This is a genomic window from Mucilaginibacter rubeus, from assembly GCF_003286415.2.
GTDB classification, from domain to species: Bacteria; Bacteroidota; Bacteroidia; order Sphingobacteriales; family Sphingobacteriaceae; genus Mucilaginibacter; species Mucilaginibacter rubeus_A.
Genome location: NZ_CP043450.1, coordinates 1,960,832 through 2,018,502, shown reverse-complemented (window position 1 = coordinate 2,018,502; position 57,671 = coordinate 1,960,832). Strand labels below are relative to the sequence as shown.

Genomic DNA, 57,671 nt, shown 5'->3' with positions numbered 1-57,671 from the left:
TGAAATTCTGATTGAAGTTCCGGGAGGCATGCAGCAAGCCAATAAAACGTTAACGCAATCGGCCATTGCCGAACTTGAAGAAGAATGTGGTATAAGAGCAAATGAACAGGAGCTTGTGCCATTAACAACAATGGCCATCAATCCAACAAAACTACACCAGGTAACCTACGGCTATATTTTATTTGATGCTAAATTCAATTCTATTCCGAAACCGGACGCAACAGAACAAATTGAGTTGTTTATAGTCCCGGCTTCGGAGGCCTTAAAAATGGTAGATAACGGGAAAATTTGGGTGACCGATTCGATGAATTTGATTTTGATTGCAGCCCGGAAGTATCCGGCAGTCTTTTTGTAACATACGGTCGGCTACCTATCGTAGTTTAAGCGCTTCTGTCAATCGCCGGATTTAAATTTCGGATCAATAAATTCCCATTCGTGAATGTGTGCCTGGCGATGTTCTTTTTTAACGATCTGATCAAAATAGGCAGTCAGATCGGCATGCACCGAGGCTATATCATTTTCTTCAGACGGATCCTTGTTAAGGTCATAAAGTTCCCAGCGGGCAGCAGTGTCCTTTTTCATATTTGATTTTACGCCCTTCCAGTGTCCATACCTGATAGCCAGTTGTCCGCCTTTTTCAGGAAATTCAAAATATAAATATGGGTGCTGTTTTTGCCCCGGCTTATTTAGTAACGTTGGCAATATAGATAAGCCATCGTTTTTCGGAGCTTTTATACCAGCTATTTCGGCAAATGTTGCCATCATATCAAACTGAACCGAAACAAGGTCACTCACCTTACCGGCGGGGATCTTTCCCGGCCATCGCGCTATAAAAGGTTCGCGGATACCGCCTTCGTAAAGGTCCTGCTTCCGGCCACGCAAATCCCCAACACTGTTAAAATAATGGGTATCTACACCCCCAACATCAAAGGTTGCACCGTTATCGCTCGAAAACATCACGATTGTATTTTCATCAAGTTTCAGCTCCTTCAATAATGCGAAGATCTTCCCGATCTGCGCATCCATATAAGTGATCATGGCCGCGTAGGTTGCTCTCGGATATAAGGTAGCCGCATACCCCTTCTCGCCGCGGTAAGGTTTATCATCAAATTTTCCTAAATAAGGCTTCAGTGCCTCAGACGGTACCTGCAATGATAAATGCGGAATGGTAAAGGGCAAATACAAGAAAAATTGTTTGTTCCTGTTCTTGCCGATAAAATCAAGTGCTTTAGCCGAGAGGCGGTCTATAGAGTAATCTTTCCCTATAAAATAGTCGTAAGCTGTCTTATCCGTTTCATCGTCCCTGAGTTTCCGATGTACAAAAATACTGGAGTTGTGCAGTGTGTCCCACTTTCCGTTCTCCCATAAATGGGTTGGGTAGTAATTGTGAGCCTGCTTTTGGTCAAGATAGCCGTAAAAATAATCAAAGCCCTGCTTATTGGGATCGCCCGTATTAGTACTCATTCCCAGCCCCCATTTGCCTATGGCCCCAGTAGTATAGCCAGCCTGTTTTAACATATGGCCAATGGTAAATGTACCTTCGGGCAAGGGCATCTGCCCTCCTTCTGTCGAGTCGGCAAAACCTCCAAACTCATAATTACCGCGGATATAGGAATGACCACCATGCCTGCCGGTGAGTAACATGCAGCGCGCCGGCGCGCAAACCGGCGTGCTGGTATAATGTTGTGTAAACTTTATCCCCTCTTTCGCCATTTTATCCAAAACGGGGGTTTTTATCTTTTGCTGACCATAAGTGCCTAATTCCCCGTAACCCAGATCATCAGCATAAATGTAAATGATGTTAGGCTTTTTTTGCGCGTTTGCAGTTATGGCAAACAGTAGGAAAGATGCCGTTACGATCTGACGAATGAAGGAAAGAAATTTCATAAGGTTTTAAATTTAGTCTTCTATATTCTCTGACACCTGGTTATAAAATTTTGAACTGCCCCATTATTTTTTCATGCTAATTTATCATACAGTACCCGGGCTTAGGTCGCATGCTAAATTAGAAAGTTCTGTTTTAGATTCCTATTCCCTGACACCAAAGATATCCTGTACATTAACCGAAAATTAGCCCTGCGAAAGAATTACAATATCGGTAGTTGATAAACCTATCTTTCAATAACGCCTTGAGCATCATTTTTTTTTGCCAAGCCTGTACAGGTAAATAAATTACTCCTGCCAGTACGATACGCAGGCCGTAAAAACGTTTCTTTTATTGTTCATATCTTATTAAAATTGGTTCGGCAAAATTGCTTTGGTGTTTTTAAGCCTAAGCAATCATTATTGTAAATTAAAATTGTAAACTTTGTAAATAAAATCTCAATACGATGCGTTATAGCCTAAATCTGCTCTTCAGGTCACGCAAGTACCTGTGGGGATCATTGATATTTCTGTTTGCTTCTGTGATCTGTATGGCGTTCAGTTTAACCGGCGACAACGGCTTTGATACCGCCAGAAGGGAAGTTTTGCTCCGTAAAATAGGCGATGAACTGCTTTTACAATCGGGCGACAGCGCATCAAGGGTACTCCCCGTACAAAAAATTGCAGAAAACGAATACCAGATCAGGTTTGAGCATAATCTTACCTTTCAATCAGACTCCCTGGTAAGCACTACGACGCGTTTATTAGCCAAAGACCCGCTTACACAGGATTATATTGTTAATGTCCTGACCTGTGACAACGCCGGCGTTGCCTATGGGTTTGCTATATCAGGGAATAAAAAAGATGATATTGTAGCATGTAAAGGGAGAAAACAACCCGCAGCCCGCTACGTGATTGATATTAAATTTAAACCTACAGACACCGTTATTGCAAAAAAAGGATACCTTTTAGCCAGCTTGCCACTTTTAGCATTTATCGGTTTTATTTTTTTGAGATCTGTTAAACCTCGAAAAGAGGCCCCTAAAGGCGAAAATACCGGCATATTAACTTTAGGCTCAGTTTTATTTGATGCTCAGACACGGCAGTTGATCGTAAATAAAATGGCCATAGACCTTACCGGAACTGAAACGCGGATACTGAACATTTTAGCGTTATCTCCTAATAAAACTATAGAGAGAAGCAGGCTGCAAAAAGAGATCTGGGAAGATGAAGGTGTTATTGTAGGGCGCAGCCTGGATATGTTTATATCGAAACTCAGAAAAAAATTGGAACCTGATCCTGATATCAATATTATTGTTGTGCGCGGGAAAGGATATAAGTTAGAGATCAGCTCTTAACAGGAATCTTCCGGTTTTGAAAAATTAAATCCGTCTCCCATTTGATCAAGCCTGTTTTGATTTAGCCAGGATTCCGAAAAAGCCATGGTAATACAGCAGTATTATCGCTCCATAGCTATGGTATTACTATAGATTGGGGAGCCCTGTCTATAATCCTCACAAGAAATCGATTACCAAGACCCATCCGGATTGGTAGTACGACGACATCTGGACTAAACACGGCCGGAGCGACGGGCGCCATTTCAAGACTCCAGCGCCCCATGCACGTCCAGTTTGCAATCGATGCTTAACATAGCGTGTTGGAAAAGAATTAAGAGGGTATAATTTGATTATGCAAAAGTACCAAAACCGCATTTCGAATATTCAAAAAAAGAGCGCAGCGGCATTCGCCGTCTGCGCACAACATAATCAACTAACTAATTCAATACTTGAAAATTTGGAAAGGTTTGGTTAACTAAAACTGATTTTATTTTTATGATATATTTAATTAGAAGCGCCTCGATATATTTCCTTAATGGTTAAACTGCCCATCTCCGATATTGAGTAAGAAACTGATCAGAACGCCCCTTTTACTTGGTGGTAGTATCGCCTCGCTTCTGCTTCCGTCATAGCTGTACCGGTAGCCATATACCTGATTAAAACCAGGTACATTGGCAAAAGTGATGTTAAACACGGCAAAATTCCTTTTCATTGGGGGTATATAGCTCAGGCCAAGGCTTAGATTATTGAAATGCCTGGTCTTATCTGACAGAAACACGGGATTCAGCGGATTAAAATAGGTTCTTCCACTGCTGAAGGTATACGTCCCGCTTACCTGGATATTAGACCCTGTTATGTATTTTCGTCCCACTATATTAAGCACATGCTCGGGCGCGAATGGAGGCCTGCCGGCAACAGGGTAATCGATATAGTTGCGCTTGGTGTCAAGGTAAGAGTAAGAAACATAGTATTCGCCAACGGCAAAACTTTGATCCCGCCATAACAAATCAAAGCCGCGCGAATATCCGCTTCCCTGATTATTAAAATCATAAATAACTACAGGGGGACCATACGCCTGAAATCCTGAAAACACCGGAGTTGTGATCTTTGTCAGATCTCTATAATCCTTATAAAAAACTTCTGCCTTAAGATTTCTGTGCGGGATTTTCAGTTCATACAAGAGCGCATAATTGATCGATTCCTCATATTTAAGCTTAGCTGTCTGGGCCAAAAAACTATCATCCGGTTTTTGATAATATGAAGCGTAATTTAATGTAAAGCTGCTTTTTCTGCCTGCAAAAAAGATAAGATCTAACCGCGGCGAAAGGTTATACTTGTTTAAATAGGCAGAATACTCTCCACGTATTCCAGATCGTACTGATAAAACCTTGCTAACAAAAACGTCGGCAGAAACAAACAATGCAGAAAGCACATCACTATAACTTCGATACATCCCGGCATAACCCTCAGCCCTTGAATTTTGAAACAGCTCTCCCCCTAAAGTGATTAAACTGTTATTAGCAAAACTCCTCGACAAGGTAATTTTTTCATGCCAGGCATTATCGTTTTGATTATAAGGGTCAGCGTTTACTTTTCCACTCTCCAGGGTGCGGTTATAGGCCGCCCCGGCAAAAAGCTTCCAATCTGCCCCAAGGTATTCCCTGTATGTAGCATTCAGATAAAAGTTTCTATTGGTGTTTCCTAACAGATCAAAACTATCTTTATTAGGGTTTCTGATATCAAAAGCCAGCCGGGTATCACTGTAATCGGCGTATACCTTAACCATGCCTCCTGTTTTAGTTCTTAATTTATAATGAGTTGATGTTTGGTATTGCCGGGGATCTTCGCGCCATAATGTATTTTGAGGTATTACACTATTATTTAATCCAAAATTATAATAATTGCCGCCAACCATTAATGAACTGTTTTTGAAACGTTCTGTATGGGCAGCTCCAGCCCCAAGGCTAAGGAGCGAAAACTCGGTTGACGACGCCCCGGGAATTCCCTTGGTATCCATTATAAAAGCAGACGAAAGCGCTTCGCCGTACTCGGCACCGTATCCTTCGCTGCCGGTAAAAGTTGTGCGTTCAAACAAAAACGCCGAAAAACGGCTTCTGTTAGCCACATCTGGCAACCTGCTTCCAAACGCATTTTTCACCAGCATGCCATCAAAAAAAGCCTGGGTTTCCTGCGAGGTGCCTCCGTGAATAAAAAGTCCCGTTTCATTCCCGGCAGGCGACGCGCCCGGAAATGTCTGTAATGCAGCCGAAACATCACCAACTGCACCGGCCGTTGTAACAATATCATATTCATTGAGCGTGTAGGTTCTCGGTACTTCACCAATCTTTCGTTTAAGCACTATGTTTACAGCGTTTAAATCATTATTTGTGGTTTTTAACTGGAAATCTGCCCGGGTACTATCCTTTCCGATATCGACTAAAACGCTATCTGTTCTGAAACCTACAGATGAGCAAAACAACCAGTGTTTTCCGCTAAAGCGAGTGTTTACTTTAAAATAACCAAGACTATCCGTAAAGGCCCCTATCTGCTTCCCTTTTAATTTTATGGTAGCACCAGAAAGTGCTTTAAATTCCAAATCGGATACTTTTCCATATATAGTTTTAAGCTTTTCCTGAGAATTTGCCGACAGCGGAAATAACATGACTGCCCATAACAAACATTTGTAATTCTTCACTATAATATTCAAACTCCGGACAGTATTATTTAACCCGGCCGCCTATCGGCCGGGTTATTTTGATTATCCAGAAACTTTTATGGTGCTTAGCTTAGTCTCAGCATTGATTCGATGCGCCTTTCCAAATCCTGCAAGTGATAGGTGGTCAACTTATCTGTGGATCTTGGGATAGCACGCTTAAGCTCTGTCTGAAGCTTGTACAGGTCGGCTTTAACGATTGAAAACGCGTCATTTTCAGCAGATTCCGATTCTTTTGAAGTCAGCATAGCAATGAGATTCCCCAGATACGCTTTTTGAAGATTTCTCCTGTACTTATCTACTTTTATTGCTTTATCAGTTTCAATTTCTTTCCATATACCTTTATGTATAACGGCCACAAAGTCATCTACCGGAACCGCTTTTGTACCAAATTTATTTACCAGGGCCTGCATACGGCCTAATGTTCCGAAATCCAGCAATGTATTCAATACCCTGATCTGCGTATCCGAAATAAAATCGGGATCTGCCGGAGCCTCAATCCTCGCCATTACTGATTTATCTAAAAGCCATTCGGGGGTTTTAAACAAATATTGATTAAAGAATGCCAGGGCCTCTATTTGGCGGTTTCTGCTTACCGGAACGTAAACAAGCCCCTTTTCTTCCTCACTTTTTGGATTATAGTAAAGGCCGGCAACATTTTTTAGCACATGCCCCATGTAGTTGAAATATTGTGACTGAACCGCTTTGTACATGGTAAGAAGATTGTTATTAACCCCACCTTCACCTTTTGTCCAGTTTACCAGGTTGGGAACAATACGCTGCAGGTTTCTGATACCGTAGGCGCTTGCCTTCATGGCATTATCACCAAGATCTTCAGTTTGTGAGCGAGGGTCCCATTTACGGGTTTCGCCATCACCATACCAGGTGCGTTTTCCGGAGCCCGATTTATTCATGATCCAGCCGTTCATGATCTTCTTATCCTCATCTTCGGTATTTGCGCCGCTATACTTATAGCCCCACTCTATCGCCCATCGGTCATAGTCGCCAATACGTGGGAAAAGATTTTTCTGCTCGATATGATCTTCGGGTTGCGCCACATAATTAAACCTGGCATAGTCCATGATGCTTGCTGTATGCCCGTATTTAGTAAGATAGCTGTTGCTGCGCAAACTGTCTACCGGGGTAAGACTACTGCTACCAAAATTATGTCTGAGGCCAAGTGTATGCCCTACTTCATGGCTCGATACGAATCGGACAAGCTCACCCATCAGCTTTTCATCAAACTTTGGTTTTCTGGCTGCCGGATCTACTGCCGAAGCCTGCACCATGTACCAATCATGCAAAAGGCTCATTACGTTATGGTACCAACCGATATGAGTCTGGATGATTTCTCCGCTTCTTGGATCGTGGATATTGGGGCCGTAGGCATTGGCTACATCCGATGGGAAGTAATTGATCATAGAATACCGAGCATCGTCCATATGCATAGTCGTGTCGTTCTCAGGCCATTCCTTACCGATAATGGCATTTTTGAAGCCTGCCTGTTCAAAAGCTTTCTGCCAATCATTGATCCCGGCCACTAAATATGGGCGCCATTGTTTGGGGGTAGCCGGATCCACGTAGATCACAATTGGTTTACTGGGTTCAACAAGCTCGCCCTTCTTCCATCTTTCAACATCTTCGGGCTTAGGCTCCAAACGCCAGCGTACAATGAAGTTCTTAATTTCCGAACGCTGCTGCTGATCGTTAAATGCGAAATGCTTATCCACAAAATACCCAACGCGTTGGTCGGCAAGCCTGCGGCGCATTGGCACTTGCGGCAAAACAATGAACGAAGTATGCGATTCTACAGTAAGTTGCGGAGTGGTAGCTGGAACCAGTTTCGAATCCATGTTTTTACTGATACTGATTTCAACATTTTCCGGATACACATGAATTGATTCAACACGATAGTCCTTCATTGAAAAGGTGTTAACTCCTTTTGCAATCTGAGTACTCTGGTCTATGTTATTAACCATACTCCTGTCTTTCAGAAATTTAGAGGCATCAATTACATAGCTCTTAGAATCCTTGCCGTAACACACAATAGGGAAACTTATTGCAACGGGGTCTACGCTGGCATCCCGTACAGCCCGTGAAATCACGTCGGCAGAATCTACCTCATTTATTATCAGGTGATATAGAATCCTGATACTTGAGTCCTGGGTCTTTTCGAAGCGAATTGTGTTTTCATCCAGTTCCTCACCGGGATACATACCGAGCCCGGCGGGTGCCTTAGTTAATCTGTTAATGACCATAATGTCGCGTTTAAGAAGCGAATCAGGTATTTCAAAATAGATGATATCCTTTGAACTATGAACTGAAAAGAGTCCGTTCTGTGTTTTGAATGCTTTGGTAATAACCGATGCATAACTCTTCAACGCTTGTCTTGGCACTACCTTGGCTACCGTATCTTTCTTTACAGTATCCTTTTTAGAAAAAAGGTTAAATGGCCAGCCCCTTCCCGTCTGTCCGAAAGAAGAATGCGCAGTTAATGCCAGCAACCCTAAAAAGAGGAGCTTTTTGATATAGTTTTTCATGTTTTTTAAAGTTCTATTGAGTTTTTATAGGATAAATAAATTTGGCAACCGTATTAGTTCCGGCGCTTGTAATAATCAAGTTAGCAGGCTTTGACATATAGCTTGAAGATTCTCCACTGGCTGCATGACGCCAGGCAACTGCTGTATAGGTCAATAAAGCTCCGGTAGCCGCATTCCTGATCTGAAGAATAAGATCATCTCCAGACACATCCGCACGCTTCACGCTTACTTTCAAAAAAACGGTTGCTTTTTTATATTTCAATGATTCACAACCGGGTATAGGACTTGTTTTACCCAGTATATTTACAGATACCGGTACCGGGAAATTAGACAGGTTTACTGCTCTGATCAAAAGCAGGCTATCCGTTAAGGGCACAACCGGAATGGTATCTTCCGTAATCAATGTATCAATCGCCGACCTGGTACCTGCTAAGAATATAGAATACATCCCTGATGGTTTATAATCACGCGTAACACTTAACGCCACGTTTGCGCTATCCGGATAAGCATAAAAATCAATCGGGATAGTTCCTGATGTAACCCCCTTCTCCAGGATATAAGTGCCTGCCGCTATAGATGCAGACTGTATCCCGTTTGAGATACTGGAAAAATCAAGCTTCCCGGTTTTGTAAAAATTGGCAAAAATTGCGCTACCGTCAGTTAATCCATTATACACTGTAATGGAGCTGGTTGGTTTCACTACATCTTCTGTCTTCTTACAGGAAACGAATAATGCTATCAAAGCAAAAAGCCCCAATATATAATAATTTGTACGTTTCATATGCAATTAAGGATTGATTATTTACTTAATGTTTTCAGCGACAATCCGGGAACATCCGATAGCTGCGTAAGATAAGTTGCCAGCCGTTTCGACGATTTATCGTTCCAAAGTACAATGACAGGAACATCCGGATTGCCTTTACTTTCGATCATGTAATCGCTTCTTTTTTGATCGGTGCCATCCGAAAAATCAATTACAACACCGTTATTCGGCTGTTTTGACCACTGGGCAATTAATGTTGGCGCAAAGGGTTTGTAAAGACCGATCAAAGCGAAAGCCTGCTGATCTAAAGATTCCGGAACGGTAACCGCGGCGCAATCCTTTACTCCGCCATTAAAGGCCACTGATGTAAATGAAGTACTGAAACCAAACCTTGAGCTTCCCATATCAAGACCAGGCGAAGACTGAAATAAATGCATATTGCTGAAATCGTCTCCCTGTTCGGTAAAATCAGGCATCTTTTTCCGGCCGGGGCCGCTGGTTGGGCCTGTACAACTTGTAAGCAGCATAACTGCAGCACTAAAAAGTAATGTGTATTGATATATCTTTTTCATGTTTTTCTTTTTATCGTTTGAATATTGAATACTTAATCCTTACAATCCGTCATTTTAATAACCAGGATTTTGAACCAGACTTGGTGCTGATTGCAGCTCATCCAGCGGAATAGGATAAAGAAGCTGTGTTGCTGTGATCTTTTTATATGACAGTGAACCAAGAACTTCGATCGCTTTGCCCGTTCTCTTCAGGTCAAACCAGCGATGCCCCCATTCTGAAAAAAACTCCACCCTGCGTTCGTGTGCAATTGCTGCAAGTGCATTATCCTTCGAACTTGAACTTACAGTATGGAGGCCGGCACGTGTCCTGATCTTATTCAAATCCTCGTCGGCACCTGAAAGATTTCCCTGTTGTGCCCTTGCTTCAGCCCTGATCAGCACCTGCTCTGCCAATCGCAAAACAACCAGGTATTGTGTAGCGGCAAGCCCCTGTCTGGCATATTTACTCGAAAAATGAGCAGTTGCACCGGTATATGGAGGAGAGTTTGGTGTTTCGACAAAATTTGTCCAGGCTTTTAACCGCTGATCACCAGCCTCAAAAGTGGCCGAAAGATCATCAGTCATGTAATACGATGGAAAAAATAATATTGCCAGATCCGAAAAAACACTTGGATCAAGGTAAAGAGGGCGAAGATCTTCCGGTATGTCTTTTTCCCATGACATCTGCGGCGTAAAAGCCTTTGCCTCGTACGACGGTATATTAATATTAGTTGACGCAGGCTTTAACTGCCAGATACTTTCCTTACTGGACGGTAGAAATACATTATCCAGATTAGGATCTATAGCAAACTGGCTATTGGCAATTACGGCCGAGGCTTCCGTTTCGGCGTTTTTCCAGTCGCTCCTATAAAGATAAACGCGGGCCAGCATTGCAGTAGCTGCGTATTTATTAACCCTGATACGCTCACCACCGGTTATCGCATAATCTTCCGGAAGGTCGCGCTGGGCATCCAGCAAATCATTTGTAATCTGGGTATACACATCTGCCAGCGGGGTTCGCGGTACCTGCGCGTTAGCCTTCCAGTCTGTGCCGGTTATAAGGGGCACATCTCCGAAAAGATTCACCAGATAAAAATAATTGAAAGCCCGGATAAATTTGGCTTCGGCAGTGATCTGTTTCCTTGCAGCGGGCTTTAGCAAATTTGATGTTGAAGCCGCTATGCCGTCAATAATAGAATTAGCATTGTAAATACTCTTATAAAGAGGGGTCCAAAATATACTGTTAACCAAATCATTCTGGCTCGTAAGCCTATTACTCACGAAATTATAATCTATATCGTTGCTTGTACCAAGAAAATTGGTCAGTTCATCGCCAGACATGCCAGCATAAACAGTTGTTCCGCCATTAGATAGTGTTATAGCCTGAGGCCCGTCGCCATTAAGCATGTAAGAATATAATCCAGCCAAAGCGGCATAGGCAGTTCCATCTGTTGTAAAGGCTTTCTCAGTAGTTATTGTAGTTGTTGGATCACCTACATCCACCATTTTTTTGCAGCCGCTCCCATAAATGAAAAGCAATGCAATACAAATACCAGTTATTGAAATAATTTTCTTTTTCATCATTTCCTTTTAAAATGAACAGTTTAAACCAAAAGTGACAGTTCTGCTTGGAAGGGCACTTCCTACGCTCTGAACAACCGGATCAAGCCCTTTATACTTGGTGATCACAAAGATATTTGAGGCTGAGGCTATGAAATTGATATTTGATGCGCCTATTTGCTTCGCCCAATTTTTAGGAAGTGCACCAGATGCATTGATACTGTTAAGGCGGATAAAGCTTGCATCTGTATACGCCTGATCGCTTTGAAGTATCAAGGAATTTTCTGCGGTGGTTACCACACTCAATTTAGCGGTAAGAGCCTGATCGCCGGGTTTCTGCCACCTGGTTAAATAGCGTTCCAACGAAATATTTGTTGCCCCTGTCGCGATACTGTTGTATAAAGAGTTCCTGCCCCTTTGTTTAACTAAATAAAAATTAGCAGATAGGGAAAAGCCTTTATACCGGAACGTTTGGTTTAGGTTACCGGTAAAATCAGGTGTTGTTTTTACTGCAATGTACCTATCCCCTCTTGATTCCGGTCCGCCGGTGGTAGTAATGTTATTATCACCGTTGTGGTCTTCAAAAGTATAATAACCAGTAAGCGGATCTACACCAAGGTATTTAAGCACATAAACAGAATTAACCGAGGTGCCAATTTTCAATCTGTCGGCATAAGGCGATTTTTCCAGATTAGGATAAGCCAATAAGCGGTTACGGTTAAAGCCTGTGTTGAAAGAGGCCGACCAGCTAAATTTGTTTGTTTTGATCAAGGTTCCGTTAAGTGCTATCTCTAAACCATCATTTGCAACTTTCGCCGGCGAATTCGCGATAACCGATGTAAAACCGGTGATTGCAGGCGTTAAAAAATCAACTAACTGGTTATCACAATAAGAACGGTATGCCGATACACTTAACGATAATCGATCCTTTAACATACCTATTTCAAGTGCCAGTTCAGTCGATCTGTTCACCTGCCAGTGATAATCCGCGTTAGGCTGAATCAATGGGACAATAGGCGAAATTCCATTATAATCGGGAAGTTTAATAGCGGTATTTCCATATTGGGTCAGATATTTATAATCGCCTACCTGATCACTTCCGGTAATGCCATAACTTCCCCTGATTTTAACCAGCGAAAAAAAGCTCGGGAGGAAATCGCTAACCCATTTCTCATCGCTGATATTCCAGGCAGCGCCGATTGAATAAAAATTACCGAACCTGCTGTCGGATCCAAATCTTGAGCTTCCATCACGCCTTCCGTTTAAGTTCAATATATATTTGCTATCCCAGTTAAAATTCACCCGGGCAAATACACCCATATATCTGTATTTACCAGAGATATCATCGGCCGTTACCACTGGCGCGTTAGTGATGGTTCCCAGAAGGGCGTCATCAGTATAATTCAATCCGCGCACATTAGCACCGCTTGTAGAATTCTGCTGGTACGTTCCACCTGCTAAAACAGCGAGGCTGCCCTTACCTAATAATGTATGGTAATTAAGTTGCGGTTCCACAATCATGTTACTTACCCGGGTAGTTCCAAACTGCGACCTGCCATAAAAAGGAGGAGTGGTGAAAGGATCAATAGAGGCTATCGGATTAATAATTGTATTCAGGTTGGTTGTGTTGGTATATCCCAGGGAAGTAGATAAGGATAAACCTTTAACAACATTATAAGTTAAAAGCAGCCCGCTTGACAAGGTGTTTCCTCGCTGATCGCTGGTATTCTTCAATCCATTGAACGGGTAACTGGCATGAGCAGCCCCCCATGCGGCAAAATTCAGGTTCCCCTGCGAATCAAAAGGATCCGGCGCATTTGGAGGAAGGGTAAGAGGAACATCCATCTGAACTGCATCAACCGACGTTGCCGCATATGAGGTGTTCAAATCCATTGAAAACTTCTGATCTGCGCTATGGTTTTGCAGCGAAAGGGACACTGTTCCCCGCCTGTTCCCCCCGGTGATCGTACTCAGATCGTGTGTTGTTCCATACGAGGCCCCAATCCTGTAGGTAGTTAGTTCGCTACCGCCGCTAACACTCCCTGTATAATTAGTTTGACTGGAAGAGCCGCTGTGATATTTTTGCCAGTTAGTATCTTTTGACTGATCAAATACCAATAAATCAACAGCATTATTTACAGTAGGTTGGACACCGGAGTTGGCAAATGCCTCTTTTCGCATGGCAATATATTGCTGAGTATTCAGCAGATCAAAATATCGTGTTACGAAATTGGAGCCGGTGTTGAAGCTGGCATCTACTTTCATTTTACCGGGCTGCCCCTTCTTGGTGGTGATAAGGATGACACCATTTGCGCCCCTGCTGCCATAAATAGCTGTCGCGTCCGCGTCTTTCAATATCTCAATGGATTCGATATCATCGGGGTTCAGGCTAAAAAACGGGCTTTGGCCTGGGCCAGCACCTGTTTGATCATAGCCCCTGGAATACGCGGCGCTTCCTGCATTGGTAGTTCCACCCCGAACCTCCAATACGGTTAGGGGGACACCATTGATAATATAAAGCGGATCGGACGGAAACTGATCATTTAAGGCCTTTCGTCCCCTGATTTCTATTTTCACAGGTCCGCTCGCCGTTCCGCTAACTGGTGTAATATCAACGTTTGCTACCCTACCCTGAAGGGCAAGTATGGGGTTCATCACAGGCTGATCCGAAATGTCCTTTCCGGATACCCGGGTAATGTCACCTGTAGCTAACCGCTTGCTGGTTTTGCCATATCCCTGTATAACAATTTCATCCAACCCGTTGGTTGCCTCTTCCATAATCACATCAAGGATGGGTGATTTAGCGGCAACCCTGGCGGGGATAGCTTTTGTAACATATCCCAGATAGCTAAAAAGTAAGGTATCGGTAATTTCTGCAGTTTTAATTAAATATTTACCCTGGGCATCGGTAGATACCCCCTTTTTAGTTCTTTTTACAATAACCGAGGCGCCGCTTAGGGGTTGCCGGGAAGTGTTGGTCACTGTTCCTAATATGAGTATTGCCTCGGCGGCGATGGGCTTTTCCGGCACCACTTCTCGCCTGCGAAGCACAATATTTTTGCTAACAATCTGGTACTGGATCTGGGTATTTTTGAAACATGCCTCAAGCGCCTGTTCTATAGTTGCGTTTTTCAGGCTAACGGTAACATTGTCCAGGTTTACCTTGTCGGCATTATAAACGAAAACGTAGCCCGATTGCTTTTCAATCGCTTTCAGGACAGTTTCAAGTTTTGCGTTGGATTCGTTAAGGGTGATCTGGCTGAGTACTTTTCCGCTTACATGTACAAAGGAGATGACCAGTAATAAAGTTGTCAGCCTCATTATTAAGAGAATTTTCTCGGGAACAGGCCATAGCCATCCAGGCCGGGAGCCATTCCCGATTAGATATTTATTCATTATATTTGATGGGTTGAGGTTAATGAAATCAATAGTCAATTGTTTATTCGGCCCAGGCACCACCTGAACAGAATAGGATAACCTGAACACTTACCGTGGTTGTGGTTCCAACACTTCCACGGTTATTCAAGCCCCCGTGCGCTCTTATTAGTAAAATCTCACCATAGGCAATAACTTATTTAAGTTTTGTTTAATTTTAATTTGTTTGTTATCAAGGCCGGATCTTAATGGTTCTGTCAACCACACTGTAGTTAATATCCAGGTATTTCAGGATCTGCAATGCTTCAGACAGATTAGCATTACGATGTACTTTTCCGGTGATGTGAGCATCGGGGACCTTGCCTTCATAAACCACATTAACATCGTACCATCTCGAAATCTGGTTCATTACCGTGGTTATATCCGTCCGGTCAAAATAAAAGTAGCCATTCTTCCAGGCCACCGCGTTTTCGGTATCAACCTCCGATATCCGGACATTGTTGCTCTTTACCTCGGCCTGTTGTCCCGGTGTTAGTTTCCTGGTAAATTTTGCTCCCTCCACAGTAAGGCTGATACTTCCCTCAAGTAATGTAGTAGCGGCGTTACTTTCGCCAGGGTAACTATTTATATTAAAATGGGTTCCCAACACCCTGATTTCCTGACCCGAAAATTCGGAGGTACCAAGCACGCTAACAACAAAAGGGTGAGCTGCATCTTTAGCTACTTCAAAATACCCCTCGCCGGTAAGGTTAACCCTACGTTCTTTTCCGGCTTCCATATTAACCGGAAAAGTGATTTTCGAATCTGCATTTAACCACACCAGGGATCCGTCTGGAAGTTTGACCTTAAAATTTTCTCCCTTGCCGGTATTTAAAGTATTCAAAAGCATTTCCCGATTTCCGCCATTAGCTTTACCTTTTAAGATATTTTGATCCTGTACGGTGTAGGTAATTTCTCCGCTAACAGATTTGGTGATGTTTATTGCTCCCTGCGAAGCCAAATGCCCCTTGACTCCCTTACCTAATTTGATTTTATGACCATTAGCCAGTGTAAGAGTAGCCCCTTCCTTTCCTGCTAAGATCTCTGTACTGGCGATGGCTGGTTTCGCTATATATTTACGGGAGGTCTCGAGTTTTAATAAATAAAAGCATATAGAGGTGATCAACACTACCGACGCGGCGATCATAGATATACGAGGCCAGAATTGTACAGTCCTCATACCTGTGCGCTCCATTACCTGGTTCCGCATCAGTGACTCTGCTTTTCTGAGTTCAGTTTCGGAAAGACGGACATGATCATTCATGTTCCAGTCTGCATACCACGACTCGATGATAGCAAGTTCCTCGTCTGTGCAATTACCTTCCCTGAATTTTTTTAATAATTGTTCGTGATCAAATTCTGCCATAATCAATAAGTCAATAATGACTTAACAATTACATAACAGTTGAGTCGGATCGATCGGGTATCCCGGAAGGAAAAAAAAGTAAAATATTTTTTTTATGCTCATTTTTCTCTGGCGCCAGAGGGGTATCAAGACCACCACAATGACAAAAAGAAGTAAGAAATATGGCCATACCAATTTTTTGACGCAAAACCCTAAGCGATTTCTTGATATGAGTAGCAACAGTTTGTTCTGAAAGGTTCAACTTCTCTGCAATTTCCCGGTTGCTAAGATGTTCAAAGCGGCTCATTAAAAAAACCTCCCGCATTCTTTCGGGTAACGCGTTAATTTCTTTGTTGATGATCTCTGCAAGTTGTTTTTCCCTTATTCTTTCATCCGCAAGGCCTCCGGAAGCTCCTGCAAAATTTTGAATTGTCGTTGCATAGTCAGTCACTATTTTATGGTGACTCACAAGATTTAATATCTTATTACGGCTCATGGTAAAAAGATATCCTGAGAGGTTAACATTTTTAATCATATCCCTCTTTTCCCACAATGCCACAAACACATCCTGCACCAGATCTCTTGATGTGTCTTCGTCCCTGAGCTTATTGTACACATGGCTATATAAAAGTTTATTATAGCGTTCGAAGATTTCAACAAAAGCGTTTCTATCTTCCTCCTTTACCAGGTCAAGCAATTCTAAGTCCGAATATGAACGATAAGACTTCATGGATTAATCAATAGGAGTAAAGATATAAATATTCTCTATTTATCCAATCCTACCACCTTATGACTCGCCAAAAACGACCAAATCAACTCACAAACAAAAAAAAGAGTACCTCTAAAGCAGTTTCAATACAAAAAACAAAACGCACACTCTAAAAAACCACAAAAAACTCAAAGAAAATGAATAGGTAAATAAAAACACACCTTAAAATCTACTCAACACCATTAATAAACCTATTAAATCACGCTACAAATAACAAAACGCACCCTAAAATATTTTATTCCGTTTAAATTTTACACATTTCAAAGAGAATTCTATATTCAAAAGGTATCCTTCTTAACCAACGACTAATTCATCTTTAGTGCACCGTTCCGCAAAAACGGAACCATCAACCTATTTCGTTAGCAAATACAGCGATAATCGCCAAACCAATTGCGGCCATCATAGCGCAGAAATGAGCTCCCAAAGGCCGACTTCCAATTATTCGGTGGTGTTACCTCATTGAAAAAGAACTATAATTGATATTTTAAATTAACTGAAATGCTTCTATCATTTAATAATATATACACAGCCCCAATTCAGCTTATGGCCGGATATTAAATTTCATTTTCCCCCTTTGATTATTAGATAGTTAAATAATATTTATTATATTTAACATATCATTCACAACATTTTCCGGATGCCGAAAAGGATAATAGAGTAGGCTCGCCTAAATCCACTGTCATGTTCAACAACGCCGCACTCGACGTAGCCATCGGGCTTATTTTTATCTACCTTCTCTATAGCTTACTGGCAACTGTTGTCCAGGAAATGTTCGCGTCCCGGACCGGCCTTCGTGGCAGGTTACTGGCCAGAGCTATCCAAAGAATGTTGGATGACGGCAGGAGCGCACGGCCGGGAAGACTGGGCAGGGCCTGGAAGTGGTTGAGCGGTGATCAGGCATATAAATCAGCCAGAGGCGCAGCCAAGGCAGACCCTAAAGTCAGCGATGCTTTTTTTGCCCACCCGCTAATCAAATACCTTCGGGCCGATACCTTCCTGGTCCAGCGAAAACGCCCATCCTATATCGACCCGGAAACCTTCACCAAGGTACTGGTCGATCTGCTGCGCGGCCCCGATGCAAAGCCAGGCATTTCCGACCGTAAACTCATCGAGCACAGTCTGCAACACCGGGAGATTGCCTGGAAGATAAATGGAGATAAGCTCATAGGCGGCAAACACTTAAAGGATCATCATAAAGGTTGGACATACCCCAAGCTTGAAGAAGACACCGCCATTTACCTGGAATCAGTCTGGGCCGATGCCCAGGGCGATGTCAGCAAATTTCGGGGATTTATCAGCGATTGGTTCAATGAAATGATGGACCGCACCACCGGCTGGTACAAAAAATACACACAAATCTACCTGCTGATAATCGGTCTACTCATTGCAGGTTTATTCAATGTTGATACCATCCGGATCGCCAAAGCGCTCGAAGCCAACCCCGAAATGCGCAGCCAGCTTATCAGCCAGGTCAGCGCCTTCACAAAGGCCCACCCCGACCTCGTCAATCAGTTAAAGACCGACCAAACAGCGCTCAAAGCCCCGCCGCCTAATGTCAAAGACACTGCCGCAAGAAAGGCCTATTTAGCCGAACAAGCCGAACTACAAAAGAAGATCAATGCCAACCCGGCCAAGGCCGTTCAGGACAAAGAAGTGCAGATCATCAGCAAATACCTGCCGGAAGCCACACACACTTTAGGCATCGGCTACGAAGGAGGCTTTGGGAAGAACGTCAACTGCCTAACCCCTTTCGGCTGGCTGCTAACTGCCATAGCCATTTCCCTGGGTGCACCTTTCTGGTTCGACCTACTCAACAAACTCATGCAGCTGCGCAGCGCTGTGGCTCCGAATGAAGACAGTAAAAACAGCGGCAAAAAAGGCCCTGCACCCAAGAACCTTAAAACCGTTGGCTGATGAAATTGACCGTTAAAGATAACTACCTGAATGTCCGTGCTGGTCGGCCCAGCGTTAACGCCCCAAGCGACCGCTACCTGGAGCCCGGGGACGAAGTGGAAGTCGACGATACGGCATATCCAGGCGATGCCTATGACGGCATCGGCACCTGGTTTCGCGACAAAGCCAACAATTACTATTGGAGCGGCGGCTTTCAAACCACAGACCTGACCGATAAACAAAGTTTCTCCTGGTTCGATGAACTAAAAATCAAAGACCTATGGGACACCTACGGCGAGTATGGTTCCCTGGCCACCGTGGCCGTACTCGATACCGGCTATGACATCGGCAATACCGATCTTGCGCCGGCGGTTACCGATAGTGATATTCTGATCGATTACGCAAGTACCATCATGGATAAGAGCCATGACCTGCACGGTACACATTGCAGTTCACTCATTGCCGCCCGTAATACCCTGCACTGGTATATCGGCGTAGCCCCACAGTGCAGACTGCTGTGCGGCAAGATCAGTTCCGGTGGCGAACTGCGGAATTTTAATAGTATTATTTCCGGTATCAAATGGGCTATCGGCAAAGGGGCCGATATTATTTCCGTTAGTTACGGATCCCCCCTGAACGATACGGACAAGACAAACTTCCAAAGCCAGCTGAATCAACTATTAGTTGATAAAAATGTCCTGATGTTTGCGGCTTCAGGCAACAATTTCGCGGGCGGCGTGATCAGCCAGGATCTTTATCCTGCCTCTTTTAGCAATTTTGTATCCGTTGGCGCCACCGATGCAAACGGACAACTCAGCGATATTACCGTGCGTAGCGAACACACGATCATACATAGCCGCGGCACCGATATCGAGTCTTACGGTACAGCTTCCACACCTGCAGCTCAAAGCGGCACCAGCTTTTCTACACCGATCATCGCCGCAATAGCAGCTCTGGGGGTCTCGGCCTGCAAAAAAAAGACCGGCAATTGGGATGCCGCCAAACTTCTGTCTGCGCTATATAACAGCGGAAGCGACCTAAATGGCTTCCAGGGAAAAAAAGTAATCGATCCGGCCAATTTTTTTGAAATACTAATTAACACTTAAACCCCAACCATATGAAACGAAACCTTTACCTTCTCTTACCTCTTTTTCTTATGCTGACCGGCACCGCTGCGTACAGTGCAGATCCTACAAGCAGCTCGGACTATTACCGCGCCGCCTACCTGAAAAAATTTTACGATACGGATGCCAAAACAATCACCATCACAAAGGAGATACAGGATCTTTTAGCAAATGATATTTACTATAAAAAAGGAACCCCGATCAATAAAACACTGCTCGATAAAAATCCTTTCTTCAAAGGTTTGTTCGAAGACCCGGGCGCTATGGGCGGAGGAAACCTTCCCGCGGGGTTCAGCAAAGGGATCACCGCCCTTGGTAATGTCGACGTCACAAAATTCGCCAACGCCATCGCTGATCTAATGATCGACCGCGCCAAGCAGGAACTCACCGTCGCCTTTTTTAACCGCTTCAAAAAACTATCAGACAAATATCCCGAGTTCCAGCTTATGTTTCCAAAAACATCAGATAACCTGCGGAACCTGTTGAGTTTTACCTATCCGCAGATGCTGCCCAAACTCAGGGACGGCTTTTTTGACGATCTGCAACAGGTTACGTATAATCTGGAAGCCGTGCTGGAACTGCCCAAATACCAGACCCTGATGGAGAACTTCCCGGAAGTACCCGCCGCCATTGCCTGTGTTAAACTCATGCACGAGATTGAGGACGGAGCATCCCCGGATAAAGTCATCGTCGACATCGATCAGGCCATCAGCGATATCGAAGGAAAGCCCTTTTACACCAATGCCAGTGATGGCTTCAAAAACCTGGTCGCTACCGTGCACTTCGCTAAAATATTTTCCGAAAGCCTTAGCAGCACTACCCCATCCAGGAGCTGGGTCACCCCAACTGAACTCAAAACGATGTTCGCCGATGATATAACCACCAAACTTTATTTCGGGCTGCTGTACAGCGAGGTGCAGCTCAAAAATCTGACCTACCATATCGGCGGTCAAACCGAGACGCTGTGCAGCTGGATGGACAACAAAGCCAACAGCCTGCTTTTATTGGAAAACAAACTATCCCAGTTTATTGCGTTAACAGAAAAAGTGCAGAAATCCCGTGACGATATTGCTGCCAAAAGGGCCGCCGGTACAAAACTGGCCCCTGACGATTATTTCAACTATATTAATGTGGCGATCGACGCAGCCGATTACACCTTCAGTGTTGTAAAGGTCTTCGATCAATCTCTCCAAGCCGACGAGTACCTGACCATCGTCCGCAAGTCCAACAACCTGTATAAAGACATCTACACCAAAAAATATACCGCTGCTGTCACTGATGCCATCGACATCATCGACAACGTACAAATCCTGACCAAAGACCGTAGCGGCAGCTTCACCAAATCAACTATTACGGGGGCATTGGATTATAAGAAAGCGTCCGATCAGCTATTTTCGTATGTTGACAAGATTCGACCTTACGTGATTTTTATTGGCAATGTAGTTGATGCCGACAGCGAAGATGATATCAAAGCCGCCCTCGACAATGCCATCCTGCCCGTAGGCAGTTCCTCGATCAAGAAAAACACCCGGAACAACCTATCCGTGCAAAGCTACCTCGGGGCTTATTACAGTATCTATAACGGCAACCCCACAGCGCTACGGGCCTGGTCGGACAAGTTTGGCGTTTACGGTCCCATCGGACTATCCTATACCCCTGGTTTTCTCAGTTGGGGTAATTACGGCTCTATGAGTGTGTTCGGCTCAGTCTTCGACCTGGGCGCTATCATCGACTATAAACTTCAGAAAGACCCATCGGTAGCTACCAGTACCGACCCAGCCAAGACCACCAATTCCACCAAAAACTATTCAATTAACCTGGGGCAAATCTTTTCACCCGGACTGCACGCAGTCTATGGCTTCGGTGCTAACCTGCCATTGTCATTAGGCTTCGGCATGCAGTACGGTCCCGGGTTATCCAAGATAGACAATACCGGTACCATCACTGTCAACAACCCCTCGATTCGGTGGAACTTTTTCCTGGCTGTAGACCTGCCATTCTTTACCATTGCCAATAAAGTCAGAACCAAATAAACCATTCTCAGCTCCCCCATTACCAGCAGACTATACCTCAGGGGCATGTCAGATTGCTAATTTGAAACATTGGTATGAAAAAAAAGACGAGTAAAAAGAATGGCTGATCGAAAGATTAAAAAACGCTGTATCTAAGGAAGAAAAACCGCTTCTGATGGTAATAGCGATAATAATTATCGAGATGGCGATTATAGAACCGAATCGTGATGAAGAAATTCAAAATAGCCGTGATTTATCAAATAAAAGATGCATCTCTATGCTTATAATACGTATCTCAAAATCCTCTAAAACACAAAACCCTCTCTACGTAATATAGAGAGGGTTTGTACTCTTAGCAGGAGTCAGGTCGAAAAAATTCATCGAAGATTTACGACGACTAACAAAACTAAGTCTCTTAAAAACAGATAAATAAATACAGTTAAAAATTAGCACACCATCAGTAAGGTTACCGCCGTCAGAAAAAGAGATTTATCAAGAAACGTAAATGTTGCGAGCATGCCAACTGAATAAAAACATAAAAAAAATCTCACAACATGGAAACTTTACTACACCCGGCGAGCGATTTTCAAGCAGAAACAACGGTTGACCGGCCAACCCGAATTGACAATATCTAACATAAATCAAGCACTTGAGATAAGCGCATCTTAGTTGTTTCGATGTACCCCAGATTGCCCCTTCAAAGGCCCCCTTGTCTTTGATTATCGCTTCACCCTATCAAGGCTCGTTCGGGACTTACACCTATATCGGGCGCAAAAAAAAACTCACCGGAAATAATCCAGTGAGTTTCGGGCATTAAGTTATCTAATGCTTACGATTGGGTTAAACATAAACAACGCTCAATGTAATTGGTACATTCAATGCTTTTGATATGATGCAATGTGCCTTTGCGCCTTCAGCAATTTCGCTAAACGTTGATTCTTCTACACCTTCGATAACGCTGGCCCGCAAATCTAAATGTATGCTTGTAATGCTCAACGCTTGCATATCAAGGTCAAGTGTTGCCGTAGTAAAGATATCACCGGCAGAAACGTTGTGATGTGCTAATGTTGCACTAAGGGCCATCGAAAAACAACCTGCATGTGCTGCGGCGATCAACTCTTCGGGATTGGTGCCGATGCCATCAGCAAAGCGGGTTTTAAATGAATATTGTGTTTCGTTAAGCACGTTGCTTTGTGTGCTGATTTCTCCTTGTCCTTCTTGTAAGGTACCGTTCCAATGTGCTTTTGCAATACGTTTCATGATTTTCTGATTTATAAGTTAAAAATTATTGTTAATGCTTATCGGTATTATTTGCTTTCGGCAATCAGGATCGCAGCCAGTTTATCAGGCATAGAAGTAAATGGGGTATGGCTGCTTTGCAGGGTGTATACTTTAGCCACTTTGCTTGCTTTAAACATGTATTGTTGTGCAGGATAGCTGATGGCATGGTCATTAACGGTATGGATATACACTTTTTTAACGCTGCCGAAATTATTTTCAGTAAGGTGTACCGGTGTGGCAAGCGGAACCAGCGGTTCTGGTTTGATATTAGCGGCGATATAATCCTGAACCCGCTGAGGCGCATCGGCTGCAAAAATATCGGCGGCTGCATCTTTGGCGATGATGGCTGCGCCACGCTCCTTATCGATAGTAAGGGATTTGCCGATGTGAGATGCAGGATCTTGTTGGGCCAGTGATAAAAGACTATCACCATCGTGCGGTAACGCAGCTGCGAGAAAAATCAGTTCTTTAATTTGCGCTGGTTCTTCTTCAGCAACCTGGCTGATCACCATTCCGGCAAAACTGTGGCCTACCAAAACTACATTAGTGCGGGTGCCGATGGCTGCTTTTACTTGGTCAACATAACTTTGAAAGGTGATATCTGCAAATGAGGTGGTGTCTTTTCCATGGCCGGCAAGGTTGACGGTGATCACCTCTTCGCCCCGGGCTTTTAACAAAGGCGTTACCGCATTCCATGAGGACGCATCTGACCAGGCGCCGTGAACCAGGATAATGGTTTTAGAATTTGTATGTGTTGCTTTTTGGGCCTGAGCAGTAAAACCTAATATGCTCAATACCATCATTATTATTGCTGTTTTCATGTTGCTTAATGCCTAATCATTTAGGACATGACAAACATCGGGCGATGCCGCCGCAATAAGTTTAACCGAGGTTAAAATCGAAAAAGAGCCTGCAAAAAATAATGGTCAGTTTTTTATTATGTTAATTGAACAATAGGAGAATAATAAAGCCTAAACCCCAGTACATGAAATTGCTACTGGCGATGGGCTTTCGAACTGTCTGATTGAAAAGATTCAGGAATATTTTGTTTTTGCAATGCCGAGCTTTTTCATTCTGGATTGTAAGGTAGATACATTGATATTCATCACTTTGGGGCCAGGTGCATGTGCGATACTAAAACTTACTGGGGCGCAAAACGAGCTGCAGATGGCCACCCCGCTCCTTTTAAACTTACGGATGTAGCATAGGTAACGAAGATTGGTTTGACAGCTTACATACCTACGACGTCGTTTCAAACAGTTTCAGGCAGCTATTAAAGCCAGGTATCCACAATTACGCTGTATCTCAACTATTGAAGACTACAAGCCCGACCGGGTGGTAAGTGTTAAACCCGAAATGTTGATGAACATTATTATCAATCGGCCTCGGAAATGGAAGAGGATGCTGCGAAATACGATAGCTATAACCGTGCAACCAGTCCTAAAATATTTGTGGGCGAATGGGCCGCTCGTGAAGGAGCACCTACAACCAACCTTAATGCAACGCTCGGAGATGCCGCCTGGATGACCGGTATGAAACGCAATAGTGACCTGGTGGAGCGCTCATGTTATGCTCCATTATTTGTGAATGTGAACTAGGCGGGCAACGCACAACCGAAAGCCTGGCAACCCATTGCCCACGGGCCGCTATTGCTACCCAGTATTACGCTCATCTCCTCCTTCAACCGGACCTATAAGCACTCGTAAGCCTTAAATCAGCCTATAGATAATCGCCGCTCGCAGAAAACAATGTCATTCCGCAAGATCTGCGGGCATCTGTTGGGTTATCCAATAATGACCGCAGTTTCAATGGATATAAGTAATTCCCGGCTTGACAACGTATTGGAAAATATGCTTTTCAAATTTTTTTCTGATAAGAAAACCTGAATTAAATAACATGGCGATATCGCCTGTGCCTTAACTCTTCGACTATCAGGCTTGCAGGGTATTTTTACGAGCGTATCAAAATTTATAATTCACTTTGGAATATGAATAAAAATTAATCCGCTTTTCATAGCCTCTTCAGTCCGGCCTGGTAGTTTTGAATCGTAAAATAATTCAAAATTAAGCAAGGAAAAAATGAAAAGTCAAATTAAAAAAATAGCCATTACCGCCTGTTTCGCAGTAATGAGCGGATTGACAATGGCACAGGTCCGTCCGTTAAATAATCCACCGGTGCCACCAGCAGGAGGCCCTGGTGAAATGCCGCCCCCACCTCCCGGCAGACACCAAAGAGGTCCCGAACGCAGTCTGGTATTAAAAACGCTGACAACACTCAATGGCAAAGTGGTAGCCTATCAAACCAATGACAGGTATACATATAATAGTTTTACCCTTCAAAACGGCAGCCAGGTAATCACAGTCAGGTTTCCCGAACAATTAGGCAAAAGGTTAATGAGCGCAGCGGGCCAAGGTGAAACAGTAACAGTCAAGGGATTTACGGACAATGGCCCAGATGGCACAATTGCATTCCAGATGGTAAGCCTAACCGCAGGGGCTAACCAAATTGTTGATACACCACCGGCGGCGCCGATTGTACCTGCGACAGCGGAAGCGGGTATATTTAGCGGAAGCATCAGCGAGTTTAAGCGTGATCAGGGCGGCGCGATCAGGGGGATTAATCTGGATAGTAAGGTGCAGGTAGACCTGCCGCCGCCAGCTGTGGAGCAATTACGGCCGATGTTAAAAACAGGTGATAAAGTTAAAGTGACCGGCTTTAAAGATACACCACTCTCAGGTGTCGCAATGGCAGCCGGAGCGCCAACGATCGTTCATCCGCAAACCATTGAAGTAAATGGCCAGACGTATTTGTTACGCTGAAATAATCCGGGGAGATAACATCTCCCCGAACTATTTTACGAATTATTATCCGTTCCTGAACTACTTGGCTGTTTTGGTGTTAACAGTTTAATATTTTAAAGATTTCAGGCAGTAATGGATTCGGAAAAGGACGACAATTTAAGGGACAAAACATCTCATGGGAGGAATAACCGCCCCTTGCTGATTGTAATTATCTTATTGTTATTTATTATTATCTGGCTACTGATAAAACCGCCGGTTCCCTTACTGCCCAGGCCGCCCCTGCATGAAGATAGCCCCGGACCCGAAAAACCGCAAAAAGAGCGGATGATCACAGGCATCGTTACTGCTTACAAAAACAACCCGCACTTAGATGTGAACGCTTTGGAATTGAAAACCAAGACCTCCGGAACGGTGACAATTGATTTTCGCCCGCATACGGCCGAAGCTGTAACCAGGATCGGTACTTTGGGACAAACGGTTACGCTTACGTATAGTTTACACCCGAACGATGAAGTTGTCGGCTATCAATTGATGGCTATTGAAAATAAAAGATCCGGTATAAAACAGATCCTTAAAGATCTGCCACCGCCACCGGACGTGCCCAACCACCAGACTCAGAATTTCACACTGGACAAACCTGTTTTGATAACCGACCAATATGGTGGAATCGTGGCGTTGCACAAAAACGACCTTTTATTTCATTTCAAACCGGGACTGGTGGATGACATAGCGCCATTAATTAAAGAAAACAACCATTTCGATCTGGTTGCTGTCAGACGGCCTGATGACCAGGGTTTTATCAATGTCAATCATGACAAAGTATACATCGTTTTAAGCATCACGATCAATAACAAAACATTCCTGGTAAGATGAAAATATTATTGATAGAAGACGAACTTAAACTCGCCGGATTTATAACCGATGGATTGAAGCACGCCGGTCATGTCATCGATCATGCAGCCGACGGAAGCAAGGGACTTGAAACAGCGATGGCAGGAAGTTACGACCTCATTTTACTTGACCTGATGCTGCCGGCCATGAACGGCTTCGAAGTATTAAAAAACCTGCGCAGTTTCCATAACCAAACGCCTGTAATCATCCTTAGCGCCTTAAATGATACCGAACACGTGATCAGCGGCCTTGATCTCGGAGCTATTGATTACCTGAAAAAACCGTTCGACCTGGAAGAATTATTGGCAAGGGTACGTTCGGTGCAAAGGCGTTCGTTAGCACAGGGAGGGCTAAAACTTCAGGTATCGGACCTGAAGGTGGATCTGCTCAGCAGGGAAGTTTGCAGGGCGGGGAAGCAGGTTATCCTGAGCAATCGTGAGTTTTCCTTACTGGAATTCCTGCTCTCTAATCCTAATAAAGTGGTCACCAAATCGCAGATCCTGGAAAAGGTCTGGGATATGAATTTTGACCCAGGAAGCAATGTGGTGGAAGTTCACCTCTATCAGCTCCGAAAAAAAATGGACAGGGGTTATGAAACAGAACTCATACAAACGGTCATCGGCAGGGGCTATATCCTGAAAGGGGAAGTTCAAAAAGGCTAAACGGATGACAGGAAAACGGCAATTCGGCATTAAATTAAAAATAACGATCGCATTCAGCCTGATCTTTATTTTGCTAAGTTTTTCTTTTAACCTGTATTGCTACCGGCAAATCAGGACGCTGATGATCTCGGACAATAATGCCTTCCTGCTGGCAAGGGCACAGACGCTGCTGGATAAAACAGAAATATCACCGGTTATCATTCCTTTGCCGGATAACAATACCTCGATCCGGGTGCTTTATCATTTCGGAGGAAAACCAATAACCGTTTTTCAGTCGCCAGGCGTAATCAGCAATATCAATACACCATCTAAAACCGGTGTGAGCGATACCTTAGGTATGCGGGTGGCTTATGTGATCAGCAACAATGAGGATAACCCGGCCGAGCTGATGCTGGTCCGCAGCGGCTACCATTTAAACGGCAACTTGCATTACCTGCTTTTATTGCTGTTTGCCTGCAGCCTGATCAGTGTGCTGCTGGCAGGTTTGATCGCCTATATTTTATCCTTCTACCTGTTACAACCCGTGCAGCGGATCATCAACGCGGCGAAGGTGATCAATACCAATAAGCTCAGGGATGTCATTCCGGTCAGGAAGACGAATGATGAATTGCAGGAGTTAACAGTAACTATCAATACGATGCTGGTAAGGATCGATTTATCCTTACAGCAGCAACAGAATTTTTTTGCATCAGCCTCGCACGAATTGAAAACCCCGCTGGCCATTATGCGTGCTGAGATTGAAGTTCAGCTTTTAAAACCTGACCTCGATACGTCGCTTTCAAACCTGATGCAAAGCCAGCTGTCGGAGATTAACAGGCTTCAGCAGGTGGTGCAGGAATTTTTATTGATCAGTCAATTGAAAAGCAATGGGATAGCTTTATATAAACAACCTGTCGATCTATCATCGCTGACGCTTAAACTGTTTCACCGGGTACAGCCCTTACTGCAGCAAAAGGGACTCACAAAAAACATCGATTTTGATAAAAAGGCAGAAACATTTATTATTTGTGGCGATGAAGATAAGTTGAACATCTTATTGATGAATCTTATTGAAAATGCCATTAAATATGCGGCTCCACATACCGAAGTCACCTGTACCGTTCAAGGATCTGAACTGAAGGGTCATATTGCGATATCGGTCCAAAATGCGATGTTGCAGCAAAGCATTCCAACAGAAAACCTGCAAAACGCCTTTCACCGGGAAGCCCTCGATGCCAATGGTGCAGGTATGGGACTTTGGCTGGTGGATCAGATTACGCGTCTCCATGGCGGTAGTTTCAGCATCCAAAGCAGCAACTTTCTTTTCGTAGCAACGATCAGCCTTCCGATAGCATAGTTGCGCTTCACTTTAACGTTCCCCTCTGAGCTAAGCTTCCACGTCAATATGAAGAAAAATTAATATCGCCCAATTTGTGTTTAAAAAACTCAAAATCAATTACTTATTATCTATCAATCCATTTCAATGCTTAAACAATAAATCAGCTCGTCTTGTTGACAAATCCGTATGAGCAAACAACTAAAATCCACAACGGCAGACAAAAAGATCATCTGGCCGCTCCAATCCCTTAATTTCTTTATGGCCGATCTGCAGGCAGGGATCGGGCCCTTCCTCGGCATATTCCTGCTGGCGCACGGCTGGAAAAGCGGCTTGATAGGGTCGGTCATGACCATAGGCGGGGTAGCCGGGATGATCATGACCATTCCCGCTGGCGCACTGATCGATGCCACCAAACGAAAACGTTTTTACGTAGTGATCTCCGCAGTATTTACGATACTGGCTTCCTGCATTATTCTGTTCACCCAGGAGTTTTGGCTCGTCAGCATTTCCCAAGTGGCAACGGCCATAGCCGGTTCGGCTATAGGGCCCGCCATAATTGGAATTACCCTGGGGATAGTTAAGCAAAAAGGGTTTAACCGACAGAATGGACACAACCAAGCTTTTAATCACGCGGGTAATGTCGCAGGATCTGCCCTGTCAGGTTATCTCGGGTATAAATATGGCATGCCTGCCATATTTTTATTAGCTGCCTTTTTTGGGGTATTGTCCATCATCTCCGTATTGATGATCCCGGCGGATGCTATCGACGATAACGCAGCCCGAGGTATGAAAGAAGGTGGCCAAGACGATAAGGCGAGTGGTTTTAAAGTACTGTTTCAATGTAAATCTTTACTGGTGCTGGCCGGCGCACTGGCGTTCTTTCACCTGGGAAACGGCGCGATGCTGCCGTTATACGGGCTGGCTGCAGCCACCAAAAGTCATGAAAATGCATCCGTATTTGTGTCGATGACCATTATAATTGCTCAACTGGTGATGATTGGGACTTCTTTGCTGGCCATGCGCATGGCCGATAAAAGCGGGTACTGGCTCGTATTGTTAATTTCTTTCCTATCATTACCTGTTCGGGGCTTTATCGCAGCACATATGGCCAGCCATACCGGTATCTATCCCGTTCAGATACTGGATGGTATAGGTGCGGGACTGCAAAGTGTCGCTGTACCCGGTTTGGTAGCTCATATCCTGAACGGAACAGGACGGGTAAATATAGGCCAGGGCGCGGTTATGACGGTACAAGGACTTGGAGCTTCCCTCAGCCCCGCCATTGGCGGCTGGATAGCGCAGAGCTTAGGTTATAATACCACTTTTATGATCCTTGGCGGATTTGCCATGGGTTCGATTTTATTGTGGGTTGTATTTGCAGAAACCATAAAAGATGCCTGCTAACCAGTATTAATTTTTCTTCATACTGTAACCGTCAAAGAACAAGCTTTATCTAATTAGGTTAACATCATAATTAATTAAACATGGAAACATTACATAAAAAACAAACCGAAATCAGCGGGATCGTCGGAAATTACCTCGCTAACAAACATGAAGATATTTCAGCCATAGAACTGGTAATTGAAGACAAAGCCCTGAAATTTAATTTTCCGCCGCACGCGGCGAAAACTATAATGGAAAAGGTTCGTCCAGGCAGTTTTGTTAAAGTTGTTTATGAGGAGGAAAAGCCTAAACATGATCCGAAGGGAGACAAAAAACCCAAACTGAAATTACTGGCTATTACCGGGACCCCTGGCGGGGATTTAATAATTGAAGAAATTAAACCTCAAAAAATAAATGGTGGGCCGTTGGCGGAATCGTTAACCTTCTCCAGTTTTGAGTTATTGAAAGGAAAAAAGGGTGACCTAACCGGGATTAAAAGTGGTAAGCAATTAGTTCATATTCATAAAGAAGATCAGGCGCTGGTCGAAATTATAACACCGGGATCTACATTAGAGATTACCGCAGTTAAAAGAACGGATGGGGGTTTCGTTAATCAAAACCAGGACGATGTATTTCATATCCAAAAATTATTAGCAGACGGACAGGAATATATCTCAAAAAAATAAGTACATGAACTCATCTCCCCTGATTTTCGCTCATATTGGCGACCTCCATACCACGAAAGCCAAAGAACAGAATTATATTGACCTGCTGTCGATCGTAGCTCAAATAGAAACAGAGCTCAGTGAACAGCTTGACTTTGTTGTATTACCCGGCGATAATGCCGATAACGGTTTAGCTGAACAATATGAATTAGTAACCGCGGCATTAAAAATGTTGAGTATACCGGTTTATATCCTGGCAGGAGACCATGACATGGAACAGGGAAACCTGGACAATATGTACCAAATGCCATTAACCAGGCAACTGCCGCTATCTGTATTACATAAGGATAACCGGTGTTTATTTATTGATGTTTGTGGACCCGGCAACGGTGGTCCTGACTTCCGGATAGGTCACAGGCAATTTCACTGGCTGCAGAACGAACTGGTTGCAGCCAGCAATGCGGGAGAAACAATACTTTTGTTTATGCACACCTTTCCGGCTGACCTGAAGGAGCCGGCAGAGCAGCAATTGCTTAATCTTCTCTTAGAAAAACATGATGTTTTATTGGTTGATATGGGACATACCCATTATAACGAAATCACCAACAACGGGCAAACCATATTTACGGCAACCCGCTCAACCGGGCAAATTGAGGAAGGGCCGGTAGGTTATTCGCTCACTGCCGTTCATGACGGCGTTATCAGCTGGCGATTTAAACAGCTGGCCGACCCGTTCCCCCTGGCCATGGTTACCTGGCCGGCTGATCACCGTTTACTGAACCGGGATAATCAGGTCATCGAAGGTGATTATGAAGTTTCGGCGGTTATTTTGGGTTCAGGGAAAACTTTAAAAGTTGAATGCAGGACTGGTATTTCCGACTGGCAGGAAATGGGCTTTTCAGAAACAGATAACCTGTGGAAAGCAACTGTGCATACACAGGAACAGCCATCAAACGAGTTGACCGTTAAAGCAACCGACATCACGGGCCGGCCGGGTATCTGGACGATACAACCTGCGACCAACAATTATAAAGAGCGGGAATACAAGCGGGATGGCAGCGATGCGGATACCATAGGTGCCTGGCCGGAAAACGGCCTCTTCGCTACCCAGCTCGGACCAAATCGTAACGGAAAGCCATCATGAATCACATCTTTATCTGGATCATCTCTTTTCTGGCCATCGCAGGTGTGATCATCCGGCCTTTCAAGGTCACTGAAGCTGTCTATGCGGTAAGCGGGGCTTTGCTACTATTAATATTCCAGCTAATCAGGCCATCAGAAGCGCTGACAGGGATAGGGAAAGGGCAGGATGTCTACCTGTTTTTGACGGGTATGATGCTACTGGCCGAAACAGCCCGGGAAGAGAAACTTTTCGACTGGCTGGCTGCTCATGCTACGATAAGGGCTAAAGGATCATCAGGGAGATTATTCTTATTGATTTACCTGGTAGGAGTGCTAATAACGACATTCCTTTCAAATGATGCCACCGCCGTTGTGTTAACTCCTGCGGTTGCGGCAGCGGTTAAAGCGGCTAAAGTGAAAAATCCTTTGCCTTATTTGTTGATCTGTGCTTTTATTGCCAACGCAGCATCTTTTGTATTGCCCATATCCAATCCGGCGAACCTGGTGATTTACGGCAAGCACATGCCGCCATTGCTGCATTGGCTCGGGCAATATCTGATACCATCTGTTTGTTCAATAACGGCCACTTATTTTATGCTTCGCTTTACGCAACGCAGCTGCTTTAAAGAAAAAATCATAACGGGCATCGACCTGTCCGAACTGTCTCCAGGCGGCAAGACTGCTTTGTACGGCATCTGCGGTACAGCCGTTATTTTATTAGCGTCCTCAGCTTTTAACATTCAACTCGGTTTACCAACAGCGATCACCGGCATTGTCACAACGATTATTGTATTATCCAGGGCAAAAAAAAGTCCGGTTACTATCATTAAAGGCATATCCTGGGCGATACTACCATTGGTGGCTGGACTATTTGTGCTCGTTGAGGCTTTGAATAAAACCGGCCTGACCCAACAGTTAACCCTGCTTCTTGATCACGCAGTCGCCCGATCCCAAACAGCAGCAGTATGGGCAAGTGGTTCGGTAATCGCAGTCGCCTGTAATTTAATGAATAACTTACCCGCCGGTTTAATTGCAGGAAATGTTTTACAAAGTGGTCATACGCCTGAAATTGTTAAGAGTGCTGTTTTAATTGGTGTTGATCTTGGGCCGAACCTATCCATAACGGGTTCACTTGCAACAATTTTATGGCTGGTCGCTTTGAGAAGAGAAGGCCTGGAAGTTAGCGCCTGGACATTTTTAAAATTAGGGAGTGTGGTCATGACTGTGGCGCTTGGCATAACTATTCTTTCGCTGCATGTCTAAGAAATTATTGTAGTTGAAGATGGATCTGGTTACAAAACAATATTCACCTCTGGATGTAAGGCTGAGTGCTAATGATGCAGAGGGACATCTATTGTAACCTCTATTATGCTGGGGTGTAAATATGCGATCTTGCTGGGCCTTATCACCGGCTTGTTCAACTTTATACCTTATATCGGGATTCACAGCACTGGTCTTAAGCGCCGCGGTGACCTTCGCTACGTCACCCGAACAAATAGCCGTTATTTATATCATAATTACCCTGGTTGTCACACATCTTATTGACAGTAATGTATTATTGCCATTAGTTGTGGGTTCCAAGGTAAGGATCAGTGCGCTGATTACCGAATTGGGAGCAATTATTGGTAAATTGGTCTGGGGGTATCCCTGGTATGTTCTTATCCATATCTGTTACAGCAGTTTTTAAAATAATTTTCGACCGGGTTGAAAGCCTCAAAGCGTGGGGCATCATTCTGGGCGATGAGGAACCTAAGCAAAACCGGCTGGCAAAAATGCTAACGGTCAGAAAAAAAATAGTCGCAACATGAATCGTTATTTGAGGTCAAGTCGGTCAACAACAATTTATTCCGGCTAATCCGTAACCGGGGCATTTTCTGATCTTTCATAAGGGATCCAAAAGGATATAACTGTTCCTTTGTTCAGTTCACTTTCGAGGGATATTTCACCGCCCTGACCCTGGACCAGTTCGCGACACAGATATAAACCCAGGCCGGTGCCGGGCTTTTGGCCGCCGGCCTGGTAATACGGCGTAAATAACTGCGCCTGCCTGTTTGCCGGAATACCCGAGCCGGTATCGCTGACTGTTACGTTCAGCTGGTAACCGGAACCATGTCCTTCAAGTTCAGCCATCACAGAGATGCCTCCCTGATCAGTGTACTTAATGGCATTGCTTAATAAGTTCAATAAGACCTGTTTAAGACGAAAACTATCGCCTGCAATTGTGATATCAGCCTGCTCATTCCATGATAATTCCAATTGAAGGCCTTTATTTTCAGCCATAAAACGCATTGCTTCGATTGATTCGGCGATAGCTTCTCCCGGTTTAAAAGGCCCGCTTTGCCGTGTTTCTGCATACCCCTGCTCCAGCTTACTGGCATCCAACACATTATTTATCGTCTCTAATACCAAGCCGGAAGCCAGCGTAATTGCTCCCAGTTTCTTTTCCTGTTGCGCTGACAATGCTGTTTTTTTCATTGTAAACACCGCACCGTTGATCGCCATTAATTTATTACGGATCTCGTGGCTCATAATGGCCAGGATCTCCGATTTTTGACCGGCCAGCCGTACAGCGCGACCATTTTCCACCCGGATACGCCTTTCGGCCCAACCGGCGCGGCGAACATAGATCACCAGTAGAACGATAAAGATCAAAACCGCCACCAGCGAGATGCCGGTAAATGTATTCAGGTCGCGTGTTGCGGAAGCATAAGCTCTCAAAGTCGCTTCCCGGCTTTGTTCATAAGCAATTTGGTCGATATCCTGTAACTGCCGTGTTAATTGTCGCAGTTCATTCAACAAGTTAAGGTTAGCCGTTACCAGGGCCTGTCCGGATAACGCCATCCGCCCATACTGCGAGCCAAGTTCAGCCAGCAATCGTTTTGCCGATGCGTTGGAAAGACCGGCCTTTTCTTGCTGCCGTTGGCGTACCGTAAGTACCTTCACCGATTGCGTGGTATGAAACGCATCTTTTAACCTGCGGAGCAAATTATTTTTGGTCGTTTCCTTTTTCGTGGTTACAATCGTATCACTGCTAACCTGCACATATGACGCATGTTGGAGATCTCCCCGGTTATGGATCCGATCAAAAGTGGTGACCCTAAGTAACGAATCAAAATTTTTCCGGAGGCCGAACAACTGTCGTGACAAGTCAAGTTTTTGCTGCAGCTTTTGTTCCAGTTGTCTGCGGCTTTCCGGAAAGGAGCTGTCTCCCCCCTGACGGTAATGATCGATGATCAAATTCATTCCGCGAAAGATCGTATCCAATCGCCGCTGATAAATGGCCAGATCGGCCGGGCTTCCGTCTGCAGCAGCTTTCTGGAAGTTGTTCTCCGCCACGTCCAGATCTACCAAAAGCGCAGTGATCCCCTGCCGGTAGGAAGGTATTTTTAATTGTGCACTTAATTTGTCGAGTTTATGCGTTATAGAGCGCCTTAAAACAAATGATCCTGTTGTCACCAAGAAGGTGAACAACAGGAAAATAATAAAAACACGGTTAATGATCCCCGAAAAATTGCCTGTCTTTGTTTTCATGTGCTGATTGACATTGAACAGTTACATCCTTCATAAAGTTTTAGACCTGATCTTGTTGCAGCTTTACGATCTTTTCTTTGGTCTTCTCGATATCTTTATTAAGATCTTTGATCTTTTTCTGATCTTTTTTTACTTTATTATCAGCATCTTCTGCATCGCCCGTTTCATTGGCCGCCTTTTTTGCTGCTTTTGCAGCTTTACGGGCGTCGCCGGTATCGCCACCTACAGCTGAGGAAGCTTCACTGCGGCTTTTTTCCTGTGCTTTACTGGAAGTTTTGGATGCTTCTTCGGCAGCCGCCTGTTCGTCCGGTAAACGGTTTTGAACTTTGGTCAGTTCCGCCTGCAGATCGTTCAGCTTTTCATTTAATTTGCGCAACTGGTTGTTGATCTTAACTGTATCGCGTTTGGTGGAGTCATTTTTTTCAGCGGCCCGGGCAAAGGTTCCTAAACCAAGCATCAGGACAATTATTATTATTTTTTTCATGGTCGTTCTTTTAAATTATACTCAAATGAACGCCATTGGTTATCAGTTGGCAAGCAGCTTCGACCAAAACGAATTGCCGGCCGACGAAAACAGGCTGTCATCCGTTAAAGCCATTCGCGAAATTCGGCCTTGAATGCCTCGCGGTATTGCTCAGTGACCGGGATAACGGTTTTCCCAAACCTGATGGTTAAGTGCTGAATATGTTCGATCTTATCAAGGTTGACAATAAAGGAACGGTGCACGCGCATGAAACGCTTTCCGGCAAGACGTTCTTCCATGGCTTTGAGCGTAGATAAGGCAACTATCGTTTGTTCACCGGTAATTACTTTAACATAGTCTTTGAAGCTTTCAATATAACAGATGTCAGGGATGTTTACCCGGATCAGGTCATGTTCCACCTTTAAAAACAAATACTCACCCGATTGCGGGGCTTTAGACACGTTTATCAACGTCCGAACCTTGACCACTGCCCGATAAAAGTCTTCATAGGAAAATGGTTTGACCAGGTAATCTACGGCATCTACTTTATAACCATCAACAGCATACTCACGGGAGCCGCTGATGAGGATCACGCGGGGTATACGCTCCCGCGGCAAATCTTTCAGGCTCCCGGCAAATGTAACCCCGTCTATCCCCGGCAAATTGATATCCAGCACCAATAAACCGATATCGCCTGATTCCAGCCTGCTCAAAGCCTCCAGAGCATTGTCGTAGGATCCCGCCAAATGCAAAAAAGGCATCTGATCTACCATTTCGCATACATAAGCATTAACATCAGGATCATCGTCGATTACCAGGCAGTTGAGCACTTGTTCCATCAGGCTAAGGTACGATGGATCGGGATCCTTTCCAATTAAGATCTGGGATCGATCATCAGCGTCATGCATTAGAGCATTTGCCTGAATAAACTGCGGATTATTTTGCCAGTCTTTGTTTACCAATTCCCCAAAATAGTTTAATGTGCGTTTGCAAGACATTAAGACAAATTTAGCAAAGCATTGACTGGCAATTTTCGAATCAAACATTTCGTGGTTATCGATCTACCGGGTTGCCCGGGCCAAAACTATAGGATTCAGGTTTTATTTTTTTATGATCAGGTGCGTTAACGCCGGGTCACTCAGCAAACGCTCCATCTCCAGGTCGATAATATCCCGGATATCCTGCCTGATCTGCAAATAATTCCGCTCAACAATTGCCCCATTGATCTTACGCACCTCAGGCAGTGGTACGTAAGCATCAATCTCTTTCTTAAGCGCCGCATGATCATTCACAATTTCGCAATGAAAAGCCTTGAGCTCAATCTTGCAGTCCGGGTTATCTGCCACCATCCCCACAAACTCACCAGAACTTAAAGCCGATATCCGCGATGCCGGTACAGCTGCTTCTAATTGTTTCGAACGGCTGATAGAAGTATCACTGCGGTTGATCGACAGGCTTTCCCTGTCCTGCATAATCCGACCAATCTTTTCTGAAACTGATTTAGCCGTATCCCCCGATACCTGGCCGACCGCCATATTACCAACAATATTCATGATCACATCAGCCTGCTCCCGACCATAGTCTTTGCGTAACTGACTGGCATCCTGGATGCCCAAACAGGTAGAAATTAAATTGGACCTGCCGGTTGAAATTGTGGGTATAATGTCCGTGGTCAGCGTTGGAAATTCATCAAAGACGAGGCTGCATTTCAGCTTATTTTTTTGATTGATGATCTTTAGGAGCCGGTTGGTAAACAAAGAAAGCACAGCGCCGTAGATCTGTATTTTCTGCGGGTTGTTGCCCATACAAACAATCTTCGGCGCTTCGGGATCATTGATATCCAGCGTAAACTCATTGCCCGATAACACATAGTATAATTGCGGTGAAGCGATACGCGCCATCGTGATCTTAGCCGATGCGATCTGGCCCTCCAATTGCTCCACCGCATCCCGCTTATAGGCGCTGATAAATGGGTTGATCAGCACATCGATCTCCTTTTGTGTACTCAGGAGGGTGAACAGGCTGTCATAGTCGGCCTGCATCAGCTCAATGACATGCGGCAGTGTGCAGAATTCCCCGTTATTATATTTGCGCAGATACCAGATGATCGCCGTCAGAAAGTTGATGGGCGATTCCACGAAGAAATCCCCTTGTTTTTTGATCCATTCCCGGTTCAGTCCCAGCAAGATCGTTCGGGCCGATTCTACCGCGTCTGTTAAATCCAGCAAGGCGGATGGATCCAAGGGATTACACCGGCTGCTGCGCGAAAGGTCATCAAAATTGATAGAGAAAAACTTTGGTTCAACTTTATAGCCGTCTTTATATTTCAGCCAGGTATTATAGGCGATGACCGCAAGGTCCGGCATTTTAAAATCGTAAACGAACATGGCAAAACCCTTACGGATATGCTGGGTGATCACGTGCCTTATAATGAAATAGCTCTTGCCCGAGCCCGGGCTGCCCAGCACAAGCAAGGCCCGAAAAAGATTAATGAAATTGATCCACCCTCGGCGGACCTTACCCTTCAATACATATTTCACCGGCAGGTTCACAGAGAATTCGTTTTCCAGCAGGCGCTCCTCCTGGGGGAAGGTCTCCTGATCCCGGTTAAAAATATCGCCGGTGAGCTTGTCCCGGATCACGCGGGAAAGCATCGTGCCCCCACAGAGCATCAGCAGATATCCCAGGCCGGTCACGCCCATGTACAGGATCGCGACGCTTCCCATTTTCAGCGGGAATAATAAAAAAAAGTAGCTGATCAGGAAAAAAAAGAGACCGGTAAGTAAGTATAGGAAAGCAGATTTTGCGGTCTGCTTTTCATCTTTCTTCCCCCGCACACCGATCAGCGCTATGACCAGAAACGACAGTGCTATCAGTTTAGGTTTAAAAAAACAGCTGAACAGGCCCGTGCGGACAATATTGGCCAGTAGCCGGTCAGTCAGCGGTGCTACCAGATGCCATCTAGCAAAAGCCCCGTAACATACTTCATAAAAATGCAGCAGTAAAACTGCAATACTGATCAGCCTGGTCATATCCAGGATCTTGCGCATGGCCTGATCGTTTTCCCCGGTTTGCATAAATCCCCCTCCCAATCCCGATATACACCGGCACTTTTCCTAATCATCCACACTTGAACCCTTACACAAAATCAACCGCACCAAACCTGAAAATTTGGGCATAGCACTGGCTAACCATCCTCTGCACACGGAGAAAATGGGCAACAAAAACTTTAAAAAAATCCTGAAAAGATTAACCTGTCGACAACCGCATGCGCTTTCTTTTCTTTCGTTTGCGCTTGAATTCCCAATCCATGGTTTGCTGCATTCCGTCCGCTTCCAACAGTACCTGCGCCAATCCAGGCATGCCTAAACTGGTATGCTGTTCATGACTACTTAAATTTTCATGATAATCACGTTCTTTTACCCCGTTCCCGTGACCGTCGCGCGCCGCCTTTTCCGCTTCACCGTTTTGCTTTTTCCCCTCACCTGCCACCATGTTCGGACAGCGTTCCTTAATGGCATTGGCGCTGTAAGCTTTTCCTAAATTGCTGCCATTAAAAACACATTTGCTCTGGTGGTCAACATAGGTAATACCATAAATCAAACCTTCATCATTTCTTCGTAAAACCACGTTCACACCCTGCTTTTTCAAAGCCTCCACCAAACCCTCAACACTTTTATTGCGCCCCAAGAAATAAAGGTCGATCGCGTTTTTTAACCGCAGCTTTGCTTTCGGATCATCTTTGGCCATTTTGTTTGCTTCAAACTTCCCCTCTAAAAATTTCAGCGTCGTGTCTTTAAAAAATAAGCTTGCCTTAATGGGCACCCCTACCTTATTGCCTTGTTCATCGAGCACCCGGTATACCAATCCGCTATGCCTGAAGATCCGCGAGTTTTCTTCACCCCTGTCGGCGACAATATTATATTGCCGTAGCACCGCATTTAACTCAGCCAGCGAAGCATATTTGTACAGCGGCAATACAGTTTGCAATACGTTACCGATAGCCCTTTTGGTCTCTGATTTACCATAAAGCACCCGAGCGGCGTAGACCGGTTTAAGTTTGTAAGCCCTCTGTAATTTGCTCTCTTCCGCTTTAATTAAACCATACCTGATTTCAATTTCCTTACGGGCCGGTTCCGATTTTCGTTTGGCCAGATTATGAAGGTGTATGGCCTTGCCATCCGGTTTAATATTGGTTGTCACAATATGTAAGTGCGGATGACCAGCATCCTCATGACGGTACAATAAATAAGGCTGTCCGGCAAAGCCAAGCTTGTCCAGATACTCTTCTGCAATGTTCTTCAATAATTCATCCGGTAGCTTTTCAGACGGATCAAAATTGAGCGAAATATGAACGCTGTTATACTTTGTCCGCTGGTTCAGTTCGGTCAGCATTTCAAGCATCCGAAGCTTCTGGTGAAAGTTCAGATCAGCCGCATCCACCGGGTAATATCCTGCCTCTAAACAAACCGCTAAACCTGCTTTTACTTTCTGCTCATTGTAGTTTAAAATATTGCGCAGACTGGTCGATTGATGGATCACTGCAACCATGCCGAACTCATCATTTTCAAACGAGCCTGGATACTTTCTAATGCCAAAAAATACCGGTCCTTATCACGTTCAAAACGGCGTACCCATTCCTGCATCTGCGGGGAATGATCGAGCATATTCAAACGGTGCACCGCCTGGTTAAAATTCACACCGATCGCATTCAGTTCGCGGCGCAACAAAGCCATTTCTGCCAGCAGCTCGTCCTTCGACTGGTCACGCGTAAACACGATAAATGACTTACCAAACAGCAACCGGCGCACATATTCGCTTAATTTCCGTATGGTCGACCGCTTCCAGCTTTTTTCCAGTTCACCATATTCATCAGCAGTCAGCCTCAGGCCAATAATCCGCTTTCTGCCCTCGTCTTTTTTCTCCATCACTTATCTTCCTCATCAAACTCAAACCATCAAAAATCATCATCAAACATGCATACAACTCCTGCCAAAGCCAGTTGTCCTAACCGCCCCCGACTTCGGAGAGGGGCGGCAAGATGCAATTGTTGTTAAACAATTGTACATCTTGCCGTTTGCGCACAAGGCAAACTCAAACCATGGGCTGCCGAGAAAGAAAAGAATGACTTCCTATTCACCTCACAAACCGCCGACCTTAAGGCGCTGGCGGTGCTCCGGTAGCAAACCCTTGCGGCAAAGCCATTCATTCAAATCTTTAAACTGGCTGTAAAAACCGCATTCATCCCGGTAACGTGCGCCTAAAGCCAGCGCCTGGTTCAGGTAACGCTTCCCCGCACTATCGTTATCCAGCCATAAATGTACCCGTTCATGTGATTCCAGAAAAGGCAACGCCCGTTTGAACAAAGCCACACTATTCAACACTACCAAATTAGTCGCATGCGGATCATCATAGCGGTGCAAAACCCGCCAGGAAAGCAAATCGAAAAAGCCCTCGAAAACCTGTACTGAAGAAGCGCCGTAATTAAGCGACGTTATCTCCTTAGGCGAGCTACTGCTCTTGGCGATCTTGCTCCGGATCTCGTAGCCCCCGGCATCGTTTTTAAATCCGATGCCATATAGTTCATGACCGCCCACTTTGTAGCGGAGCTCCACGCAAAACTCATCCGCAACCGCCACCGGGATACCCCGCTCATGCAGGTAATTTTTGAGCGGGAAAGAAAAGATCGGTCGCACATCAGTAACCACCAATTGCTGCTCCGCGACCACCGGTTTCCGAAGGTGTAGCACCTGCGCGCCAACACCCCCTCCATCGTTAAACCGTACCAGCAATTCACTAATCGTGCAGCCGTAATAACGCAAGCCCAGATCAACCAGGTTACCACCCGCTGCCAACCCGAAATCATACCAGCGGTTTAGCTGCTGATTGACCTTAAAACTCGCATGTGCTTCCTCCCGCAAGGGCGACCGGTACCAATATTCATAACCCTTTTTGACCGTCACCGGTGCAAAGCCCAAACCCTCCAGCCAGGCCACCATATCCAGCGCCTTGATCTGATCCAATGTCATCCGTTCCGCTTCCATATCCATCTCCTCCTTTATCACAAACAACCAAAAGTAAAGCGGCCGAACGAAATCCACCTATCCCGACTAAATTTCGAACAGGATCGTTTCATTGCTACCCCTTAGCTTTGCCCCATTGTTTAACCATTAAATTTTTACGAGATGGCAAAAGATGTGTTGGGAACGGTCTACGAAACCTTACTTTGTAGCCCGGGGATGAATGAAGCCGTTAAGATCGACTTGAAGATCAGTCGGAAAACAATTTTATTATTGAGCAGCCTGATTGAAAATGGCCTGGCTGACAAAGAATCGACGGTACAGGGCTTGCTCGGTTTGATCCCGGAACAAGACCGCGAAGAATTAAAAAATTTTGGCGACGAGTGCCTAAAAAAAGCCGGATTAAAAGAACTGAGCGAAAAAATGAAAACCCTTAAAAACTAACTTTAAGGCCAGTAATATACTGGCCTTAATTTACATCAATTTGATCATCGGGATAAGCTATTAGTTTTTCCGCAAGTTCCTCGTCGCTTTTTTCCCATCCGGCCGCTGTAATCGCTGCAGTCATCTTTTCCACATAACTGGCTATGAACTGCCCGGAACTGATTGCCATATCCACCCCATGCTGGTAAATTCAAGCATATTATACAACAACCTGTTCAACTGTTTCCTTTCCTGTTTTTGTCCCGCTTTGTAGACATTCCAGCGTCCGAGTACCCAGACCAACAACCCGGAAACAACAGCGGTAATAATTGGTAAATAAAACAAGTTTAAAATTTGGTTTTTTGAAAATAGGGAATACAAACCAATATAACGAATTGAGCCTTAAAAAAGGCTCAACTGTGCACGGCTCACTTCCATTGCAGCGATGGCTTTCAATGTTTGATGGAGAACATCCTGTTTGTAATTAGTGGTATCGGGATGGCCGAGATACTTGGTCATATCTGCTTTTATTTCCGCCAGCGCATGAGCAAGTGCTGTATCCCGGTCGGGATATTTTTTGCAGAACACGCAAAGCGGCCCGCTGGCACCAGCCGTACCATACTGGCGGCTCAAAGCATAAGCCCAGCTGCCATTCGGCCCGCGACCGATACGGATATAGCTTTGTCCCAAACTAATTTCCTCGAAATCAAGAAACTTCGGTGAAGCGAACCAGCCGTACCGGTTAAAAGCAATTTCGGCGAACCCGAATCCCAACGCATGGCGGTACTCGTTGACATTCATCAATATCTGACGAAGACTGTCACCAAAGCCACCGAACCAAGTCAATTGCTCCTGATCACCGGCTTTAATTAATGCTATTATTTCTACCAGCAGTTCCCGTTCGTAGCGCGTCGAACAGTCGGCGATATATGCTTCGACGTCAGACTGGGATTGCAGGGTAAATGCGAACTTTTCCATAAGCTAAAGTTTTTTAAGGCATAACCGCGCGGCACGGCCTGTCTGTCAAGGGCCGGGGCAATGCCCCGGTTCATATACCCTTGACGGACAGGTTGTGTCCGCGCAACCTTTTCTACCTGATCCATTAAAAATTGAGATCAGGTAGAAAAATTGGCTGTAATTTTTCGGTCAAGATCAACACAAGCATCGAGAACTTGGCTGTTCAGGAATATCAATTGTATTTAGCTGCCCTGATTTACAATACGGTTACCACAGGCAAGCTATCCCCGAGGGCGGGATATTCAACTTCCAAATACCTGAACCAGCTTTCAATTTGCTAACGCGTATTTTTTTTCCTTCGCAATCAAATATCTCAGCTCTGTAGCTTCTGCCTTTCATTAACTTTACCAATACTCCATCGGTAGTTTTCCCGTTAATGATATCGACAAGAGGTTTATTTAAAAGCAAGGGCTTGCTTTGATCGCTATAAATTGCAGCTATTAGCTTACTTTCTTTTTCACTGCTGAGTATCGGGTAATTCATCTCGGGCCCATAAGCCCTGAATTTGCCGTTTACCAAAACATCTTTGTTTTTGAGCCAGTAATGGGTATAAAACCGGACCATATTCAGGTGTGAAGCCGGGATATCTTTTAATCGTACAGAAAGCTGAGGAACGGAGAAGATCACATTCAGGAATTGCAGGGCGGCAACATCTGGTTTGTCTTCATAATTCCAGGTAAGCATATCAGAATGAACGGCAGTCTCGCCGGCCAGCAACCTGATATCTGTTATCCTGATCCGGTTTGTAAGCGCAGCCGAGGCGCAATCCCCCGCCCGGAACATATTTCCATATTTACGCATTGCCGGGCCCGTGTAGGATTGCCGAAACTCGATCAGGATATCCGGCTTGATCGTAGTAAGCGTATTTTTTATCTCCGACATCAACGCATCAACCCCCCCATAAACCGACTGGTAATCTGCCTCTTTACCGGCAACCAGCGGATCACCGGACTGATTGGTGAAGCTGTCGATAAAATCAAGTTTAAACCCGTCAAGCTTCCATGATCTGAGCGCCTGTACATAGCGCTCAACTATGAACTTTCGTACCTCGGGATATCTCGGATCAAGTATCGCGGTAGATTGACGGTCGCTTTTGTATAGTACTTTGTTTTCGAAGCGGCTATAAGCTTCAGCATGATACCCCATAAAAGGTACCGAATACCAAATTAGGCACTTCATCCCGGTTGAGTGCACTTTTTTCACAAAATCGGCCATATGAACAAGACGCTCCGGCTTCCAGTCGCCGGTAAAACCATAGCCACCCGAATGGTTCGCAGTTTGCCAGCCGTCATCAACAATAATTCCGGTATAACCCAGCTTCCGTGCTTCCACGCACTCTTTAAGAAGCATAGGTTCATCAAAATTCTGGTGATAACTGTACCATGTTGAATATAAAGGTTGCTTTGCTGCAGATGGGATCACGGCGGGGTGATACTCGGGCATGGCGGCCCACCATGCAGCTACCTGGTGCAATGCGTCTTCGTACCTTTCGTCCCGGTCATTGAGCATCAGGGTAACCTGGTATGATTTCTTGTTCCGCTCTTCACCTGTAAGCTCAATGCCTGCACTGCAATTTAGTACAGAACTATCTTCATTAATACCTGCGGACAGAACAGTTTTGTGAAATGCATCGGACAGGGCGATGGTTAACCGGTTTTGCCCAGCATCATTATACATGGCTAAAACAGGCGCCTGACTGGCAAGGTTAGCCTGTACTTTGAGGCCTGCATGCATAAAACGTGCTTCGTTAGCATTGGTAGTCCAGATGCCGGTAATGTCCCGGAGCGGTGAACTCCATTTAATATTAATTTCATTTTTAAACGAACCGGTAGTAGTGAAGCGGCAAATCAGGAGTAAAATTCCGCCTGGAAATTGCTCATGACTGATATTTACGCTTACACCTTCCTGTTTGGGAACAGTAAATTTGAATGCGTCAGCCTGGTATTCCTGGGCATCTGCCTGTATAACCAAAAAGCAAAATATCAGTAATAATAATTTCAGAGCATGATTGGTTCTGAAGCATTTTTTGCTCTTAGGTTTAGATATGGTAATTTTCATTTGTTAATTCGAGAGATCAATAAATATTATCTGATGGTAAGCGCCTTTTTCGGTGCCAAATCTTTTAGTTCATAAAGGCGGCGGATGTTGTTGTTTCCGGTTATGTTGATACAATTTGATTGCACACCACGCACCCGGAAAAGAAGCGGAATTTGTTGACCTGGTACATAACTTTCAAAACTCAATCCGGAAACCTCGTTGAGTTCCACCAATGGCACACCCTCCATAGGAGGTATTGCTTTCAAACCAGCGATGCGGATTTCATGTCCATCCTCAATATATACGGCCGGCCTCGCCTCACTGCTGGCTGGTTTAAACTGAATATTATAAAGACTGATGTTGTTAACATGCCTGAGATAAATCCCGTAGGCCGGCAAACTGGTACCGAACATCCGGTTTTCGGGATAAGCACGCTCCTGTTCTGGCACTTTGGCCGTATATTCACTTATCTCCCCTCCTCCTGGGCTTTGAATATTGATATCACGGAGCACAACGTTTTCTACCTTAAAACCAGGTATTGCTGTAATGCTGCTCGCTATGCGGCTCACACTTTTGGCTGTTACGCTGCTGATCATTACATTTCTGATCGCGCCTGCAGAATTACTTCTGCTGCCAAGCCTGATAAATAGCGGCGTTTGCACGCCATCCATTACGATGTTGCTGATATTAATGCCATCCATTATTCCACCATCAACGATCTCCAATGCAATCCCTGCAAGCCCGGTCACCGGCTCCTTTACCCCCGGTACGCTCCGTTCCCAAAAGCGAAAACGTGATTCAGAAGTCCTCCGCAAAACACAATTGCTTACGCTTATATTTCTGAAACCACCCACAGAAGCAGTACCCATCTTAATAAAATTACAATTGGAGGCAAGTACGCAGTTTGATACAACCACATTTTGACAAATAAAGCTGCTGTCGCTTTTAAAACACAGGGCGTCATCATCCGTATCGATAATGCAATTACTGATCGTTACATTTTTACTGTCGATATCCAGTCCGTCATTATTAAAATTCACATGAGCGTATATATTGATGCCGTCAACATTAACCTGGTCATTATATAACAGGCGAAATGTCCAGAACGCAGAGTTTTTAAGGCTGATACCGGAAACCCTTACCTTGCTGCATTTTTTGATCATCACCAGAAATGGCCTGTCGGGTGCATTATCCCCTTTAAAAAATGCTTCTCCATTACCGTTAATCTCGCCGTAACCCGTAATACCCACATCAGTTGCGTTTAAAGCGAATATCAGCCCCCGCTCTCCGGCAAATTTGGGATAATCAGCACGATCCTTGCTTCCCGAAATTTTTGCGCCCCTCTCCAGGTAAAGTTCAACATGTTTTTTTAAATATATAGTACCCGTCAAGAAATCTCCCGGGGGCACCACTACCCGTCCCCCACCACCGATGCTGCATACGTCGATAGCTTTTTGAATATATTTTGTAGATAGCTGGCTGCCGTTTCCTATTGCTCCATAATCTGTAATAAGATAGTCGGCTGCCAGCGTTATACCCGGAAAAATAAGGCAGGCAAGGAGCAACGCAATGATCTTCTTCATCGGCACTATCATTTAATTCTTGTTGTTAATGATTGAAGATGCAGTGCAGACAGGATGATTCGTTCAAGCAGATATGATCCCGTAAAAGGGAGTAACGGCAGAAAATAATTTCTCATAATTTATTAGTGTGTTCAAATTGGTGACCGGCCCTGCCAGAGTGCAGGGGAGATATTGAAGGCGAAACTATCAATTAGTATATTTCAGGATAAATGCATTCTCGGGCATAGTCAAGCAGAATACTCAAACATGGATTTTTCATTATTTTACCTGTATTATTGCTAACCGCTTTACTGTTTTCAAATAATAAGGCAGGGCGCCGATTCGAAAAATCTTAAAAAAATAACAACAACTGTAATAAAGTAAGATTGCATTTTAGCATATTTGAAAGCCACCTAATAACTCAATTACTCCACCACTGATGCCTTTTGCACGATCGTTGACTTAAGAATGAAAAACCATGATTATTTGCTAAAATGTACTCAGCTAATTGAGGATAAAATGCAGTCGGGGCCGAGTGGTGACTGGATCGACTATCATTATACAAAGCTTCATGAGCAAATCTTTGAGGTAACCAAAACGTCGATAAGCGTACGCACACTGAAACGCATTTTCAAGGTAAACGATAACTACGAACCACAGATTGCCACCAAGAATGCAATGGCGCAATATCTTGGCTACAAAGACTGGGCATTTTTTTTAAAAGAGAACTACGATAACGATCCCAAACCTGCCGAAAGCCCGGCCCCTGTTATTAAACCCGAAATCACTACCGGTAACAGACGATTAAAAGTTGTTTTTTTTGCCGCAGGAGCACTTCTGTTAATCATACTGATCGTCGGCATAAAGCTCTTTTTCAATAGGCCCAATGTTATTTTTAATGTTAAAAACACTTTAGGTCATGCGCCGCTAACTGCAGCCATCAGCTATGACCTATCTAACCTGGATTATAAAAATGCTTTTATAGATTTTGGAAGCGGTGGCGAATATAAACTGTTGCTTGGCCCTAAAGGTGAGCTCACCTACCAATACAAAACACCAAATTTTTACAAAATAAGGCTGATCGCGGATGGCCGTGTATTTGCAAAAAACACCGTTGATGTACAAACAAACGGATGGGTTTGCTATGTAGGCAATAATGACCAGAACGCCCGGGTGGTAACCGACTCCAACAAATTCAGCGATAAAAGCTCTCTGTACTTTGCTCCTTCAATAATAGGCGGACTTAATATCAATACCAAAGAAGAATATTGGGTTGATTACCGCAATATCAAAAACTTCCATGTGGACGGCGATCAAATGACCGTAGAGTTTCGCTTGCGCAATAGCCAGGATATGGGCGGCTTTGACTGCTTTGATACCAGCCTGGAGTTTACCGGCGAAAGTGGCAGGGGCCGTTTTAAATTTGTTAAGCCCGGATGCACCCAGTTTGCTGATACTGAGTTCGGGGATACACAGTTAACAGGAAACTTCCACAATCTGTCTTCATTGGGTGTTGATCTGTCAAAATGGACCGTGGTACGCATCGAAACCCGGAATAAAACCAGTATGGTTTATATTAACAATGTTTTTAAATATAAAACAGTATACAATGTCCCTATTGGGAACATCCGTGGGCTTTTTTGCCGCTTTAAAGGATCAGGACAACTTGATTTTATCAGGGTATATGGCCGGCAACATCATTTAATATACGGCGATGAGTTTAACCACTAACCGGATGTTTTATTCCCGGTTAATGATATGATGTAGAAGGTAAAAAGGCCGTAGAACATCAGCTTTAAACCTTAGGCTTTCTGCTTTAAGCTTTATTATGTTCAATCTTCACTAAATGATTTCGCTATAAGCGGGGCAAGCAGGCCGTAGCCGGCAGCATTAGGATGAAGCCCGTCACCAAACAATTCCTCTTTAATTTTGCCTGCCTCATTCAGGAATACAATTCCGGGATTGACGTACTTGATACCCATCTCCTGTGCAAGCTTTTCAATGGAGCCGTTAAGAACTGCGATCCTTGCTTCCATATTACGGCGCGGCATGATTCCTGAAATAATTAGCCCGCTTTGGGGCTGCCTTATTTTGGCAGCAGCAATAAGCTGCCCGAGCCCCTTAACAATTTCATCATCGGTATTTGATTGCAGGTTATTGGTGCCTATCATCAACAAGATATGATCGGCTTTAAAACCGTCGAGTTCGTCATGATAGATTCTCCACAGCACGTTTTCGATCCTGTCCCAGCCAAAGCCCATATTCTGCACACCCAACGACTGCAGATAAGTGTCCCACGAATCTTTTCCCCTTGCGATGGTTGATTGCGGCAGGCCGCCCCAGTAGTGAATAATGGAATTGGCAAATATGATATTTTTAGGTGCCTTTTGCCTGATCAAAGCCAGTTCATCTGCATGCCGTTGCCGCCAGTCGTAGTTTCTGTCACGGTGCTGGGTTAAAGGACTCATGGTTGAAATTCCGCCCTCCGGTTCCTGCAGTGCAAAGCGCACTTGCGAACCGAAATCAGTCCAATCATCTGCCGCCGGGTGGCTTAACGCATATACGCCTTTTAATCCTGCTGTTTGCCTGCTTATTTCCTTCAATGCTGCCTGTGTTTGTTTAGATGGAGCATGCTCACAAGGAACGATAAAGACAGGAATACCCGCCTGCTTAATTTGCCGCGCATCCTTAATAATATCACTTATCATACCGGCACCCCTGTAAGCACAAAGCTCCAGGAATACCGCTTTTGTACCGGACTTTTTGCTTTCGCGTAGGAATGCCTTTCGATCAGTTTTCCCAGCAAAAACAATAAAGTGGCGATCCAGGGTTCTTTCCAGCCTGGCTGGCCAACTTGTTCCCGCTTCACTATCCTTATCCTCCCCTGCCTGCTTATAAATGACAATTTGTTTTTCGGGCTGAAGTGGTAGCAACTCAAATTGGCTTTGTGCATCTGTACCAATGGCAATATCCGTCGGTGCCTGCCCTGCCGGCAAAAACAGCCTGTATTCGATAGCTTTGCGGGGTTGGTGGTTATCCGTTGAAATATCCCGAAACGATAATATAACCGAATCTTTTTCTGATCTGGTTCCATCAAATTCAGCCCATGTTCCGTCATCATCCAAAACATACAATTTGCAAGTGCCTTCTACAGCTTTTCGTGTGAGATGTTGAGCTGGCTCATAAGCCAGGCGGATGACGATATTACTGGTATTGGTAATAAAATTCAAATAAGGATAGTTGCCTTTCCCTTCAGATATCCCATTCAAAACCTTTTGAAGCGGTGCGTGAAACTCAGTCCACTTAATACCGGTTGCCAGGGCTGAGCAATATCCCGGAATCATGAAAGCAAGGAAAAGAAATATATTTAATCTCTTAAATCTCATAGGTTCATTTTTATATAAAACTGTCCGCTGAAGATTTCAGCGGACAGTTTTGGACATTAATGGTTCAAACGATATTACGCATTTTTCTATTCCTGAATGGTTATTTTTCAAAACCAAACTCCACTTCGTTTGCCCAGTGCGTTTTCCAGTCGGGGTGAAAGGCCCTGGCATTTATTTGGGAAACACTCCGGTCTTTAGCCAGTTCCATCGTGGCAGCAGGAGATGCATTGTCGTTTACACGGAAAGATAATTTTATCTTCTTTCCGCTTTCCAGCGCCCTATGAACATCCGGTATTTCCGACCAGGGGATGGCACACTCTGTGATCAATGTATTACCAATCCTTTTAATAACCAGCTGGCTGTTCTTTACCGGCCCTTCGCCTGCAGATTTTGGCTGGCGGGGAAAGAAGTGCTTCCTGTTAAGCTGCGGGGTGAGCAAGCGCCACATTTCTGTGCCACCGCCATACTCCGGCGCTACGCAGTTCATGGCGTACTCGTAATCGGTATCTTTATAGCCTGTATATCCCGGCATGGTTCCCGGGGGATTGGCCAGCATACCATCAGTTCCTACAGGCAACACATTAAAAGCCAGAATCACATTGTCATACGAATAGCCAAGCCCTGAATTATCCGGCGTTACCGGATTTTTACGATAGGTATAATGCCGTACCCCATCAGGCCATGGAAGCGGAAGTTTAACTTTCACCTCGGGGATACTAAGTTTAACATCTTCAGGCATCTTTGCGGCGGCTCCCATGACATTATATCCATTTTTCCCGTAAATCCCTTTCCAATTGCCCCTGGTATCCAGGTCCTCCTTAACAAAAACGGCTTTATCATGGCCCCCCTTATCGGCAGGATCATCGAAGAAGATCCCGGCAACTTTCACTGATGTCCACCAGTTATAAGTGCGAAAAACAACCCTTACTTTACCCGTAAGATCAAATGTTTCAAAAGCTCCCTGCCATAAGTTATCTATTTTTCTTCGCAACAGGAAATTACCAGTCTGCCCGTCAAACACTTCAATTGTAGCATTGGGCACCCTAATATTGGGCATATAGAAAGATACCCTGGTATAGTTTTGTGCAGCCAGATCAAGATCGATACCAAATGCGTAAGCTACATCGCTGCTCGAAAGGAATTGCATGATCCTTCCGTTGCCAGAGGGCATTTGTAAAGTACCATTGTCATTACTTTTTGCAGGAATGCTATCTTCTTTTGCCATCAGGGTTTTATCCATATCCATGATATAAGCGGTATCAGGATAAAAAAATGAATCGTCGGGCCTGTTTTCAAAACGATAAGTGCCCGGGTGCGGTGTATTATCTGCAACTTTGGCGGCGAAGTAAAAATTCTTATCGTCGTAAGCAAAATAACCGTTGGCATAACCCTCAGCCCTGTTATCAAAGTTTTTAAACGGGTACCAGGCGGCTTCAGTAAGGCTCACGCTTGCTGTCCCTTTGCTGCTTACCGTTTGCGGTATAGCCTGTTGCCACTCGTCCAGGTTACCATCAACCTTTACCGGGATCCGTGAAATGGTGTTGACGTGCATATCCTCATTCAAAACAGCAATGCCATCTTTCGGCGTTTCGATGCGGACACTTAAAGGATAAACATTGGCACCATTAGCTTTGCCTTTGATTATTTGCAATGGCACGATGATAGTTTCGTGAGGACGGATATTTATGTTTTTATTATAAGACAACTTAAAATCAGAGAGTGTAGCCTGCAGTTGCCCACTTACCGGCCGGTTAAGAATATTAGTTAGCTGAAGATTAAGCACGGCTTTTTGCTCAATGCGCGTCGTCATATCTTTAGCAATAATTTCTATTGGCTCATATCCCGAGATCCTGGCATGTTCCATGGCCTTAACAAGCCTGTCGAAAGAGCCTTTAGAGCCATCAGATCTAAGGTAATACCCCTGCGTATTAAGCGGAACCCGAATATTCCCTGCATTGGGGGGAATGAGATTGCCGTAAAAATCATACAGCCTGAAGTGGCTGTCGGCAGGGATAACCATTGAGCCGCCTGAAAGTGGCTCAGTTATTCTTAATAAATGTGACAGGCTGTCTTTCTGAGCGGCGCTAATGGATTTATCATTCAATTGCTTGCGGATCCGTTCTTTATCCTCAATTTCCTTAAGCCCCCTGACGTTCCTGAAAAGCAGCCGTTCGGCACCAAAAGCCTCGCCAATATCACCACATACAACCGCTGTGCCATCGTCAGGGTTATGGTCATTACCGTCAAACAACATTACCCAGGGTAAGCCTTTTTTAAACAATAGCCTGTTAAAATCCCTTTCTCCAATCAAATGCTGCACCGCGCCTATTCCAACAGTAGGTGACCAGGCATCGGGGATCCTATCGATGATAACATGACCTGAACTCGTCATTACTTTTTGTTTAAAATGCTCAGAGCCCCTTCCCCCAGTTGAAAGATATCCGGCATAGATCCCCATAGAACGGTCGTACCCGGTAGATCTGTTGGTTGCAACGGTGAGCCCGATGCGGTCATCCGTGTTGCCCACCCAGCTTTCCGTGTCCCAGATCTTTACCCTGCCTTTCGGTGATTTGCGGTTGACCCACTCCGGGTAAATGCTTGGGGTTTCCATCCCCTGGTAATGAATGGAACAAAAATCGAAGATGGGCAGGAACGTCATTTTGCCATCGGCAAAAAGTTTGTCCCAGGCATTCGAATTGGAATCCCCTCCTCCTACCAATACATCTGCACCCTTTTTGCGGCCTTCTAAAACAGCGTCCGCCATTACCTTATAAATTTCCCGGTATCGCAGGATATCGGATTGCCAGCCGGAAATTGAACTTCCTTCCCATGGCTCGTTCCACAAAGAAACGGCAGTAACCGGGCCTTTCGGCCAACCCTGATCCACACAAAACCTGTTTACAAACTTTGCAAAATCCGGGTCGGAAGAAGGGCCCCAAACCCAATCTTGTTTGGTTTTTCGCATCACGCCCTCATCGTTTAACAATGCTCGGGGCATATCAAGCGGTAATTTTGCAGTACCTGCACCAAACATCAGTAAAACCGTAATATTCCTGTCGCGGTATTTTTTTAGTTTTTCGTACAAGGCAGATAATTTGCTCTGATAATCAGCGTCTGTTGTTGGGAAATAATCAACACCCATCCTTATTGCCTGCACGCCAAGCCGCTGCAGAAAATCCGGATCCATATCATCCAGTGATTGCTTGGGATATTGCAGCCTTTTAGGATTGGCCGCAAAGGTTCTTACCACACTGCAAACAAGGCGGCGACCAAATTGGCCCAAATCAAGAATAAGGGCATATCCGCCAAAAGTGGCCGGGATATTTGGTTTTACTTCGATATTGGTAAAACCTTTCGTATTAATGGAAACGGGTAGATCTGACGACGACACCGTAGCAAACTTAACCACTTCGGGCAACCACACATCATTAGGCCTGCCTTTGGTACCGTACCGGATAATTTCCAGTTTACCTTTAACCTCAATAGGACCATCCAGGTTGTTGACAACCTGAATGGTATAGCCCGGCTGTTCGCCGGGCCAAAGTATATTGGTATTAGTACTGGAACGGATAATCGCAACATCATAGTCATATGGCCTTAAACCCGTTTTGAGATTGAAAACATGGTCATAGTTTACCCATTGCCCGGGAGAGGTCATTTGCGCAGTTACGACAAGCGGACTTCCTAACAGTAACAGGAACAGACATTTTAATAGTATCGAATTAATTGTATTCATTTAAAGTTGCGGTTATTATTGGCCGGGTGTCCATTGATAAAGTACCACCTTATTGGCATTGTAATCATCTTTGCTTACCAGGTATTGCCCGTTTGATTTTCTGTAGGCGTTAATACCGTACATCGAATCAACATCGTTACCAACATAAACATCATTATTGGTAGTCATGCTCAGTACCAGGGTGCCGGTTGCAAGATCAAAAATATCGATATTAGGTACTGCGTAATAGCCTACAAATACATAATTACCCGAAGCAGTTAATGATTTGGCCTGGCCCCTGGTAAGGGTTATAACTGTATTTGGAGTACGGTTGCCAGCTTTCCATCCATTATAGACTTCTATCCTGTTGCCTATCAGCGTCCAGTCGGCGCTCCCGCCGGCCAGTATCATCCGGTCGCCGTTGGGCAGATAGGCCAGCCTGTTAAGAGGTGCTATACTTGTGGGCACAGCGGTACTTACCGGCGAAGCCCAGATCGGCTTTCCGCTGCCGGCAAAACCAGTAAGCTCGTAATACTGAATAGCGTTGGTTTTATCCTGCGAGATCCAGACCCCACCCAACGAATCTAAGGCAAAACCGTTCCTTACCTTGGTAAAAGAATCGCCCGGGATGCCGATATAACCATCGGTATTCCTGTTAAAATAAAAGCTATAGAAAGTATCAGGATTTTGACCGCATGCTATCAGGATCCTTTTTCCGCCAACATTGGCAAAATGCCCGAAATGCAAGCCCCTTGATGGGTCAGCAAGATTGATACGAGGGTCGGTAGGGTACCGGAACGGATCTATGGTATTGCCTTTAAATCTTCCGCCTCCGGTACCACTATAAGTGTAGAAAATGTTCCCGCTGTAAAAATCAGCGCCGTCTGTCCCGGAATCGGCCCCGGCATTACCCTCAAAATTAAGTGCTTGTAATACCCATAATAGGGTTCCGGATGTGCTGTAACAATGAATATCGGTAGCACCGTTGCGGCCTAAATCCCATGAGCCACCCCAGGGGTTATTGAGCACATACAGCTTTCCTGTATTATCCTTTCCTATCCCTACTACCCTGGTAAACCGCTTATCCCCTGTTTGCCCTCTGATACCCGTTGTGGATTCCAGGTACCCACCGGTAACGCCGAAGGTGGATTGCAATTGCGGGGTAGCCGACAGGTTTGAATAAATTTTGATATTTTGATCCGGCCCCTGATCGCCGATATAAAGTAACCCGGCTGCTTTATCACAATACAGTGCAGAAGGCCTGCTATTGGCTCCCATATCAATTACCGCACCGGCAACACCAGTGGTGCTGTAGCTCTTTACCTGGCCGGTACTCATCTGGGCAACCCATAGGTTGGATTGGCTATCCATTGCTAACGCTCCTGGTTCGGTAACCGTCCACTCCCTTAGTAAAACCCCGGCGTTACTATATACACCGATCCGGTTTCCGGCAAAATCGCTTACAAAAATCTCGCTGCCGTTTACCAAAATCCCACGAATGGCGTCACCAGTTCCGTTACTTGCTTTAAATAACAGGTTTCGTGTTTTTGTAGTTCGACCATAGCGGCCAATGTAGCCGGCATTGGGGGCTTGCTGGGCTGTATAGATAGATGTCGAATCACCACCAATGGCGCTTCCCTGCGAGTCTTTAGTGCCCCCCATAGCCCCGATGGTAGCACCATTTTGGTAGATGCCAATATTTCTGCTCTTTTCATCCCAGGCTGATGCTGTATAAACTATACCATCGGGCGAAACCCACATTGACCGGGCAGCATTACCTACGTGATTAGTAACATCAGCAAAATTGTTCCCGAACCACGTTACGGTGTAATCGTTTACGGAGGCAGGTAAGTTTTGATTCCCCGTGGTTAAAGCTGGTTTTGAATGACCATTGCCAGCTACAATTTGCTTTTTACAATTAGTACCCATTGCGGCAAAACATGCCAGAAGCGCATAAATTACTCTCTTTTTCATAGATATCATTATTGAAATTAATAGCCTGGATTTTGTTGGAGTTTAGGGTTACGGCCAACTTCGCGCAGTGGTATAGGCCACAGCATTTGATTAGCCGAAATACCAAGTACCGCCGTAGCACGGCCTGTCCTGACAAGGTCATAAAAACGTTGACCCTCAAAGCAAAGCTCCTTCATTCGCTCATTTTCAATTGCCTGTGTAAGGTTATAGCTGTTAGCTACATCGTTTGCACTGGGAAAATCACGAACAGAGGCTGTTGTTACCGGCAGGCCAAATGCCCGCCTCCTGATCATGTTAAGTGCTTCCGTTGCCTCGGCAGTTTGTCCCAGGTTATTAAGCGCTTCCGCACGCACAAGAATGATATCGGCAAGCCTGATGGCTATAATATTGGGATCGGTACCATTGGTAAGCCTCAAATATTTCCCAACATACGGTACAGGTGGCGTGGCAGGGCTATTGCTCACAGAAACGTTTTTTCTGATATCACCTGCTTCAAAAGCATTGATGATCTTATCTGTTGGAACTATCTGATAACTACCGCCCTGGATACCTGAAGGGGCCGGTGTAGGTACATACAAACTGAATAAACCATTACTTTCAGACGATGAGCTTACATACTGGATCTCAAAAATAGATTCGTTGCTGTTTTTTGATGAAGCCGAAAACATGGCCGAATATGCCGATGCGCCGGAAACAAGGCTATAGGTAGTATTGTTCATTACTTCCAGCGCTTTAGCAGCAGCGTTATTGTAATCTTTCATGCTTAAGTATACTTTGGCCAGCAAGGCTTTTACTCCACCCTGCGTGGCCCTACCCCTTGTGTCGATACTGGAAGCATAGCTTAAGGGAAGATTGGGTTCAGCATTTTTCAGATCGGCCACGATCTGAGCGAATACCTGATCAGATGTAGAACGGGCTATGGTGAAATCAGCGTTAAAAGAATCGTAAGGCGTGGTTACCAGTGGCACGCCGCCGTAGGCTTTCACCAGGTTAAAATAAAAGTAGGCCCTTGTGAAATATGCCTCGGCCAAGATTCTTTCTTTTTGCCCGGCAGCGAATAAGCCGCCGTCAATGTTCGGTACATTTTTCAGTACATCATTACACCTGCCAATGCCTGTGTAGTTATTTTGCCAGTAAGAAGCAACTATGGCGTTATCTACAGTGATACCATGCTGCGAAAAAGGGCTGTAATTGATCAGTAAAGCATTGGCCAGATCCGAAGCTGCATCAAAGGCTACCGGGTATTGAGTGGATAATGCCTGAACAGCATCATATATCCCTGTCGCGGCGGCTTCCGCATCAGCCGGGGTTTTATAAAAATTTTCTTCCGTGATTTTATCCTGCGGAACCTGGTCAAGTACCTTGGTACATGAGTTAAACAGTAATACTGGTATAAGAAGCGTTATTAAAAACTTTTTCATGATGGTTGAATTAAAAACTAACATTGATGCCTGCGCTGATGGTACGTGGTTGCGGCTGCACGGCATAATCGATACCCAGCTGCGAATTTTTAACCGATTGGTTCTGTGCTTCCGG

At 44.8% G+C, this 57,671-nt stretch carries 43 protein-coding genes (2 of these 43 running past the window's edge); 16 read left to right on the top strand and 27 right to left on the bottom strand.

Going from position 1 to position 57,671, the window contains the following annotated elements:
* A protein-coding gene (locus DEO27_RS08310; RefSeq protein ID WP_112570405.1) for an NUDIX hydrolase crosses the window boundary here: on the top strand, positions 1-355 show its 3' portion. The gene continues 212 nt to the left of window position 1, outside the view; the window shows 355 of its 567 coding nt (coding positions 213-567); the start codon falls outside the window, past its left edge; its stop codon occupies positions 353-355.
* 38 nt (positions 356-393) lie between these two features.
* Here DEO27_RS08310 and DEO27_RS08305 read toward each other — a convergent pair whose 3' ends face one another.
* Positions 394-1,887, bottom strand: a complete 1,494-nt coding sequence (locus DEO27_RS08305; RefSeq protein ID WP_112570403.1) for an arylsulfatase — start codon at positions 1,885-1,887, stop codon at positions 394-396.
* A 443-nt stretch (positions 1,888-2,330) separates the two neighbouring features.
* Here DEO27_RS08305 and DEO27_RS08300 point away from each other — a divergent pair, with 443 nt between their 5' ends.
* A complete protein-coding gene (locus DEO27_RS08300) occupies positions 2,331-3,221 on the top strand; it encodes a winged helix-turn-helix domain-containing protein (RefSeq protein ID WP_112570401.1) in 891 nt (296 codons plus the stop codon).
* 511 nt (positions 3,222-3,732) lie between these two features.
* Here DEO27_RS08300 and DEO27_RS08295 read toward each other — a convergent pair.
* From DEO27_RS08295 to DEO27_RS08260, 8 genes are all read right to left on the bottom strand, one after another.
* Positions 3,733-5,862 (bottom strand): TonB-dependent receptor, encoded by a 2,130-nt coding sequence (locus DEO27_RS08295; RefSeq protein WP_112570399.1) that lies wholly within the window; start codon positions 5,860-5,862, stop codon positions 3,733-3,735.
* Positions 5,863-5,981: 119 nt separating this feature from the next.
* The gene (locus DEO27_RS08290; protein ID WP_112570397.1) at positions 5,982-8,453 is read right to left on the bottom strand and encodes a zinc-dependent metalloprotease; all 2,472 of its coding nucleotides are present in this window, start codon (positions 8,451-8,453) and stop codon (positions 5,982-5,984) included.
* Positions 8,454-8,466: 13 nt separating this feature from the next.
* A complete protein-coding gene (locus DEO27_RS08285; RefSeq protein WP_112570395.1) occupies positions 8,467-9,234 on the bottom strand; it encodes a hypothetical protein in 768 nt (255 codons plus the stop codon).
* Positions 9,235-9,251: 17 nt separating this feature from the next.
* On the bottom strand, positions 9,252-9,788 hold the full coding sequence (locus DEO27_RS08280; RefSeq protein WP_146750026.1) for a hypothetical protein: 537 nt from the start codon (positions 9,786-9,788) through the stop codon (positions 9,252-9,254).
* Between the two features lie 54 nt (positions 9,789-9,842).
* Positions 9,843-11,351, bottom strand: a complete 1,509-nt coding sequence (locus DEO27_RS08275; RefSeq protein WP_112570391.1) for a RagB/SusD family nutrient uptake outer membrane protein — start codon at positions 11,349-11,351, stop codon at positions 9,843-9,845.
* Between the two features lie 6 nt (positions 11,352-11,357).
* Positions 11,358-14,648 (bottom strand): SusC/RagA family TonB-linked outer membrane protein, encoded by a 3,291-nt coding sequence (locus DEO27_RS08270; protein ID WP_190295356.1) that lies wholly within the window; start codon positions 14,646-14,648, stop codon positions 11,358-11,360.
* Between the two features lie 286 nt (positions 14,649-14,934).
* Complete coding sequence (locus tag DEO27_RS08265; RefSeq protein WP_112570389.1) at positions 14,935-16,107, bottom strand: FecR family protein; 1,173 nt, start codon at positions 16,105-16,107, stop codon at positions 14,935-14,937.
* Positions 16,108-16,135: 28 nt separating this feature from the next.
* On the bottom strand, positions 16,136-16,816 hold the full coding sequence (locus tag DEO27_RS08260; RefSeq protein WP_112570388.1) for an RNA polymerase sigma-70 factor: 681 nt from the start codon (positions 16,814-16,816) through the stop codon (positions 16,136-16,138).
* A gap of 807 nt (positions 16,817-17,623) precedes the next feature.
* On the opposite strand from DEO27_RS08260, the gene DEO27_RS08255 reads away from it, so the two are divergent.
* Genes DEO27_RS08255 through DEO27_RS08245 form a run of 3 tightly spaced genes read left to right on the top strand, consistent with a single transcriptional unit; the run spans position 17,624 to position 21,905 of the window.
* Entirely contained in the window at positions 17,624-18,769 is a 1,146-nt protein-coding gene (locus tag DEO27_RS08255) for a hypothetical protein (RefSeq protein ID WP_146750025.1), read from the top strand.
* Positions 18,769-19,854: a S8 family peptidase gene (locus DEO27_RS08250; RefSeq protein WP_112570384.1), complete on the top strand. Its 1,086-nt coding sequence runs from the start codon at positions 18,769-18,771 to the stop codon at positions 19,852-19,854. Before DEO27_RS08255 ends, DEO27_RS08250 begins: the two co-directional genes overlap by 1 nt.
* Before the next feature lie 11 nt (positions 19,855-19,865).
* Positions 19,866-21,905: a hypothetical protein gene (locus DEO27_RS08245; RefSeq protein WP_146750024.1), complete on the top strand. Its 2,040-nt coding sequence runs from the start codon at positions 19,866-19,868 to the stop codon at positions 21,903-21,905.
* 819 nt (positions 21,906-22,724) lie between these two features.
* Here the strand turns inward: DEO27_RS08245 and DEO27_RS08240 are convergent.
* Positions 22,725-23,144: an OsmC family protein gene (locus tag DEO27_RS08240; RefSeq protein ID WP_112570380.1), complete on the bottom strand. Its 420-nt coding sequence runs from the start codon at positions 23,142-23,144 to the stop codon at positions 22,725-22,727.
* Between the two features lie 47 nt (positions 23,145-23,191).
* The gene (locus tag DEO27_RS08235) at positions 23,192-23,986 is read right to left on the bottom strand and encodes an alpha/beta fold hydrolase (RefSeq protein WP_112570378.1); all 795 of its coding nucleotides are present in this window, start codon (positions 23,984-23,986) and stop codon (positions 23,192-23,194) included.
* 570 nt (positions 23,987-24,556) lie between these two features.
* Between DEO27_RS08235 and DEO27_RS31695 the strand changes: the two genes are divergently transcribed.
* The 9 genes from DEO27_RS31695 (at position 24,557) to DEO27_RS08190 (ending at position 33,270) form a co-directional block, all read left to right on the top strand.
* Positions 24,557-24,763 (top strand): alpha-L-arabinofuranosidase C-terminal domain-containing protein, encoded by a 207-nt coding sequence (locus tag DEO27_RS31695; RefSeq protein WP_223818190.1) that lies wholly within the window; start codon positions 24,557-24,559, stop codon positions 24,761-24,763.
* Positions 24,764-25,243: 480 nt separating this feature from the next.
* Entirely contained in the window at positions 25,244-25,984 is a 741-nt protein-coding gene (locus DEO27_RS08225; protein WP_112570376.1) for a hypothetical protein, read from the top strand.
* A gap of 114 nt (positions 25,985-26,098) precedes the next feature.
* On the top strand, positions 26,099-26,839 hold the full coding sequence (locus tag DEO27_RS08220; RefSeq protein WP_112570375.1) for a hypothetical protein: 741 nt from the start codon (positions 26,099-26,101) through the stop codon (positions 26,837-26,839).
* Entirely contained in the window at positions 26,836-27,519 is a 684-nt protein-coding gene (locus DEO27_RS08215; protein WP_112570373.1) for a response regulator transcription factor, read from the top strand. The genes DEO27_RS08220 and DEO27_RS08215 overlap by 4 nt, the downstream gene beginning before the upstream one ends.
* A gap of 4 nt (positions 27,520-27,523) precedes the next feature.
* A complete protein-coding gene (locus DEO27_RS08210; protein ID WP_112570371.1) occupies positions 27,524-28,855 on the top strand; it encodes a sensor histidine kinase in 1,332 nt (443 codons plus the stop codon).
* Between the two features lie 168 nt (positions 28,856-29,023).
* On the top strand, positions 29,024-30,241 hold the full coding sequence (locus tag DEO27_RS08205) for an MFS transporter (RefSeq protein WP_112570369.1): 1,218 nt from the start codon (positions 29,024-29,026) through the stop codon (positions 30,239-30,241).
* A gap of 80 nt (positions 30,242-30,321) precedes the next feature.
* On the top strand, positions 30,322-30,906 hold the full coding sequence (locus DEO27_RS08200; protein WP_112570367.1) for a hypothetical protein: 585 nt from the start codon (positions 30,322-30,324) through the stop codon (positions 30,904-30,906).
* A 4-nt stretch (positions 30,907-30,910) separates the two neighbouring features.
* Positions 30,911-32,029: a metallophosphoesterase family protein gene (locus tag DEO27_RS08195; RefSeq protein WP_112570365.1), complete on the top strand. Its 1,119-nt coding sequence runs from the start codon at positions 30,911-30,913 to the stop codon at positions 32,027-32,029.
* Entirely contained in the window at positions 32,026-33,270 is a 1,245-nt protein-coding gene (locus DEO27_RS08190; RefSeq protein ID WP_112570363.1) for an arsenic transporter, read from the top strand. The genes DEO27_RS08195 and DEO27_RS08190 overlap by 4 nt, the downstream gene beginning before the upstream one ends.
* Positions 33,271-33,858: 588 nt before the next feature.
* Here the strand turns inward: DEO27_RS08190 and DEO27_RS08180 are convergent.
* The 7 genes from DEO27_RS08180 to DEO27_RS08150 all read right to left on the bottom strand — a co-directional run bounded on the left by DEO27_RS08180 (position 33,859) and on the right by DEO27_RS08150 (position 42,045).
* Positions 33,859-35,538: a sensor histidine kinase gene (locus DEO27_RS08180; RefSeq protein ID WP_112570361.1), complete on the bottom strand. Its 1,680-nt coding sequence runs from the start codon at positions 35,536-35,538 to the stop codon at positions 33,859-33,861.
* 40 nt (positions 35,539-35,578) lie between these two features.
* On the bottom strand, positions 35,579-36,022 hold the full coding sequence (locus DEO27_RS08175) for a hypothetical protein (protein ID WP_112570359.1): 444 nt from the start codon (positions 36,020-36,022) through the stop codon (positions 35,579-35,581).
* 104 nt (positions 36,023-36,126) lie between these two features.
* Entirely contained in the window at positions 36,127-36,840 is a 714-nt protein-coding gene (locus DEO27_RS08170) for a LytR/AlgR family response regulator transcription factor (protein WP_190295355.1), read from the bottom strand.
* A 261-nt stretch (positions 36,841-37,101) separates the two neighbouring features.
* Positions 37,102-39,078, bottom strand: a complete 1,977-nt coding sequence (gene mobC, locus DEO27_RS08165; protein ID WP_112570355.1) for a conjugal transfer protein MobC — start codon at positions 39,076-39,078, stop codon at positions 37,102-37,104.
* Between the two features lie 172 nt (positions 39,079-39,250).
* A complete protein-coding gene (locus DEO27_RS08160) occupies positions 39,251-40,552 on the bottom strand; it encodes a relaxase/mobilization nuclease domain-containing protein (RefSeq protein WP_112570353.1) in 1,302 nt (433 codons plus the stop codon).
* Positions 40,540-40,929 carry a plasmid mobilization protein gene (locus DEO27_RS08155; RefSeq protein WP_112570351.1) on the bottom strand — a complete coding sequence of 130 codons (390 nt, stop codon included), beginning with the start codon at positions 40,927-40,929 and terminating at the stop codon, positions 40,540-40,542. The genes DEO27_RS08160 and DEO27_RS08155 overlap by 13 nt, the downstream gene beginning before the upstream one ends.
* 213 nt (positions 40,930-41,142) lie before the next feature.
* Positions 41,143-42,045, bottom strand: a complete 903-nt coding sequence (locus DEO27_RS08150) for a toprim domain-containing protein (RefSeq protein ID WP_190295354.1) — start codon at positions 42,043-42,045, stop codon at positions 41,143-41,145.
* A 141-nt stretch (positions 42,046-42,186) separates the two neighbouring features.
* On the opposite strand from DEO27_RS08150, the gene DEO27_RS08145 reads away from it, so the two are divergent.
* Positions 42,187-42,465, top strand: a complete 279-nt coding sequence (locus DEO27_RS08145) for a hypothetical protein (protein WP_112570347.1) — start codon at positions 42,187-42,189, stop codon at positions 42,463-42,465.
* Between the two features lie 25 nt (positions 42,466-42,490).
* Here the strand turns inward: DEO27_RS08145 and DEO27_RS31375 are convergent, their stop codons facing one another.
* The 4 genes from DEO27_RS31375 to DEO27_RS08130 all read right to left on the bottom strand — a co-directional run bounded on the left by DEO27_RS31375 (position 42,491) and on the right by DEO27_RS08130 (position 47,081).
* Positions 42,491-42,634, bottom strand: coding sequence for a hypothetical protein (locus DEO27_RS31375; protein ID WP_190295353.1), 144 nt, complete (start codon positions 42,632-42,634; stop codon positions 42,491-42,493).
* A gap of 212 nt (positions 42,635-42,846) precedes the next feature.
* A complete protein-coding gene (locus tag DEO27_RS08140; RefSeq protein WP_112570345.1) occupies positions 42,847-43,422 on the bottom strand; it encodes a hypothetical protein in 576 nt (191 codons plus the stop codon).
* Between the two features lie 246 nt (positions 43,423-43,668).
* Entirely contained in the window at positions 43,669-45,519 is a 1,851-nt protein-coding gene (locus DEO27_RS08135; RefSeq protein WP_112570343.1) for a glycoside hydrolase family 36 protein, read from the bottom strand.
* 26 nt (positions 45,520-45,545) lie between these two features.
* The gene (locus DEO27_RS08130) at positions 45,546-47,081 is read right to left on the bottom strand and encodes a glycoside hydrolase family 28 protein (protein ID WP_190295352.1); all 1,536 of its coding nucleotides are present in this window, start codon (positions 47,079-47,081) and stop codon (positions 45,546-45,548) included.
* A gap of 447 nt (positions 47,082-47,528) precedes the next feature.
* Here DEO27_RS08130 and DEO27_RS08125 point away from each other — a divergent pair, with 447 nt between their 5' ends.
* On the top strand, positions 47,529-48,791 hold the full coding sequence (locus tag DEO27_RS08125; protein ID WP_112570339.1) for a hypothetical protein: 1,263 nt from the start codon (positions 47,529-47,531) through the stop codon (positions 48,789-48,791).
* A 101-nt stretch (positions 48,792-48,892) separates the two neighbouring features.
* On the opposite strand, the gene DEO27_RS08120 is transcribed toward DEO27_RS08125, so the two are convergent.
* The 5 genes from DEO27_RS08120 to DEO27_RS08100 form a co-directional block, all read right to left on the bottom strand.
* On the bottom strand, positions 48,893-50,446 hold the full coding sequence (locus DEO27_RS08120) for a GDSL-type esterase/lipase family protein (protein WP_112570337.1): 1,554 nt from the start codon (positions 50,444-50,446) through the stop codon (positions 48,893-48,895).
* A gap of 100 nt (positions 50,447-50,546) precedes the next feature.
* On the bottom strand, positions 50,547-54,182 hold the full coding sequence (locus DEO27_RS08115; RefSeq protein ID WP_223818189.1) for a hypothetical protein: 3,636 nt from the start codon (positions 54,180-54,182) through the stop codon (positions 50,547-50,549).
* A gap of 15 nt (positions 54,183-54,197) precedes the next feature.
* The gene (locus tag DEO27_RS08110; RefSeq protein WP_146750022.1) at positions 54,198-56,135 is read right to left on the bottom strand and encodes an SMP-30/gluconolaconase/LRE-like region family protein; all 1,938 of its coding nucleotides are present in this window, start codon (positions 56,133-56,135) and stop codon (positions 54,198-54,200) included.
* Positions 56,136-56,152: 17 nt separating this feature from the next.
* Positions 56,153-57,556 (bottom strand): RagB/SusD family nutrient uptake outer membrane protein, encoded by a 1,404-nt coding sequence (locus DEO27_RS08105; protein WP_190295351.1) that lies wholly within the window; start codon positions 57,554-57,556, stop codon positions 56,153-56,155.
* A 10-nt stretch (positions 57,557-57,566) separates the two neighbouring features.
* Positions 57,567-57,671: the 3' end of a SusC/RagA family TonB-linked outer membrane protein gene (locus DEO27_RS08100; protein ID WP_112570331.1), read on the bottom strand. Its footprint extends 3,012 nt past the window's final position; only the last 105 of its 3,117 coding nucleotides appear in the window; its start codon lies off the right edge, out of view; the stop codon is at positions 57,567-57,569.

What these genes read in the sequence shown, in the direction of transcription:
- DEO27_RS08305 (WP_112570403.1), bottom strand. Translation starts at nt 1,887, where the DNA reads ATGAAATTTCTTTCCTTCATTCGTCAGATCGTAACGGCATCTTTCCTA.
- DEO27_RS08300 (WP_112570401.1), top strand. Translation starts at nt 2,331, where the DNA reads ATGCGTTATAGCCTAAATCTGCTCTTCAGGTCACGCAAGTACCTGTGG.
- DEO27_RS08295 (WP_112570399.1), bottom strand. Translation starts at nt 5,862, where the DNA reads ATGTTATTTCCGCTGTCGGCAAATTCTCAGGAAAAGCTTAAAACTATA.
- DEO27_RS08290 (WP_112570397.1), bottom strand. Translation starts at nt 8,453, where the DNA reads ATGAAAAACTATATCAAAAAGCTCCTCTTTTTAGGGTTGCTGGCATTA.
- DEO27_RS08285 (WP_112570395.1), bottom strand. Translation starts at nt 9,234, where the DNA reads ATGAAACGTACAAATTATTATATATTGGGGCTTTTTGCTTTGATAGCA.
- DEO27_RS08280 (WP_146750026.1), bottom strand. Translation starts at nt 9,788, where the DNA reads ATGAAAAAGATATATCAATACACATTACTTTTTAGTGCTGCAGTTATG.
- DEO27_RS08275 (WP_112570391.1), bottom strand. Translation starts at nt 11,351, where the DNA reads ATGATGAAAAAGAAAATTATTTCAATAACTGGTATTTGTATTGCATTG.
- DEO27_RS08270 (WP_190295356.1), bottom strand. Translation starts at nt 14,648, where the DNA reads ATGAGGCTGACAACTTTATTACTGGTCATCTCCTTTGTACATGTAAGC.
- DEO27_RS08265 (WP_112570389.1), bottom strand. Translation starts at nt 16,107, where the DNA reads ATGGCAGAATTTGATCACGAACAATTATTAAAAAAATTCAGGGAAGGT.
- DEO27_RS08260 (WP_112570388.1), bottom strand. Translation starts at nt 16,816, where the DNA reads ATGAAGTCTTATCGTTCATATTCGGACTTAGAATTGCTTGACCTGGTA.
- DEO27_RS08255 (WP_146750025.1), top strand. Translation starts at nt 17,624, where the DNA reads ATGTTCGCGTCCCGGACCGGCCTTCGTGGCAGGTTACTGGCCAGAGCT.
- DEO27_RS08250 (WP_112570384.1), top strand. Translation starts at nt 18,769, where the DNA reads ATGAAATTGACCGTTAAAGATAACTACCTGAATGTCCGTGCTGGTCGG.
- DEO27_RS08245 (WP_146750024.1), top strand. Translation starts at nt 19,866, where the DNA reads ATGAAACGAAACCTTTACCTTCTCTTACCTCTTTTTCTTATGCTGACC.
- DEO27_RS08240 (WP_112570380.1), bottom strand. Translation starts at nt 23,144, where the DNA reads ATGAAACGTATTGCAAAAGCACATTGGAACGGTACCTTACAAGAAGGA.
- DEO27_RS08235 (WP_112570378.1), bottom strand. Translation starts at nt 23,986, where the DNA reads ATGAAAACAGCAATAATAATGATGGTATTGAGCATATTAGGTTTTACT.
- DEO27_RS31695 (WP_223818190.1), top strand. Translation starts at nt 24,557, where the DNA reads ATGGAAGAGGATGCTGCGAAATACGATAGCTATAACCGTGCAACCAGT.
- DEO27_RS08225 (WP_112570376.1), top strand. Translation starts at nt 25,244, where the DNA reads ATGAAAAGTCAAATTAAAAAAATAGCCATTACCGCCTGTTTCGCAGTA.
- DEO27_RS08220 (WP_112570375.1), top strand. Translation starts at nt 26,099, where the DNA reads ATGGATTCGGAAAAGGACGACAATTTAAGGGACAAAACATCTCATGGG.
- DEO27_RS08215 (WP_112570373.1), top strand. Translation starts at nt 26,836, where the DNA reads ATGAAAATATTATTGATAGAAGACGAACTTAAACTCGCCGGATTTATA.
- DEO27_RS08210 (WP_112570371.1), top strand. Translation starts at nt 27,524, where the DNA reads ATGACAGGAAAACGGCAATTCGGCATTAAATTAAAAATAACGATCGCA.
- DEO27_RS08205 (WP_112570369.1), top strand. Translation starts at nt 29,024, where the DNA reads ATGAGCAAACAACTAAAATCCACAACGGCAGACAAAAAGATCATCTGG.
- DEO27_RS08200 (WP_112570367.1), top strand. Translation starts at nt 30,322, where the DNA reads ATGGAAACATTACATAAAAAACAAACCGAAATCAGCGGGATCGTCGGA.
- DEO27_RS08195 (WP_112570365.1), top strand. Translation starts at nt 30,911, where the DNA reads ATGAACTCATCTCCCCTGATTTTCGCTCATATTGGCGACCTCCATACC.
- DEO27_RS08190 (WP_112570363.1), top strand. Translation starts at nt 32,026, where the DNA reads ATGAATCACATCTTTATCTGGATCATCTCTTTTCTGGCCATCGCAGGT.
- DEO27_RS08180 (WP_112570361.1), bottom strand. Translation starts at nt 35,538, where the DNA reads ATGAAAACAAAGACAGGCAATTTTTCGGGGATCATTAACCGTGTTTTT.
- DEO27_RS08175 (WP_112570359.1), bottom strand. Translation starts at nt 36,022, where the DNA reads ATGAAAAAAATAATAATAATTGTCCTGATGCTTGGTTTAGGAACCTTT.
- DEO27_RS08170 (WP_190295355.1), bottom strand. Translation starts at nt 36,840, where the DNA reads ATGGAACAAGTGCTCAACTGCCTGGTAATCGACGATGATCCTGATGTT.
- mobC (WP_112570355.1), bottom strand. Translation starts at nt 39,078, where the DNA reads ATGCAAACCGGGGAAAACGATCAGGCCATGCGCAAGATCCTGGATATG.
- DEO27_RS08160 (WP_112570353.1), bottom strand. Translation starts at nt 40,552, where the DNA reads ATGGTTGCAGTGATCCATCAATCGACCAGTCTGCGCAATATTTTAAAC.
- DEO27_RS08155 (WP_112570351.1), bottom strand. Translation starts at nt 40,929, where the DNA reads ATGGAGAAAAAAGACGAGGGCAGAAAGCGGATTATTGGCCTGAGGCTG.
- DEO27_RS08150 (WP_190295354.1), bottom strand. Translation starts at nt 42,045, where the DNA reads ATGGAAGCGGAACGGATGACATTGGATCAGATCAAGGCGCTGGATATG.
- DEO27_RS08145 (WP_112570347.1), top strand. Translation starts at nt 42,187, where the DNA reads ATGGCAAAAGATGTGTTGGGAACGGTCTACGAAACCTTACTTTGTAGC.
- DEO27_RS31375 (WP_190295353.1), bottom strand. Translation starts at nt 42,634, where the DNA reads ATGGCAATCAGTTCCGGGCAGTTCATAGCCAGTTATGTGGAAAAGATG.
- DEO27_RS08140 (WP_112570345.1), bottom strand. Translation starts at nt 43,422, where the DNA reads ATGGAAAAGTTCGCATTTACCCTGCAATCCCAGTCTGACGTCGAAGCA.
- DEO27_RS08135 (WP_112570343.1), bottom strand. Translation starts at nt 45,519, where the DNA reads ATGAAAATTACCATATCTAAACCTAAGAGCAAAAAATGCTTCAGAACC.
- DEO27_RS08130 (WP_190295352.1), bottom strand. Translation starts at nt 47,081, where the DNA reads ATGAAGAAGATCATTGCGTTGCTCCTTGCCTGCCTTATTTTTCCGGGT.
- DEO27_RS08125 (WP_112570339.1), top strand. Translation starts at nt 47,529, where the DNA reads ATGAAAAACCATGATTATTTGCTAAAATGTACTCAGCTAATTGAGGAT.
- DEO27_RS08120 (WP_112570337.1), bottom strand. Translation starts at nt 50,446, where the DNA reads ATGAGATTTAAGAGATTAAATATATTTCTTTTCCTTGCTTTCATGATT.
- DEO27_RS08115 (WP_223818189.1), bottom strand. Translation starts at nt 54,182, where the DNA reads ATGAATACAATTAATTCGATACTATTAAAATGTCTGTTCCTGTTACTG.
- DEO27_RS08110 (WP_146750022.1), bottom strand. Translation starts at nt 56,135, where the DNA reads ATGAAAAAGAGAGTAATTTATGCGCTTCTGGCATGTTTTGCCGCAATG.
- DEO27_RS08105 (WP_190295351.1), bottom strand. Translation starts at nt 57,556, where the DNA reads ATGAAAAAGTTTTTAATAACGCTTCTTATACCAGTATTACTGTTTAAC.